This window comes from Mycobacterium sp., assembly GCF_032159565.1.
Taxonomy (GTDB): domain Bacteria; phylum Actinomycetota; class Actinomycetes; order Mycobacteriales; family Mycobacteriaceae; genus Mycobacterium.
In genome coordinates, this window is sequence record NZ_JAVHWR010000147.1 from 1 (window position 1) to 44,213 (window position 44,213).

At 63.9% G+C, this 44,213-nt stretch carries 39 protein-coding genes and 3 pseudogenes; 11 read left to right on the plus strand and 31 right to left on the minus strand.

Features of this window, described 5'->3' with window-relative positions; genetic code table 11:
* Positions 1-75: 75 nt before the first annotated feature.
* Positions 76-861, minus strand: coding sequence for an iron-containing redox enzyme family protein (locus tag QOC76_RS20030; RefSeq protein ID WP_526359597.1), 786 nt, complete (start codon positions 859-861; stop codon positions 76-78).
* Positions 862-1,042: 181 nt separating this feature from the next.
* On the opposite strand from QOC76_RS20030, the gene QOC76_RS20035 reads away from it, so the two are divergent.
* Positions 1,043-1,846 (plus strand): Rieske 2Fe-2S domain-containing protein, encoded by an 804-nt coding sequence (locus QOC76_RS20035; protein WP_526359674.1) that lies wholly within the window; start codon positions 1,043-1,045, stop codon positions 1,844-1,846.
* A gap of 5 nt (positions 1,847-1,851) precedes the next feature.
* Here QOC76_RS20035 and QOC76_RS20040 read toward each other — a convergent pair.
* The 28 genes and pseudogenes from QOC76_RS20040 to QOC76_RS20175 all read right to left on the minus strand — a co-directional run.
* A pseudogene (locus QOC76_RS20040) lies at positions 1,852-1,961 on the minus strand (IS481 family transposase); the annotation flags it as partial.
* Between the two features lie 621 nt (positions 1,962-2,582).
* Positions 2,583-4,031 (minus strand): MCE family protein, encoded by a 1,449-nt coding sequence (locus QOC76_RS20045; RefSeq protein WP_526359599.1) that lies wholly within the window; start codon positions 4,029-4,031, stop codon positions 2,583-2,585.
* A gap of 1 nt (position 4,032) precedes the next feature.
* Positions 4,033-5,172: an MCE family protein gene (locus tag QOC76_RS20050; protein ID WP_526359601.1), complete on the minus strand. Its 1,140-nt coding sequence runs from the start codon at positions 5,170-5,172 to the stop codon at positions 4,033-4,035.
* Complete coding sequence (locus tag QOC76_RS20055) at positions 5,169-6,518, minus strand: MCE family protein (protein ID WP_526359603.1); 1,350 nt, start codon at positions 6,516-6,518, stop codon at positions 5,169-5,171. Before QOC76_RS20055 ends, QOC76_RS20050 begins: the two co-directional genes overlap by 4 nt.
* The gene (locus QOC76_RS20060) at positions 6,515-7,852 is read right to left on the minus strand and encodes an MCE family protein (protein ID WP_526359605.1); all 1,338 of its coding nucleotides are present in this window, start codon (positions 7,850-7,852) and stop codon (positions 6,515-6,517) included. The genes QOC76_RS20055 and QOC76_RS20060 overlap by 4 nt, the downstream gene beginning before the upstream one ends.
* A complete protein-coding gene (locus QOC76_RS20065) occupies positions 7,849-8,877 on the minus strand; it encodes an MCE family protein (RefSeq protein WP_526359607.1) in 1,029 nt (342 codons plus the stop codon). The genes QOC76_RS20060 and QOC76_RS20065 overlap by 4 nt, the downstream gene beginning before the upstream one ends.
* Positions 8,878-8,906: 29 nt before the next feature.
* The gene (locus tag QOC76_RS20070) at positions 8,907-10,277 is read right to left on the minus strand and encodes an MCE family protein (RefSeq protein WP_526359609.1); all 1,371 of its coding nucleotides are present in this window, start codon (positions 10,275-10,277) and stop codon (positions 8,907-8,909) included.
* Between the two features lie 152 nt (positions 10,278-10,429).
* Positions 10,430-11,284, minus strand: a complete 855-nt coding sequence (locus tag QOC76_RS20075; RefSeq protein ID WP_526359611.1) for an MlaE family ABC transporter permease — start codon at positions 11,282-11,284, stop codon at positions 10,430-10,432.
* The gene (locus QOC76_RS20080; protein WP_526359676.1) at positions 11,284-12,021 is read right to left on the minus strand and encodes an MlaE family ABC transporter permease; all 738 of its coding nucleotides are present in this window, start codon (positions 12,019-12,021) and stop codon (positions 11,284-11,286) included. Before QOC76_RS20080 ends, QOC76_RS20075 begins: the two co-directional genes overlap by 1 nt.
* Positions 12,022-13,006: 985 nt before the next feature.
* Positions 13,007-13,579 (minus strand): MarR family winged helix-turn-helix transcriptional regulator, encoded by a 573-nt coding sequence (locus tag QOC76_RS20085; RefSeq protein ID WP_526359613.1) that lies wholly within the window; start codon positions 13,577-13,579, stop codon positions 13,007-13,009.
* A 58-nt stretch (positions 13,580-13,637) separates the two neighbouring features.
* On the minus strand, positions 13,638-13,886 hold the full coding sequence (locus tag QOC76_RS20090; protein WP_526359615.1) for a hypothetical protein: 249 nt from the start codon (positions 13,884-13,886) through the stop codon (positions 13,638-13,640).
* A 287-nt stretch (positions 13,887-14,173) separates the two neighbouring features.
* A complete protein-coding gene (locus QOC76_RS20095; RefSeq protein WP_526359617.1) occupies positions 14,174-14,833 on the minus strand; it encodes a TetR/AcrR family transcriptional regulator in 660 nt (219 codons plus the stop codon).
* A 719-nt stretch (positions 14,834-15,552) separates the two neighbouring features.
* A complete protein-coding gene (locus QOC76_RS20100) occupies positions 15,553-16,317 on the minus strand; it encodes an enoyl-CoA hydratase/isomerase family protein (protein ID WP_526359619.1) in 765 nt (254 codons plus the stop codon).
* A gap of 1 nt (position 16,318) precedes the next feature.
* Entirely contained in the window at positions 16,319-16,810 is a 492-nt protein-coding gene (locus tag QOC76_RS20105; protein ID WP_526359622.1) for a hypothetical protein, read from the minus strand.
* A 418-nt stretch (positions 16,811-17,228) separates the two neighbouring features.
* The gene (locus QOC76_RS20110; RefSeq protein WP_526359625.1) at positions 17,229-18,671 is read right to left on the minus strand and encodes an aldehyde dehydrogenase family protein; all 1,443 of its coding nucleotides are present in this window, start codon (positions 18,669-18,671) and stop codon (positions 17,229-17,231) included.
* 47 nt (positions 18,672-18,718) lie between these two features.
* On the minus strand, positions 18,719-19,156 hold the full coding sequence (locus QOC76_RS20115; protein WP_526359627.1) for a cupin domain-containing protein: 438 nt from the start codon (positions 19,154-19,156) through the stop codon (positions 18,719-18,721).
* A complete protein-coding gene (locus QOC76_RS20120) occupies positions 19,153-20,115 on the minus strand; it encodes a dihydrodipicolinate synthase family protein (RefSeq protein WP_526359629.1) in 963 nt (320 codons plus the stop codon). The genes QOC76_RS20115 and QOC76_RS20120 overlap by 4 nt, the downstream gene beginning before the upstream one ends.
* 8 nt (positions 20,116-20,123) lie before the next feature.
* A complete protein-coding gene (locus tag QOC76_RS20125; protein ID WP_526359631.1) occupies positions 20,124-21,023 on the minus strand; it encodes a VOC family protein in 900 nt (299 codons plus the stop codon).
* Positions 21,024-21,090: 67 nt separating this feature from the next.
* Positions 21,091-21,816, minus strand: coding sequence for an SDR family NAD(P)-dependent oxidoreductase (locus tag QOC76_RS20130; RefSeq protein ID WP_526359633.1), 726 nt, complete (start codon positions 21,814-21,816; stop codon positions 21,091-21,093).
* Between the two features lie 2 nt (positions 21,817-21,818).
* A complete protein-coding gene (locus tag QOC76_RS20135) occupies positions 21,819-22,997 on the minus strand; it encodes a cytochrome P450 (RefSeq protein ID WP_526359635.1) in 1,179 nt (392 codons plus the stop codon).
* Positions 22,998-23,175: 178 nt separating this feature from the next.
* Complete coding sequence (locus tag QOC76_RS20140) at positions 23,176-23,943, minus strand: maleate cis-trans isomerase family protein (protein WP_526359637.1); 768 nt, start codon at positions 23,941-23,943, stop codon at positions 23,176-23,178.
* On the minus strand, positions 23,936-24,748 hold the full coding sequence (locus tag QOC76_RS20145) for an MBL fold metallo-hydrolase (RefSeq protein WP_526359639.1): 813 nt from the start codon (positions 24,746-24,748) through the stop codon (positions 23,936-23,938). The genes QOC76_RS20140 and QOC76_RS20145 overlap by 8 nt, the downstream gene beginning before the upstream one ends.
* Positions 24,745-25,518 carry an SDR family NAD(P)-dependent oxidoreductase gene (locus tag QOC76_RS20150; protein WP_526359641.1) on the minus strand — a complete coding sequence of 258 codons (774 nt, stop codon included), beginning with the start codon at positions 25,516-25,518 and terminating at the stop codon, positions 24,745-24,747. The genes QOC76_RS20145 and QOC76_RS20150 overlap by 4 nt, the downstream gene beginning before the upstream one ends.
* Complete coding sequence (locus tag QOC76_RS20155; RefSeq protein ID WP_526359643.1) at positions 25,515-26,657, minus strand: cytochrome P450; 1,143 nt, start codon at positions 26,655-26,657, stop codon at positions 25,515-25,517. The genes QOC76_RS20150 and QOC76_RS20155 overlap by 4 nt, the downstream gene beginning before the upstream one ends.
* Positions 26,658-26,788: 131 nt before the next feature.
* Positions 26,789-27,940, minus strand: a complete 1,152-nt coding sequence (locus QOC76_RS20160) for an LLM class flavin-dependent oxidoreductase (RefSeq protein ID WP_526359645.1) — start codon at positions 27,938-27,940, stop codon at positions 26,789-26,791.
* Positions 27,941-27,960: 20 nt separating this feature from the next.
* On the minus strand, positions 27,961-28,716 hold the full coding sequence (locus QOC76_RS20165; protein ID WP_526359647.1) for an alpha/beta fold hydrolase: 756 nt from the start codon (positions 28,714-28,716) through the stop codon (positions 27,961-27,963).
* 357 nt (positions 28,717-29,073) lie between these two features.
* Positions 29,074-29,760: a TetR/AcrR family transcriptional regulator gene (locus QOC76_RS20170; protein ID WP_526359649.1), complete on the minus strand. Its 687-nt coding sequence runs from the start codon at positions 29,758-29,760 to the stop codon at positions 29,074-29,076.
* Between the two features lie 223 nt (positions 29,761-29,983).
* Complete coding sequence (locus tag QOC76_RS20175) at positions 29,984-31,627, minus strand: GMC family oxidoreductase (RefSeq protein WP_526359651.1); 1,644 nt, start codon at positions 31,625-31,627, stop codon at positions 29,984-29,986.
* A 66-nt stretch (positions 31,628-31,693) separates the two neighbouring features.
* Here QOC76_RS20175 and QOC76_RS20180 point away from each other — a divergent pair, with 66 nt between their 5' ends.
* From QOC76_RS20180 to QOC76_RS20195, 4 genes are read left to right on the plus strand one after another with little or no spacing between them, the layout of a single operon-like run.
* Positions 31,694-33,355, plus strand: coding sequence for an AMP-binding protein (locus tag QOC76_RS20180; RefSeq protein ID WP_526359653.1), 1,662 nt, complete (start codon positions 31,694-31,696; stop codon positions 33,353-33,355).
* 28 nt (positions 33,356-33,383) lie between these two features.
* The gene (locus tag QOC76_RS20185; protein WP_526359655.1) at positions 33,384-33,974 is read left to right on the plus strand and encodes a VOC family protein; all 591 of its coding nucleotides are present in this window, start codon (positions 33,384-33,386) and stop codon (positions 33,972-33,974) included.
* Between the two features lie 2 nt (positions 33,975-33,976).
* Positions 33,977-34,240, plus strand: coding sequence for a hypothetical protein (locus tag QOC76_RS20190; protein ID WP_526359657.1), 264 nt, complete (start codon positions 33,977-33,979; stop codon positions 34,238-34,240).
* On the plus strand, positions 34,237-35,475 hold the full coding sequence (locus QOC76_RS20195; protein WP_526359659.1) for an alpha/beta fold hydrolase: 1,239 nt from the start codon (positions 34,237-34,239) through the stop codon (positions 35,473-35,475). The genes QOC76_RS20190 and QOC76_RS20195 overlap by 4 nt, the downstream gene beginning before the upstream one ends.
* A 38-nt stretch (positions 35,476-35,513) precedes the next feature.
* Here the strand turns inward: QOC76_RS20195 and QOC76_RS20200 are convergent, their stop codons facing one another.
* A complete protein-coding gene (locus QOC76_RS20200) occupies positions 35,514-36,035 on the minus strand; it encodes a hypothetical protein (RefSeq protein WP_526359662.1) in 522 nt (173 codons plus the stop codon).
* A gap of 278 nt (positions 36,036-36,313) precedes the next feature.
* On the opposite strand from QOC76_RS20200, the gene QOC76_RS20205 reads away from it, so the two are divergent.
* The 4 genes from QOC76_RS20205 (at position 36,314) to QOC76_RS20220 (ending at position 40,712) form a co-directional block, all read left to right on the plus strand.
* Entirely contained in the window at positions 36,314-36,892 is a 579-nt protein-coding gene (locus tag QOC76_RS20205; RefSeq protein ID WP_526359664.1) for an NADPH-dependent FMN reductase, read from the plus strand.
* A gap of 80 nt (positions 36,893-36,972) precedes the next feature.
* Positions 36,973-38,082, plus strand: a complete 1,110-nt coding sequence (locus QOC76_RS20210; RefSeq protein ID WP_526359666.1) for a 3,4-dihydroxy-2-butanone-4-phosphate synthase — start codon at positions 36,973-36,975, stop codon at positions 38,080-38,082.
* A gap of 405 nt (positions 38,083-38,487) precedes the next feature.
* On the plus strand, positions 38,488-39,660 hold the full coding sequence (locus QOC76_RS20215) for an acyl-CoA dehydrogenase family protein (protein ID WP_526359668.1): 1,173 nt from the start codon (positions 38,488-38,490) through the stop codon (positions 39,658-39,660).
* Positions 39,657-40,712: an acyl-CoA dehydrogenase family protein gene (locus QOC76_RS20220; protein ID WP_526359670.1), complete on the plus strand. Its 1,056-nt coding sequence runs from the start codon at positions 39,657-39,659 to the stop codon at positions 40,710-40,712. The genes QOC76_RS20215 and QOC76_RS20220 overlap by 4 nt, the downstream gene beginning before the upstream one ends.
* A 706-nt stretch (positions 40,713-41,418) precedes the next feature.
* On the opposite strand, the pseudogene QOC76_RS20225 reads toward QOC76_RS20220, so the two are convergent.
* A pseudogene (locus QOC76_RS20225) lies at positions 41,419-41,878 on the minus strand (CAP domain-containing protein); the annotation flags it as partial.
* Positions 41,879-42,089: 211 nt separating this feature from the next.
* Here QOC76_RS20225 and QOC76_RS20230 point away from each other — a divergent pair.
* Both QOC76_RS20230 and QOC76_RS20235 read left to right on the plus strand, forming a co-directional pair.
* Positions 42,090-42,482 (plus strand): annotated as a pseudogene (locus QOC76_RS20230) (hypothetical protein); the annotation flags it as partial.
* Positions 42,398-43,543, plus strand: a complete 1,146-nt coding sequence (locus QOC76_RS20235; protein WP_526359672.1) for an LLM class flavin-dependent oxidoreductase — start codon at positions 42,398-42,400, stop codon at positions 43,541-43,543. The pseudogene QOC76_RS20230 and the gene QOC76_RS20235, both read left to right, overlap by 85 nt.
* Positions 43,544-44,213: the final 670 nt, after the last annotated feature.

Genomic DNA, 44,213 nt, shown 5'->3' on the forward strand with positions numbered 1-44,213 from the left:
GGCGTGCGTGGTGGCGCCGCGACACGACCCAAGCAAGCTGGAATACATCACCTTGTGCGCTTTAAGGGTTTGTGCTCAAACCTGGGTCATGAACCTCGGATCGATTTCCAGGCCTGCTGCTTCGTGAGCGAGCTTCACCATCTCGGTATGCATCACACCGAGCACTTTGGCGCTGGCTTTCGCTGCCCAGATCGCTTCGTTCTGAAGCTCTTTGGTGTAGGCATATTTTGCGACGAGCGCCAGTTCGCCACCTCCGTGGGCCATGTCCTTATACCCATGGTGAGCGAGGAAGACCAGCGACTCGGCCGGCAGACCCAACCGCTCATGGAAGGCGCGGCCGCCGAACGATTCCTGGTAGGCCTCGGTCTCCTTGCTGGTGGTCATCCGCTCGCGGGCCTTGATACCACGTTGGGACTGGGCTATCTCGAGGGCTGCGACGGCGGCGAACGAGCCGACCCACGTCAGGGTGCGGCTCAGGTTGTCGAAGGCCTGCAGTGCCGTCAGTATCGGCCCGGTCGGCTCGGCAGCGAACACCTCTTCGCGCGGCATGCCGAGGGCTTCCACCTCGCGGTAGAGCAGCTCGATATGTGAAAGGTCGTCAGCTTCGCTGTCGCCGACTTCTTCGTCGACGCAGTCACCGATGACCGCGACTCGCACATCCTGATAGGGACACCGCGTTGCGGCGTTCATGAGCCAGCTGGGGAAGCTCCAGGCGAAGAAGGAGAAGTATTTCATCCATGTCGCGTGGTAGATCCGGGCCTGCTCAGGAGTGGCGTGCGGCGGAGGACCAACCCGCGGCATCTGCAGCCAGTCCCCCATGAGTTGGTCACAGAACTGCTCTTCAAACTCCTCGGGCAGCATCGTTCCCGGCTCATAGGCCGGGGCTGTCGCACCCCGCCCGTCGATAGGTGATGACAAGGCGTTTACCTCCTGTTGGACGGCTTAGCTTACTAAGATTAAGCTACGGGAGAGCCCCCCCGTCGTCAAGTGTGTCCGCCACGTACGTACTAGAGGAGATATTTACCCAATGAACAGCACGTTAATGGTATTCAGTGCAGCTGGCGCTCTAGGTCGCCAATGGTTACCGGTGGCGTCCTCGGCGGATGTTCAGGACACGCCGGCCGCAGTGCGACTGTTGGGCCGCGACCTCGTGTTGTGGCGCGGCCCGAGAGGGGCGGTCGTGGCCGCTCCCGACCGGTGCACGCACCGCAAGACGGTCCTCAGCAACGGAGTGGTCAGCGAGGGCCGCCTGGTGTGTCCGAATCATGGTTGGACCTTCGGCGATGGGGGCCGTTGCGTGTTCAGACCCTCCGGTCTCGCGATACCCGAACACGCTCATCTGAAGGCCCATCCATGCGCCGAGCGATACGGGGTCATTTGGGTGTCTCTGAACGAACCGGGGGAACCGGTCATCGACCTCGCATGTGACGGCGACGAACGCTACCGCAGGATTCACGCCGACGTGGCGCTATGGCAAGCCAGCGGGATACATGTCATCGAAGCGCTTCTGACAGAAGGCAATTCGCCGTTCACAGATGTTACCGCCGATGTACCGTTTGTCGTCCACGGGTCGCTCAAGTCTGACGACGGCGCCGAGCAGCGCCGCTTCGTGTCCTGCGCACCTGTCGATGCCCGCGCGTCCCTGGTCACCACAGTGGTGTGGACCAGCAGCCAAGTATGCGATCAAGACGCAAGGATCGTGGACGAGGCAACCGCCGACCTGACAGAGGCGAGATCCGTCGCAGAACGGGAGACGGAATCATCGACTGCCACCGAGATCACCTGCGATGAATCAGAGACCAGCTCCGGCGATTGGAAACGGCGCCTCGTGGCGTTCGCTTCCTAACCTAGCTAGGTGAACTGACCTGAGAGGTTAGGTACACGGATGGCGGGTGGCCGCCGAGGGCGGTGTGGCCGCGGTGATGATTGTAGGTGTGCAGCCATCGGGGAAACTCGGTGCAGAAGGGTGTCGCCTGCGGAACCGCAAAATGTGAGCCGGCCGACACCATCGGAGATGACTTGTGGTCGCCGGTGGGCGCTGGTGTGCTCAATTGTGTTCCTTCGGTGTCCCGCGGCAACGACAGGCACCGCACGGATGTGGGGGTTCCAAGCCGTTCAGGGCACACCTGACCGGCTCCGGCCTCGCTCGGCGCACGGAGTTGCGGGCGTCACGCAAACCATCCGGCAGGCCCGATTCAGTTGCTGGACAACGGCTCTCCCCCGCAACATTGTCCCTGGGTGGCGGACGTCGCCGGTCTCGACGCGTCTCAGATACTTGAGCGGCGGCTGGTGCTCGGTTTGGGCGGACCCACCGCGAGGTGCCAGGGCGACCCACCGCATAGCTTAACGGCGGTCAACGGCTGCGCCCGCAGACAGCGGCACATTCCAAGATCCGCCGGACCACTGATCCGGCCATTGCCAATCGCCTTGGTCAACCCAATCGTCCCGCCATCCGATATCGTCGGCCGGGGCGTGCGCGATGGCCAGTGGGCATGTTTTGGGCGTCTGCGGGGAGGTTTCAGGGATCCATGAGCCGCGCCCGGGGTAACGGTGAGCTTACTGGGTGAAGCGTCGGTGTTGCTTTAACCCGGTGGTATAAGCATCTTCTGCCAGGTGGGCGGTCCGGACGGAGTTTCAGCGAGGTCAGACCGTGTGTACACCTTTCCGTCGGGGCCGAGATAGGTTCCGGTCGCCGGGTCGTACTGGGCCACCGCTATTGGTGGTGGCTCCGTGCCCGTCGGATGCGAAGGGACTGCGCCTGGCGGCAGCTGGGGAATACCTTGGCCTGACAGGGTGGCGTTGGGATCGCCCTTCCAGTTCAACCCGTCGTTGAGCGGTACATACTGCTCGTCGCTCTCGCACATCTTCACCGTAGGCGCGCGCTTGCCCGGCACGGTCTCACACGGAATGTTGCGCGCACCGCGCACATTAAACGCCGAGTCCTGCGGTATCCGGCAGTACAGGTCGCCCTCGGGGCGATCTGGGGAGTCTTCGAAGTTGTCGGTTCGCTGCTGCTGAGGCGGCAGGAAACCGGTCGTGCAGGGAGGGGGCAGATTCAGGTTGAGTTGGAAATCAATCAGTTGACCGACGTCGGGCGACTTGTTGTTTCGCCGCGTAACCTCGCCGGCCTGCATCACCGAAACACCGTGCGGTACCAGGACCAGCAACTGCTCAATGCCGTTCTGGTAGGTGATGGCCACCTGACCGACGCTGACTAAGTTGGCGAGCACGATCGGCAGCGTCGGCTGCAGCCGTTCCAGCAATTGGCGTGCTTCATCAGCGGCCGGGCCTCCATGCTCGAGAACGCTAGCTACAGCGCTGTCGTGGGTCTGTAGCTGGCCGGTGATGGTGGCCGCGTGGGCGGCCCAAGTCTGGATGGCGCCCGCGGTGTCGGCCTGCGATTGCAGCACTGGTTGGGATTGATCGATCAGCCTGGTGAGTGGCTCAATGTTGTTGCGGCCGTCTATCGCCAATTGCGTGGACCCCTTGACGATCCGCGAGATCTCCGGGCCCAAACCGGCGATGGCTGTGTACGACTCGTCGATCACGGTCGTCAGATCGCCGTGGGGGATCGCTTCGATGCCTCGGTCAGCAGCATCGACGAGGGAATTGATATCCGGTGGGACCGATGTTCGGTTCTCCGCTATCACATCACCGTCTTTCAGGCGGACGCCATTGGCGCTGCGGGGAAGCAGGGCGACGTACTGTTCGCCGAGGGCCGAGACGCTGTGTATCTCAGCGTCCACGTCGGCCGGGATCGGAATGTTCGATTTGAGTGACAGCACGGCTTGCACACCCTCGTCGTTGAGGTGCACGTCGTCGACTCGACCAACCTCGACGCCGCGATAGGTGACGTTGCCGTTGGCGTAGAGCCCCGCCGCTCGAGGCAGTTCCACGCTGACCCTGTAGTGCCCGGCCCCGAACAGCAGATCTGGCAATTCCACGTAGTTCAGGGCCATGGTGGAGCCGCCGACAGTGGCCACGACCGTGACGATGGCCAACTGGATCTTCGTTTGCCGTGTGAGATACACGTTATGGCCCCTGATCGGCCCGGTAGGGGGCAATCAACGGATTTGCGGCGGTGTACGGGCTGGGAATCTGGCCGATCGTGCGGCCCCACTGCATCTCCAATTCCGTCAGGTTGCCCTCCCAGCGGGTGCCGGTGAATAGGGCGGAGTCGAGTCGGCTCAGCGTCAGATCCAGAACGACGTTCAAATTTGCGTAATCGCCGCGGAACCAGTTCTGGACGTTTTCCGTTGGCCACGGAAATGTCACCAGGCCACTCAGTGAGCGGGTCAGCGCCGGGCCGGCGTTGGCCAATGACTGCAGCACCGGTGCAAGGTCTTTCAGCTCATGTGTCAAGGATTCCTTGGTGCGATTCACCGAGTCAGCGGTCAACGCACTGAACTTGCCTAGCTCGTCGAGCGCTGTGGCGAGTTGGTCGCGGTGGTCATTGAGTACCGCTAACGCATCCGGAAGGGTCTGCAACGCCACGTCCAGAGCAGGCTTCTGATCGGCGAATTTGCCCACCAGGTGGTTCAGGCTGGTGCTCGCGACGATGATGTCGTCGGACTGCTGATTGAGATGGGCAGTGAACTGGCCCAGCTGTTCGATCAGGCTCTTCAGCACGTCCTCGCGGCCGGCGAACGCGGTGCTGAATGCTTTGGTGATGTCTTGGATTTGTCCGATTCCGCCACCGTTGAGCAGCAGCGACACAGCTGCCAAGGTCTGCTCGGTGGTTGGATAAGCGCCCGCTTTGGCCAGAGCGATCAGCGAGCCGTTGTGCAGCTTGCCTTGCGGCGGTACGTCAGTCGGGGCTGCGAGCTCGATGTGCGCCGAACCCAGGAGGCTTGTTTGGCCCACCTTGACTGTGGCGTTCGCGGGCAGATCGACGTCAGCATCGATGGTCATCGTGATCAGCGCGTGCCAACCTTCGAGTGCAACCTTCGTCACGTTGCCCACTGTCACGTCGCCGACCCGCACCCGCGAATTCTGTTGGATGGTGGTGACATCGGGCAGCTGCGCTTTCACCTCGTAGGCTCCCGGTCCGCCACCTTTGGTACCCGGCAGCGCTAGGGAGTTCACTCCACGCCACCCACACCCTGCGGAGGCGGCCACGGCCAGCACGACGATCACGCCGACTACCCTGCTCCTGCAGCGGATTCGTGTCATGACCCACTTCCAGGCGGCAGCATGAGTCCTTGCAGACCGGCCGATGGAATTGTTGCGGTCGACTCTGCGGCCAGCGGGGGCGGCCCGGCATCCGACGCCGCAACATCCCCGGCAGCTGGTGGCGGGTTCGTCGCGGCTGCTGGGGATGCCGTCGATCCCGGTGCTGGCTGAGTCGGCACGTAATCGGGTCGCAATGAGTCTTCGCTGTAGGTGATCTCGTTGGGTCGAGCGTTCGTGCCCACCAACGGGTTTAAGCCAATCGGCGGGAAGTTGTATTGCCGGTTCTTTATGATCGGTGCCAGGTATTGCACGCAGAGCTTCGCGGCCTGTTCGGCGCCTAACCGCGATGCTGCTTGCACGGCCCCGCACAGGAAGCTGATGGGGTTGGCGAAGTTGTTGACCGCCAGTATTCCGGTGAGTGAGGAGTGGGCCGGTTCGTAGATGTTCATGAAGTTCTGCAGCGAGTTCGGCGCGATGTGCAGGGTTTGCTTGATGTCATCGAGGCTGTCAACGAGCGCTTTCGAAACTGACGCCAGCTTGTCCGAGGTCGTGCCGAGCGCCTCACGGTTGTCGGAGATGAATCCCTGCACGTCGGCGGCTGCGGTGTCGAGGTCGCTGACCGCGTTCCCGACTTCGTTGGGGTCGTCGGCCAACAATGCCGACACCGCCGCCAGGTTGCCGTTGAGCTGGCCCATCGCGTCGGCGCTCGACTGCAATCCCGAGACGAGGGTCGCCAGGTTTCTGACCGTGGCGAAGATGTCGGTGCTGTGATCACCCAGAACCGAGATCGCCTGGGCTAGTTTGATGACCGCGTCACGGATATTGCCGCCCTGCCCGCGCAGATTGTCGGCGGCGGTGGTGACGAAGGCGCCTAGGGCGCTGACCCCGCCCGGCTCTGTCGGCTGCAGTTCCTTAGTGAGCTTTTCGACCTGCTTACGGAAGTCATCCCACTCCATGGGCACGGCAGTGCGACTCTGCGGGATGACGGCGTTGTCCTGCAGGGCGGGACCGCCGCTGTAAGTGGGCGTGAGCTGGATGGCGCGTGAGGTGACCAGCGACGGCGCCACGATCACGGCCTTCACGTCAGCGGGCACCGCGTAGTGGTCGTCGAACCAGAATGTGACCTTTACGCGTTGCGGCTCGGGGACGATCGAGTGGATGTTCCCCACCCGGACCCCCAGGATGCGCACCTCGTCACCTTGGAATATGCCGTTGCTGTTGTCGAAGTAGGCGACTACGGTCGTCCTGCCCCCTGCGTGGTCCGGGCGAAGCGCCACTACGGCGCCAGCAATGAGCACGAGCACCAGGATCAACGCTGCGCCGATTCTGACCTTGCGAGTCGTCATGACGGTCCCCCCTGAGTAGGAGCTAACCCCGGTGTGGGGCCGGGCTGCTGTGGTTCGTTGGGTGCAGGCTGGTAGACCGGCGACGGGGTCGGTTCGGGGACGGACTGCAACCCGGGCGGTGCCGTTGCAGGTGGCCCCGGCGGTGGTCCCCCCGGTGGCGGCGCGGGCGGTGGCTCGCGGTGCGGGTAGCGCGGGTCGCCGGGTTTTCCTGTGATGGCGTCGGGCAGCGTGAGGTTTGGTGCGCCGCCCTGGCCTGTGCGCGGGTACGGGACCGGCAGTGCGGGAGTCGCGGGTTGGCCGGTTGGCGGATCCACGCGCTCGGAGGGCAGCAGCACGTTCGGGTCCAGCCCGAGGTCGGAGAACGCGGCGTCAACAAATGGTTGCACGAACTGGCCTGGGAGCAGGTTGGCGATATACGCCTTGAAAAAAGGCCCAGATGCCACCGATTCCCCGAGTGACATCACGTAAGTGTTGAGAAGCTTGATCGCCTTCTGAACGCGCTCCTTGCGGTTGTCGACCACCGTCAGTAACCCGTTGAGTTTGTCTAACGCTCCCTTCATTTGGGCGCGGTTGTCAGCGACGAAGGCACTCAATTGCTGTGACAGGTAGGAGATGTGGCCGGCGATGTGATCCAGTGCTGCGCTTTCGGTTTGCAGCTGGACGAACAATTCGTTGGTGTTCGCGATCAGGCTGGCGATTTGATCGGTTCGCTGCGCCAACACCGTAGTGGCTTTGTTGGCGCTGGCCAGCAGGGCGCGTAGTTGGGCGTCGCGGTTGTCGAGGGTTTGGGAAAACCGTGCCACACCCTGGACGGCGGCCTTCAGATCGCCGGGGGTGTTTTGAAATGTCTGAGCCAACACCCGCAGCGAGTCCGACAGCTGAGTGGTGTTCAGTCCGCTAACGGTGGAGGTCAAATCGCCAAGGGCGTCGGGTAACTGGTAGGCAGGCGTGGTGCGCTCCAGCGGGATGGTGTCAGTTAGCTGACCGTCGCCGCGCGGCGTGACCTCGAGAATCTTGGCACCGAGCAGGCTCTTAGCCTTGACCGCCGCCTCCGTACGGTCTCCCAGGTGTACATCGCGGTTGATTTTGAATTTGACGAGGACGCGCTGGCCGTCCAATGAGACACTCGATACCTGCCCGATTGGAGAGCCTGAAACCTGTACAGCAGCACCGTTTGTCAGGCCACCAGCCTCGGCGAAGTAGGCCTCGTAGTTCCGGCCTGAGTTGAACAACGGCAAGTGTTGATATTGCACGGCGCCGATCGCGGCCCCGACCGTGAGCGCTAGGCCAATGCCACCGATGACATAGCGGTTGCGTTCGGTGAATGACTTCATTTTGGGGCGCACCGTCCCGTGGCCTGGCTGACCACCTTCACGTAAACGGGTTGTCCGCCCTTGCCATTCAGTCTCAGAGAGACATTGCAGAGGTAGAAGCTAAAGAAATCGCCATAGAGGCCTTGGCGGGCGAGTGTCTGATAGACGTCGGGCAGCGTGTTCAGCAGGTGGTCGACGTAGTCGTGATCAGCTACCACAATCCCCGCCGCGCGATCGGTCTGCGCGACGGTCTCTTTGAACGCTGGACGTGCATGTTCGAGGAGGTCGCCGACCGTCCGGGCGGCCTCGTTGACGTCCGCCATACCGGTGCTGATATCGGTCTTGCGCGCGGCGAGACCCCTGACCAATTCCGACAATGAAGTGACTGCTTTGGCAACCTGATCGCTGCGATTGTCGAGGGTTCCCAGCACGGTGTTGAGGTTGCCGATCAACTCCCCGATGACGTCGTCGCGGTCGGCCAACGTGCTTGTGAGCGTTGCCGTCTGCGCCAGGAACGAGTTCACTGCATCGCCTTGTCCTTGAAACGCTTGAATAAGCTGACCCGATAGCGCGTTGACCTGGTCGGGATCGAGGGCGCGGAACAGTGGTCGGAAGCCGCCGATCAACGCGTCCAGATCCAATGCGGGCTCGGTTCTGTCTATCGGTATGGTTTGGCCCGGAGTCAGAGGCTGCACCCCACCGGGGCCCTGCTCCAGGGCCATGTATCGACCACCGATGAGATCGTCATAGCGGACCGCCGCCTTCGTGCCGTCAGTCAGCACGACCGCATCGTCGGCGGTGAACTCGACGAGCACCGTCGAGTCCGGTTCTACCGTGACCTTCTTGACCTTGCCGACCTCCACGCCGGCGATCCGCACGAAGTTGCCCTCCTGTAGACCCGACACGTTGGTGAAGTCGGCTCGATAGGCCTTCTCGGGTTCGAAGCGCAGTTGAGCGAAGACCATGAACAGTCCCCCCATCCCGAGGGCACAGACCATGGTGAACAGTGCAGCGCGCCAAAGCGCACCCCGCATGTCAGTACTCATCGCTTACCTCCTCCTGGGATGGTTACGGGTTACGGTCCCGCCGGCACGAGATCTGCCGGTGGTGTGGCCGGCGGTGGTGGTAGCGCCGGTACTCCCGGCCATAGCGGGCTCCCGTCCGGCCCGTATAGCGGTGCGCCATACGGCGGCGCGCCCGGAGGGGGTACTGGCCCGATGGCCGGTGGGCCCTCCCCGTGGAATCTGGGGGGTTCGGGTACGGCGCGGGTGACGGGGAGGTAGTTCACCCACCAGGGATGGCCGATGCCCGGGTTCGGCCTGATATCGAGCCCTGTTCCAAAGCCGGTGTCGGTGACCAACTGCCGTACCGGATAGTTCTTGGCTACATCCGGCAACGACCCGCAGCCCGGCTTGCCGCTAGGTCCCCCCTTGGCCGCGACGATCGGCAGATTGTCGGGGTATTTGTAGCTGTCGGAGCCGAATAAGGCAGTGCCATCGAGCACGGCGGCGCTGCCGTTGCCGCCGATGATGTCGTAGCCGCCGTTGTCCAGCCAAAACTTCGAGCCCAGCAGCAGACAGGTGTACTCGGGGTTGTACTTCATCAACAGGCTGGTCGTCGGCTCAAGCGTGGTGACTGCTCCGACCAGGTCAGCCTTATGGGGTCCGATCAGATTGATACCCGACCGTGCGAACCCAATCAAGTTGAGGAGCAGCCTATCTAGGTCCTTCGCATGAGTCGTGATGGTCGCGCTGGTGGTCGTCACGGCGCGCAGGGTGGTCAAGATATTTGGAGCGGCGGCATCGTAGGCGTCGCTGAATCCCGCGAGCGAGTGCCAATCTTGTTGGAGGTTGTCCATCCGCGGGTTGAGGGCCAATAGGACCTCGTTGGCGTCAGCGGTCGCCTCGCCGATCCGCTCGCCCTGCCCCCGAACCCCTTCTGCGAACGCGGTGAGCACAGCATTCAGCTTCGCTGGGTCGATGTGGTGCAGCAGGTCCACCAGGTCCTGGAAGACCGTGTTGACTTCGGTGCTGACGTTGCGCGAATGCAGTACCGTCCCCGCGGTGACGTGCTGCGGGCTCGGGTGGTCCGGATAGATTAATTCCACATACTTCGCCCCGAAGGCTGTCGTGGCCTTGATTTCGGCTTCGGTGTTGGACGGAATGTATCGGACCTGGTCGGGAAATATCTGCAGGCTGAGGCTGACCGGGTTCTTGCCTCCGGCGATCGCGGCGACCCGGCCCACTTGGACTCCCCGCATCTTTACCTTGCCGCCCGACTCCATCACCAGGCCGGCACGATCCGAGGTCAGAGTCACCGACACAAAGGACCGAAACGTGCCTGCGAAGAACGCGGTGGACAGCCAGATCAACGCTCCGATAACGACGATGAGGGTCAGCGCCGACCGGATGTGGTGGGTTTTTTTCGTTGAGCGTCCGCGATTCATGGTTACGCCGACCGCTCAGCCGCCAGGGGCGTTGGGAGTTGCGTGTCAGCGCAGGGTGGACAGCACGAGCGCCCGGTATTGTGCTGGCACAGAATGTTTGGGAAGGAGTCCGACCCGCGGCGGCGGGGCTTGCCCAATGTGGTTGCCATGTCTCACCCGGCGAGATTGAAGCTGCCGGACTGGCCGTACACCGCCAGTGAGACGAATAACGTGACGGCGACCAAGACAATTAGGGATGTACGAACTGCGCGACCGACCGCCTCGCCGACCCCTGCCGGTCCCCCGGAGGCGGAGTAGCCGTAGTAGGTGTGGATCAACATCACCACCACCGCCGCGACGAGCACCTGAAAGAACGACCAGATGAGGTCGACCCGGTTCAGAAATGTATGGAAATAGTGATCGTAGACACCGGTCGACTGGCCATAGGCCAACGTCGTTCCGACCCGAGCGGCGAGAAACGAGGTGAGTACAGCGATACAGTACAAAGGGATAACCACGATCACGCCGGCGATCACCCGCGTCGAGGCGAGGTAGGCAATCGATCTGACGCCCATCACCTCCAGTGCGTCGATCTCCTCGTTGATTCGCATCGCACCGAGTTGTGCGGTGGTACCAGCGCCGATCGTGGCTGCCAAGCCGATGCCGGCGATCACTGGGGTGACGATTCGGACGTTGACGTAGGCAGATGCAAAGCCGGTCAGGGCCTCGACTCCGATACCGGCCAGGGAGTTGAAGACCTGCACCGCCACGGTGGCGCCCCCGGCCAGCGTCAGGAATCCGACGATCGCCACGGTGCCGCCGATAACGGCCAGGGCCCCGCTGCCGAGACTCATCTGGGCGATCAGACGCAGCAATTCCGATTGGTAGTTGACAAGTGCGTCACCGGTGGCCCGCACTGTTTTGCCGTAGAACTCCGCCTGGACTCCAATTCGGGTCAGGCTGTCGACCGGACGCTTGATGGCGCGCCGGAGTCGGGGAAAGAGCGTGCTGGGCGCGGCGGTGGTCATTACGTGGTCCCCTGCACGCCGACTGCGGTTGCGATCACATTGATCACGAACAGCGCGATGAACGAAAAGACGACCGTTTCGTTGACGGCGTTGCCTACCCCTGCGGGTCCACCGCCGACGGAAATCCCTTTGTAGCAGGCGATCAGGCTGGCGGCCAGACCGAACAGCGTTGCCTTCACCAAACAGACGAGCACCTCCTTGACCCCCACCAACAGGGTCATGCCGGCGGCGAACGCCCCCGGGGTCACGTGCTGTACGTAGACGGAGAAGATGAAACCGCCGGCCAGACCGACGATCGTCACCATGCTGGCCAGCATGAGCGCGACGAATGTGGCTGCCAGGACCCGCGGAACCACCAAGGCCTGCACGGGATTGATGCCCAGGACCCGCAGCGCGTCCAGTTCTTCGCGGATCGTTCGGGCGCCAAGGTCGGCACACATCGCGGTTGCACCGGCACCAGCCACCACCAGAACGGTCACCAGAGGGCCGATTTGGGTGACCGCGCCCAATGCTGCGCCTGTGCCGGAGAAGTCCGCTGCGCCGAACTCGACGAGAAGGATGTTGAGACTGAACACCGTCAGCACAGTGAACGGGATGGCCAGCATCACCGTTGGCACGACCGACACACGCGCCAGGAACCAGGTCTGAACCACGAATTCCTGCCAGGCGAACGGTCGTTTGAACATGAGGACCATCGCGTCCATCGCCATCGCGAAGAAATCGCCCAGAGCGCCCATTGGCTTCGTGACGGCGTCAACAACGATCACACCGCGTCGCCACTTAGGTTGTGCATTCCACTGGGAAAGGTCGTAGCCCACGTCGTCACTGCCGGCTATAGGTTCCGGCCGTTGCAGACTGAGGGCTGGCTGATTCGACATCAGTGATGAACTTACAACGATGATGTCAACTATGACAAGCCTGCTTTGCTGCGCCGGCGGATTGGGAACTCCGCTATGAACCAGTGCCGGTGGCCCCGTGCCCGCGCGCCCGCCCCGCCGGCGGGTAGCGGGCGTCGCTGCCACAACATTGCCGCACAGTGGCGTCAGGTTGCCGGGGCGATAGCGGGCAAGTGCGATTTCCGACGGTACGGCCGGTGTGCCATTCCGGCGGAAGAGACGTGCCTCAGGCATCCCGCGGATGGTCCGCGATAGCCAGCCAACGTCGGCGCTCGTTCACCGCGGCTGGTACCGCTTGGACGATTGCCAGCGCTGGCGGAGCCGTGTGCTTTCGAGGTCCTCCAGCCAATGCCCACGTCCAAGCGGTGAGACGGCCGATCGCAAACCGCACTCCGAATGCCCCTTCTTGGGGGTCTCGGCGCCGACCGCTATAGCCTCTCCTCTAGCGCGCACCGTCGGCCAAGTTGATCCGCGCAAATTCTCCGCCCGGGGCTGACATGGTCCGTGCCGGAACCGCAGCTACAGATCGAGACACCGCCGCGCGAAGGGCGGACGTGGCTACCGGTCAGCAGTCTCCCCGCCTCGAAGAGGCGCCTCGCCGCCGTGTTCGGAGCCAACTCACTCGGCGTCCCTCAACGACGCCGACTCTGCCCGGCAGGTTTGTCAGCCGCGACGAGCAGCTCGGTAAACCAGCAGCTTAATATGGTTAATCCAGCTTCGGAGGCCGCGCTCAACGACTGCCGGCTTACGCCGATAAGCGATCATTGCTTTGCCGGATGCCAGGGCCCGGGGGACGTGTAGTCCGCCGGTCATCGACGATTGCGGTTCACTGGGCGATCGGCACCGTCGGGGGAACCGGCTTGCGCCGCTTCCCCGTGTCTGCGCCGCGCGGGAGCGGCGCATCACTGATCCGGCCGCTCCGGTTGGGTTGGCCTGCGCAGGATTCGCCACTGTGGACGAGTGATGCCAGTCGCGCGTAGCTGATGGCATCGAGAGCGGCGATGACGTTCCACAACGCACTGTCGAGGTCGAAGGAACCACCGTCTCCGAGGGCCTCTACCACTATGGCCTCGATACGATCGACGACTTCTGTTGCACCGTGGTATAGCTCGTCGCCGACCGGGGTAAGTGTGATCCGCAGCGTCCGTGACCCCTCGGTGGAGCTGCGGTCGATCAGCCCGCGCTGCTCAAGCTTGCCGATCAGCCGGGTGAGCGCCTGGGGTGTCACTGTAACGACGCGGGCGACGTCGGCTGCAGAGATGGCTCCGCGACGCGCTACCGAGTCCAGGAGGCCGTATTCGGCGACGCTCAGCCCGAATTGGCGTAACTCGCGGTTGAGGCGGAAATGCAGAGCCCGCTCGGCTCGCTTGATCAACTCGACGACTCGTACCATATCCATCCCTGTTCGTTCGACCAGTGCTTCTCGTCGGAAAAGGCGTTCGCCCTTCCGACGCCGTTCACCCACAATGCATTCGACTCATCTCCAAGGCGCGGGCCGCGATCTTCTGGAACGCTGCATCAACCTCGTCGTCGTGAATATGGAACAAGTCCAGCGCCTCAGGGATGGATAGGTCTGGGGAGATTAGGCTGGCAATCGCGATCGCCTGAGCGTAGGCCGAGACCTCGCTCTGCGCGGGGTCTCGGGCCTGCACGGCCGCGATCTGGCGGGCGGAAGCCTCGATGATGTCTTCAAGCGCGTGGGTCACCGACACATCCCCCGTGCGTGATCGCAGGGCCACTACCACCCCGTGTCCGACTTGCCGCCGACTCTGAACAAGATCCACTTGCCTGCCCAACCTCACACGCGTGCAGCGGTCCGACCAGACCGTATCAACATGTATAGCAATATGTTGATACCCCCGTCAAGGTGCGGTTATCTGCGAGCAGGGGCAACAGTTGATGTTCCATTGGGTGTCTCGGGGTCGGGGCACCCAGTGTTTATGCGTTGCCGGAGGGTTCCGATATCGGCATCGGCGTCGGTCGCGGCCCGGCGCTAATCACCTTCGGCGGCGGCACCGTTACCAGCCACCGCAGCGAGCAGCAATGTTACCGATCGCGCTAACTCGCGCCGGTCGACGCCCAGTGCGGTGTCGTGCGGTCCGTACATCGCGACACTGTCGAGCAGTGTCACCAGAATGGCGGCGACGGCGGTGGGGGCCACGGATCCAGCGAGGTGACCGGCGGCCTGCGCGGCCGCTACTTTGCGCGCGAGAGCATTTTTGACGGGCAACAGATCTTGCTTTCTGATCGCCGCCCAGCGCTCGTTGCCGTCTTGGGCGGCAATGTTGCGAGCACGGAGCACCGCGCGGTGGCGGTCCCAGTGCTCCAGGTAGGCCCCGACGAACTGCTCAATAGTGTGCAGTGCCTGATCGCCCGTCCAATCCGTGGCGAGGGCTTCGTTCAACCCTTCGGAGATTGGACCGATTTCCTCGTTAAGCGCCAGCACGGCGCCGTCGATGTCATCGAAATACTGGTAAAAAGCTGGCGTTGAAAAACCGACCTCTTGGGCGATGTCAGCGAGGCGCAGGCCGCGGAGGCCGTTCTCCTCGACCAAGCGCTCGATGGACCGCAGAATGCGATCGCGTGTTTCGGTGCCGCGTCGCCCTAACGGGCGTCCGTCGGTCGCCAGGTGTGCGGTGCCGACCTCGATCATTCTTCATCGACCATCTCTGCCGGTGGTGGAGCTCAGCAGGACTTGTCGACCACTCTCGTTCGCGGTGACCGTGGCACGGCGGCCAGGTTGCCCCAGGCAGCCGTCGCCCCGGTCCCGCTCACGGTGTCCCTTGATGTGGCCCACCTAGGCATACTAACCGGTCGCCGCCGGCTCAGCAGTCGGGTTGAAGGCTGTTAACCCGTGTTGTTCCAGGTTAGAGGCTGCTTCTGGGTCGCGATCGGGTTCGTCGTGGCACGCGGCCGGCTTGGTGCCGCCCCACCGTCGCATTTCCCTCACCGGTGGGGTGGTCGCGAATCCGTCCGGTATGGGGTTCGGGCCGGATGCCCATCCATGCTCGAGGTGCAGCGCCACCAGAGCATCACCGGGTGTAGAGAACGGCAAATGACCGCTGTCGATGGTGCGGAACCTCGCTACGCATCGGTCGGCGAGCAGGTGCTGAAACGATGGGGGCAAACGTTATCCGAGTTGCCCACATGAGTGTTGTCGATGGAGTCGAAGCGGTGCCCTAAACTGACCGGCGTATTGAGAGGATCGGGTCACGATCGCCTCCCCATGCACCTCGCACCGTGCATGCCACCGTGTACGAAGAATTAGGGATCACCGAGCTGCCCCTGACGGGCGCACCGACCGCACCACGCGCGGTGATCATCGGTTGGGCTAGGGCGAGCGTCGCGTCCCCCCGACAACAGCATGGCTGTCTACTCGCCGCTGAAGACGGGCTGCGTGCGGGCCAGACTGGCGGCGATACCGTTGCGGCTGTCCTGGGTCGCCCACAGTTTCTGCTGCTCGATGAGCTCTCGCTCCAGCGCAGCACGCACCTGCCGCACCATCCGGGCGCGCAGCGTCTCCCTGATCGACTGCACCGCCAGCGGTGCGGCTGCCGCGATCTCAGCGGCCCATCGCATCGCCTCGGGGCGAAGTTGATCCTCAGCCACGACGCGGTCGACAAGCCCGATCTGCGCGGCTCGCACGCCATCGATGCGTCGGCTGGTGTAAAGCAGATCTTGCGCGTGCTGGGCGCCGACGAGAGCGGGCAGTGTGACGCTCAGCCCGAAGCCATGATGAAGCCCCAGCATGGAGAAGTTGGCGTGGAATCGGGTGGCAGGTGTTGCGATCCGGAAGTCCGCCGCGCAGGCCAGCCCGACACCACCGCCAACCGCATTCCCGTGCACCGCGGCGATAATGGGAATGGTGACGTCGAAGAGGCGAATCGCCTCGCGGTACAACAATTCGGAGGACCGGATCCGGCCGCTTCCCAACTCGCTGTCAGCGAAGTTGGCGCCCGCGCAGAAATGCTTGCCCTGCGAGCACAAGACAATGGCGCGTGATCCCGCTGCACTGAATTGTGCAGCCGCATCGACGATCTCGCCGATAAGTTGGCGGTCGAAGTAGTTGGCCGGAGGCCTGGTGATCTCAATGACCGCCACGTGCTCGACGGCGCCGACTGTGAGGTTGTGCGTCATCTCATGCCTTATCCGTGAAGACACCGACGGTGATCGTCGACGAGGAGGCCGCCGTGGCGAAGCGGGGAAGAGCCGACGGGTGCGACGCGGGGAAACGTCGGCCTGCCGCGCTCAACGGCCGATACTGCGGGTCTGGTGAGCCCGATCCGAAAGACCCGGCCTGAGCAGTTTGTGGCGGAGCGGCGCCAATTTGGGGGTATCGACGAGTTTCATCCCGGAAGCCAACGCGCACAACCGAATTCCTACTGACCGACTTGATGGGTGGATTCAGCCAGCCGACCCAGTCTGTGAATATCACGTGGTGGGTTGCGGGATGGGTGGGCGGCGCCGCGACACACTCCCGATCGGCCAAAATGCGGTGGATGTCCGTCGCCAACTTTCTACCGCCGATGCCGAACGACGCGTATTGTCTGGAATTTACAAATTGCTGCAAATCCGTCAGTCCCACCAGCTCTGCTTCGGGGCGGCGCATCACCATATCGGTAGCGACCAACTCGGCTATCGTGTCACCCCGTCGCCGAAAAGCATGAAGAACTCCGGGTTTGAGGGCCATCAGCCCGTCCAGAGCTTTCAGAGATCACCCGAATCTTGGCCCACCTTTGACGGGGTCGAACACGAAGTGCCCTACAGGCTCAGGATCTGGATGGTGCACGACGCCAACATGGCCAGACGACCGGTTACCCCGGTTGCGCAGTGCACGACGCGGTACTTCCCGCTGCCAGCGGTTGTCACGCATGGGACGGCTTCCCTCGGCCTCGGGCGGTTGTAAGCTACGCCAGTTCCGGGAGCGCCCGACGAGCTGATCGTGCAATACCTTTGATTTGCCAAAACCCCCTTCGGCCTCGACCAGCGATGGTGCCGCCTCACCCACACTGACGATGGACGAGGTCGGGGGTGCAGTTGGCCTGTGCTTAGAGATGGCTATCGGTGATCGACTTCAGTTGAATGTATTGAGCGAGTCCGACAGGGCCCCCGAACTCGCGGCCGACGCCGCTTTCCTTGAACCCGCCGAACGGTCCGTCAGGGTCGATGGTGAAAAGGCTGTGCCCGTTGACGAACGTCGTCCCGGCCTCCAACCGTTCTCCGATGGCAAACGCTCGGTCGATGTCGGTGGACCACACCGACGAGGCAAGCCCGTACTCGCTGTCGTTGGCGCGCGTGATCGCCTCCTCTTCGTCCTCGAATTTCATGATCGGCAGGATCGGACCCATCTGCTCGCAGGAGACGATTGCCGAGGACTCAGGCGGATTGAACACCAGGTACGGCAGCATGAAGTAGCCGTCGTCGATGGCGGTTCCCTCGGCGTAGGAACCGAGTTGGGCGACATCGTAATCGCGCTGAGTCTCGGCGAGGAGTTCTCCGACCTTGACGAATTGTCGCTCGTTGTTGAACGGTCCCATGGTGACTTCGGGTCGTGCACCGTCGCCGACGACGATTTCATCGACCGCGGCACGTAGGCGTTCGGTGAGTTCGCCGTACCGCGACTCGTGCACATACAACCTCTTGATGGCGAAGCAAATCTGGCCGGTTGCTGAAAACGCGCCGGTGACAATGCGCTTGACCATTTCCTCAGTGATGTCGACATCGTGCAGGACCAAGGCGGCGTCGTTTCCCCCGAGTTCAAGGGTCACTCTGGCCAGATGACTTGCGGCGTCGGCCATTACCAGCTTGCCGGTGGCAGTGCTGCCGGTGAAGGCGACCTTCCCGACACGTTTGTCCCTCACCAAGGAGGTGCCCACCTCTGGGCCGAATCCCGATACGATGTTCAACACGCCAGGCGGCAGCGCCGCCGCAATCGCTCCCAGGCACTGCAGGGTGGCTAGTGGCCCGAACTCGGGCACCTTGATCACCATCGTGTTGCCCGCCAGCAACCCGGGTCCGATTTTCACCGAGGCCAGGGTCGGGGGAAAGTTCCAGGGAATGATCGCAACACACACACCGATCGGCTGCTTCTGGACGACCAGGCGTCGGCGGTCGTCCTGCAGAACCTCATCGGCCAGCCATTCGGGATGGCCGGCGTAGTAACCGATTCCCATCATCGTGATCTGAAAATCGATCATCGATTCCGCGAGGGTCTTACCGTTCTCGGCGGTCAGGAGCGCAGCCCAGTCGTTGACGTGTGCGCTCATGGTGCCGAGCGCCTGCAGCAGCGCCGCTGCACGATCTTCGGCCGAGAGTTTGCGCCACGCGGGCAGGGCGGCAGCGGCAGCGCTGACAGCGGCGTCGGCTTGCTGGGCGGTTCCATTCGGGTACCGCCCCACCAGCTCACTGAGACGTGCGGGATTGCGCACGTCGATCCATTCGCTACTCACGACGGGCTTGCCGTCGATGGTCATCGTTGCTTCCACGGTCATGGTGGTCTCCAGTTCTAGTTCGACGTCGTTGGAGTGGTCCTGGGTGGTTACTGTGGTCGTTGCATCCGCACCTTCTCGTATGGGCCGGGGCTGACGATGGCGACGTAGGACGCCCGCTGGGTGGTGGTGTTCCGGATGCCGTGAGCGACCCGGGCGGGAACCATCACGGCTTCGCCCCGCCGTACCGTCTGCGGTGCCTGATCACCAAGGGTGTATTCACACTGGCCCTCGATCACGATGTGCAGATGCTCAGAGGCGGGATGGAGGTGGTAGTCGTTTTCCTGTCCTGGCTCCAGATTCCAGACCACCACGCCGATCTGCCCGGCGACGTAGGTGAGCACCGCGGTAGGGAGTGTGCTGTCGAATTGCTGGTATCGCGACAGCGGGAACACCAGCGTGGACAGGTCAGCCGGATCGATTTCGTGGGCCAGGTCCTGGATGAGGATCTCGTTGATTGTCTCGGGAAGGTCTGGCATGTTGGTCATTTCACACTTCCTCGGTACTTGTCTCGAAGGGCGGCCCAGGCTTTGCCGTTGCTTTCAGCGGCCTGAACCCAGTCATCAGGCAGATCGGTGTAGGGCGCGCGGCACGGCCCGGCGTTCATGTAGCCCGCGGCGTTGATGCGAGCCTTCTCCATCTGCGCGTTGTATTGGGCGAACGCGGCGAAATCGGGGACGGGCAAAGGTATCGACTCGATGTCCTCGATGACGCACCGTGCAGCGTCCACGTCTCCGCGCGCGTGCGCGTCGAGGAACGCCACCCAGGGTTCGGGCCCCATGGCCGCCGAGGTTGCCCATGCACCGGTGACCGCCTGGGGCGCAAGCCGATACATCGCGCCCAACGCGCCCCCTTCCCCGGCAAGTAGAGCGACCCGCCCGTCGACCGCCTCCAGATGCTCAGCGGTGACGAACCCCATCTTCGCGGCGATCACGGTCGGCGCCTGCGCGCACACTTGTGTCCAGAACTGCGGTCCGAAGTCGAATTTAAAGAACAAGCTGTTGGCGTACACCAGCACCGGCAGATCGGGCACCGCCTCGCTGAGGTCGGCGTAGAAGCGCACGGCGTTGGCCGGGGTCGGTGTCTGCCACATCGGCAGGCCCACCAGTGCACCCGATCCTCCGAGGTCGCGGACCGCTTTCATCTGCCGGACCACCTCGCGTGTGCCCAAGGCCGTTGTCCCGCACCACACCGGCACGGTGCCGTCTACGGCGTCGACAACCGTGCCGAAGTACGCCGCCTTCTCCGGCCACAACAGCGCGCCGCACTCCCCGGTCGTCCCGCACAGCCCGATGCCGCCGACGCCGTCAGCGACCAGCGCGCGCGCCATCCGGGTCGCCTCGACCAGGTCCACCGAGTTCACCTCGGGGTCCCACCAATCGGTGAACTCCAGGCACGGGGTCGGCGGCAACGCCAACAAGCCCCGCACGTCACGGGCAGAAAGCATTGATCCTCCTAGGTGTAGAGGTTGACGAGGCCCTCGTGGCCCCACTCGCCAGCGTTCGGTTGTAACACGTTGTACTGCTCGACCTTCCAAGTTCGTGGATCGATGGTTCGTGGGTTCCAGCCGTACTCGAAGTGCCAGCCCGACGGGTTCTTGAAGTAGAACGAGAACATTCGGTCGTTGACATGCCGGCCCAGTCCCACCGAGACGATGTCTTCTGTCTTGCAGATGTCATGGGTCACGCCCACGTCGTCGATGGACAATGTCTCGAGCATGATGTGCTGCGCGTGACGCGACGCCGCCGGATTGAAAAACAATGCCAGCGAATGATGGCGGGAGTTACAGTGCAGAAACGCCGCGAGGCGGTGACCACCGGGGGCCACTGCCCAGTCGGTGACACCGAAACCCAGTGTTTCGACGTAGAACTGGACCGACGCCTCAAGGTCGTCTACGAATAGCACAATGTGGCCCAATCCGACGTCGCTGGTGACGAATCCGTGGTTGGGCCGAGCAGGCGCGACAGGCGGGCAGAACATCATCTCCGGCCCGACGACCAGTTCAGTGCGCACGCCGGTATGAATGTCGGTGAACCACACCATTTCGACGACGCGGTGGTCTGAGGCGGTCTCGCCGGACACCGCGTTGACCTCCATGCCGGCCTTCTCGATACCTTCGGCGAGCTCCTGCAGTGATCGCGAATCCTGGACCTGCCACATCACCGAGCTGACGTCTTCGGTGTCTGACGAGTACACGGCTAAGCGGTGATGGTGGTCGTCGATCCGCAGCAGTAGACGGTCATCTGTGCTGTCGGGGGACGCGTCGTGCCCTAAGACGTCCCTGGCATAGGCCCGCCAATCCTCCATCGTGCGGGTCCCGATTCCCACGCGGCACAGCTCCGCGATTTTCGCCATCCTCATCTACCTCTCTGACTGATCCTGTGGCATCCGGGGTTGTCAACGTTATGTATGGGCGGCGCAGTCATAGAAACGCGATCGCCCCCCCGTTGACCGCGAGCACCTGGCCGGTCACAAAACGTGCCGCGTCGGATGCCAGGTAGGCGCACGCCTCAGCCACGTCCTGTGGCGAACCGGCCCGGCCGAGGGGGATCTGCTGAACGACCTGCTCGGGGATCGTCACGTCGTCGTCGTTTTGGACCGCGCCCGGTGCCACACAATTGACGCGGACGTTGCGTGGGCCCAGCTCGACGGCCAGGGCCTTGGTCAGATGGGTCACCGCCGCTTTGCTCGCGTGGTAGTGCGCGCCCTGACCCCGAGTCACCGTGGTGCCGGCCTGCGATCCGATGTTGAGGATGACACCTCCGCTCGGCCTCATGAAGGGCAACACCGCACGCACACATAGGAAGGGTCCACGCAGGTTTACCGCGACCACGCAGTCCCACTCGCGGGGACTGATCTCCTCGAAGGGGTGGCGGTACCACACTCCCGCGTTGTTCACCAGGACGTCCACGCCGCCACCACGATGCACCGCGGTCGCGATCAGCCCATCGACGCTGTCAACATCGGTAACGTCGGTCTCGCAGAAGTGCATTCCCCGCATCGGCTCGCTCGGCCGGGCGATGTCGCCGACCACGACGGTGTAGCCGGCAACCTGGAACCGCTGCGCGATCGCGCGGCCGATACCACGGCCGCCCCCCGTGACGACCGCGCATCGCCGTCGGTCTTCGCGCATCTGGCCAGCGGTCATGCTCAGCGCATCTTCAACGTCACAGGAAGGTTGCGGAATCCGTGGAAGTTCGCTTGCCGGGCACGCGTGCCGTTTTCGGCGTCGACCTCGAAATCGGCCACCCGGTCGAGGAACTCCTCGAAGGCCACCCTGATCTCCAGGCGGGCCAGGGCGGCGCCCACGCACTGGTGCACGCCGTGCCCGAATCCCATATGCGAGTTGGGGGTCCGGCGGATGTCGTAGGTGTCGGGATGCGGGAATCGCCGCTCGTCACGGTTTGCCGCGGCCAACAGCAGCGCCACCTTGCGGCTCGGATCGAGATCGTGCCCGTGGACCGTGATCGCTTTGGGCAAGGTGCGTGCCAGGACGTGGATCGAGCTGTCATAACGCAGCGTCTCCTCAATGGCTGAGGACACCAAGCTCGAATCGGCGAGCAACATTTCTCGCTGATCGGGGTGTTCGGTCAGACAAAACGCCATATTCCCCATGAGCAGATTTGTCGTGTCGTTACCGGCGATAAGCAGGATCACCAGGAAGCCCAGCAACTCCTCGTGGGTCAGCTGATCACCGTCACCCTGAGCCTCCGTCAGGGCACTGACCAGGTCGCCGGTCGGGTTCTTGCGACGGTCCTCCACCATCTCCGTGAAGTACTGGGCCAGTTCCACGGCGGCCTGGAAAACACGTGCCTGCTGTGCCGGTGTGCCGTCCACGCCGATCTCGAGCTGATCGGTCAGGACATCGGTCCACTCCCACATCTGCTTGACGTCGCTGGCCGGGACACCGAGCAGCTGACAGATCACGGTGACCGGCAACTTGACTGTGAAATCCTCGACGAAATCGGCTCCCTGGGAAGGGACTCCGTCGAGGAAGGTGCGGGTGAACGCGCGGATCGCGTCCTCCAACTGGGCGACCCTGCGTCCGGTGAACACTGCGCGCACCAGGGACCGCTGGCGCAGGTGAGCGGGCGGATCCATCGTGATGATCGACGGAGGGAGGGGATTGTTGTCGAGGGTGAGTCCGTTGACAGAGGAGAAGTCCGTCCAGTCCCGCAATGCGGTACGCACGTCCTCATATCGCGACAATACGTAGAAGCCGTGCTTCTCATTCAGATAGACAGGAGCCTCGTCGCGCAGTCGTTGATAGTAGGGAAACGGGTCATCATCGATCTCGAAATCGTAAGGGTCGTAGTAAAACTCGCTCATGATCGGAACATCTCCTTAATCTTGACCCGCGCCGACCCTGCCCGTCGGCGGGTGGTGGTTACCGCGGCCGCGTGTTCGCGCGGCCGCGAGTTCGGCTGCTAACGAGACATTTCACTGCAAATTGTCCTTCCCTGGCATCGACGTCTAAGCGGTGCGAGGCGCCACCCCGGGCCGCGGGTTATGTCCTAAGCAGAGCGCCGGCACCTGGCAGGGCTGGGGCGAGACCGAGCTCTTGCAGTAGCGTGAACGCGCCGGCGGTGGAGGCAGTCACCACCGGAACTCCGAAGCGTTGTTCTGCTGTCTGCACCAGGTCCAGAGAGGGCATCTGCACGCAAGCCGACAACACCAGGGCATCCGTTTCCCGAAGGTCCAATTCGGCGGCCGCCGCCATGATCCGATCGCCGTCAATGCGGCCCACGTCACGGTTGTCGGGGACCTCCAGCGCGCGCCACCCGGTCACCTCGATCCCGGCGCTCTCCACATATCCCACAACCTCCTCGGCAAGCGGACACATGTAGGGCATCACCATCGCGACCCTGCTCGCCTCGAGCGCACGCAGACCATTGAGTAACGCCCCGGCGCTGGAGGCCACGGCGGCGTGAATTTCATTGGCGGCCAACCCTTCCCGCAGTGCCGACTCGATAGACACATGCGCGTCACGGCCCTGCAGCATGACCGCCACAAGGCATGCATAGAGCACTGCGTCGATGCCGGCATCGGAGATCTCGTCGACACATCGGTCGGCTTGGGCGTTCATGCTGGTGAGCTCTTCTCGCGACACCGTCCGCATCCGCAGCCGACTGCTGTGAAAAGAGAAACGCGCTTTCTCGTGGCGGCCCAGCAGCAGCGGCAACTCGGTCTCGACGGTCGTGTTGCTGCTCGGCACGATCAATCCGATGCGGTGAAGGTTGCGTGTGTCACTGCCGCGCTGCCCGGTTTCAGTCATCGAACACCCAAGTCCTTTGCCCTTCGGCGAGCAGAAGCCGCCCAAAATGTAGGTTCGGAAAATGCGCCGCCCCGACCGGGATGTCGGTGCCCTCGAGTTCGCTGGCCAGTCGGCTGGCCGTTTGGCGGGCCAGCTTGGGATCGACGTCGCCGATCGTCTCCCACTCCTCGGCGACCAGCTCCACGGGGCAGTGCACGACGTCGCCGAGCAGAATGCCGCGGGCGACGCCCGAGGAGAGCACGACGATGGAGCTGCCGGGCGTGTGCCCCGGCGCGTCGACCACCTCGATCCCGGGAGCGATGGTGGTGGTGGCATCCCAGCACACCAGCCGATCTGTCAGCGGTGCCAGCTTTTCCGGTGCGCTCAGCAGTGATCCGGCGCCGGTGAAGTAGTCCCAGTCCGCGCGGTGGCATCGATAGGTCGCGTTCGGAAAGACGGGCCGACCATTGAGTGCTGCCCATCCGATGTGGTCGACGTGCAGATGTGTGAACACGACGTCGGTCACGTCCTGCACGCCAACACCGAGCGCCTTGAGGTTGTCGAGCAGGTGACCGCCGGGCATCGCGAAGCCGCGACTGACGATGGGACGGCTGTCGGGGCCGATGCCGGCATCAACCAGGACCAGGCGGTCGCGGCTCCGGATGAGATAGGCGCCCAGGGTCAGGCACAGCATGCCGTCGGAGTCGAGCAGTGAGGTGTGCGGGGCCCAGTCCTCGTTGGACGTGGTCGCGTACGCGGCTGTTGGGGCCCGCCGCACGACACAGTCGATCACGGGGGTGACAGTGATGTCGCCGATGGCCATCATGACGGCATCAAATAGCCACCGTTGACGACGACCGTCTGGCCGGTCACGTAGCCGGCGTCGGGGCTGAGTAGGAACCGAATGACTTTGCCGACATCCTCGGCGGTGCCGACACGGCGCAGCGGGGCCCTCGCGGCGTACTCGGCAAGGTATTCCTGGGGGTACTCCGCGGTGATGGCGGTGCTGATCAGGCCCGGGGCGACGGAGTTGACGCGCACACCGCTGGGTCCCCACTCCATCGCCAAGGATTTGGTGAGCGCGACGACACCGGCTTTGGAGGCGCTGTACTGCGCGGCGTTGAGCCGCCCGCTGAACGCCAGCGCCGAGGACACCGTCACGATGGAGCCCTCACGGTCGCGGCCGCACAGGTGCCGCGCGACCGCGGTGGCGCACAGGAACGTGCCAGTGAGGTTGACCCGCAGCACCTGATCGAACTGCCCGACCGTCATATCCATTGCCGGCGCGGCGTATTCGATGCCGGCGGAGGTGACGAGCCCGTCGATGCGACCAAAGGCACTGTGGGTGGCGTCGACCATCTGCTGCACGTCGTCCTCGTCGGCGACGTCACCGGCGAATGCCTCGGCCCGCACCCCGGCGGCCGCGAGGGCCTCAGCCGTGGTGTCAAGCAGGTCGGGTTTGAGATCGGCCAGCATCACCGAAGCTCCGGCGGCGCCGACGAGTTCTGCGGTGGCGCGCCCGATCCCCGATGCTGCTCCGGTGATGAGCACCACCGCGTCCTGCAATGTTTCGGCCGCCGCGGCGTGCTGACTCATGTGTCCCATTCCAGATCTAGGCGAAGTGGCACGCGGATACTGACGTTTCGCGCGAAGGCCATGTCGTGCGCGCCGCCAAGGCGCAGCGACGGAAGCCGGGCCGCCAGGCGCTCGAAGGCGATACGCCCTTGCAGTCGCGCCAGATTCGCTCCGATGCAGAAATGGATTCCCCGCCCGAACGCTAGGTGCTGCTTAGGTGGCCCGGAACGGATCTCAAAAGCCTCGGCGTGATCGAAGACGGCGTCGTCGCGGTTGCCGGATCCCAGCACGATCGCGACACGGGCCCCCGCCGGAATGGCGATACCCGCGACCTCGGTCGGACGCACCGCACGTCGCCACAGGATCTTGGCCGGCCCGTCGAAACGCAGGCCCTCCTCGATGACAGTGCCTGCCAGCGCCGGATCGGCACACAACGCCTCCCACTGTGTGCGTTCGTCCAACAGGTGAAAAAGGCTCATCGTCAAGGCGGTCGTCACGGTTTCGTGACCAGCGTTCACCAGGCCCATCACCTGTCCGACGATGACCACGTCGTCGAGAGGCTCATCGTCGTCGAACCGCAGCCGGGTTAGCTCCGAAATCAGGTCGTCGCCGGGCCGGTCCCGGCGCTCGGCGACAACGTCCTGCACGTAGCGCTGGAATGCGACGAAGCCCCGCGCCGCCTCAAGGTGATCCTCGAGCTCCATATCGCCCCACTGCAGGGCCAGTTTTTGGCCCGCCCAGCGATGTAACCTCTCGCCGTCTTCGAGGCGTAATCCCAAAAGCCGCAGGATGATCCGCAGCGGTAGAGGGTAGGCGAATGACGCCATGAATTCCGTGGGCGGCCCATTGCGCGTCATCGCATCGATGAGTTCATCAGCTGCGGTGCGGATCTCGTCCTCGAGTTGCCGCATCCGTCGCGCGGTGAACGCGGCGGCGGTGTGGCGACGGATCCGGCTGTGTTCGGGTCCGTCGAGCATGACCATCGCGCCGATTTTCGATGCCTCGAGGCCGGTCGCGAGAATGGCGGCGACCTCAGGAGGGTTGGGCAGAAACCGTTTCAAGATCTCGCTGCTGGAGAAATCCTCGTCGTCGGCCAGCACCGCACACAGGTCGTCGTAGCGCGTAATGACGTAGGCGTCCAGGGTCGGTGAGAAGAACACCGGTGTCTCGTGTCGAATTTTTCTCCAACTGGGGAAGGGATCCGCGATCTCCTTTGGTGCAGCGGGATTGAACGAGCTGTCGTACGGACACGCACTTGACGCAACGTTGCTCACAGCAGTCCTTCGGCGTTTTAGGCGTAGGCCTTTTCGGACTCGTCTCGGTCGACCTTGGCCGTGCGGTTGCGGAACTTGGGGAATAGCTCTTTGGCGATCCGCGCGATGTTGGCCTTGGTCCTGTCGTCGCTGAGGCCGCCGAGGTGGACGTGCATCACCAGATGCTCGAAGCCCAGCAGATCGTGCGCCTCCTCGAGCATCCCGATGACGGTTTCGGGGCTTCCGACCAGCGCCGTGCGATCATCGACGATCGACCGGAAGTCACGCGACTTGCCCAGGTCCCCCCGGGTGGACAGCACCCGCTCCAGGGTGGATTCCGTCATGTAGTTCGGCGGGAACAGGCGGTGCATCGGGTTCGGGAATAGCTCGTTGAAATAGAGGTCCATGTGGGGCCAGAACTCGTCTTCGGCCTGAGCGTCACTGTCGGCGATGTAGATAGTCGGCGAGTACCCGAGCCGCTTCGACGGGTTCGGCCGCCCGAATTCACTCGACGCTGCCCGGTAGTCGTCGAAGATCTTGATCACGCTGGGCAACGGGGAGAACACTTGAACATAGGTGTAGCCGCGCTCGGCGGCCCAGACCACCGTTTCGCCGCTACCGGTCGACGGCGACCAGATCTCGGGGTGCGGCGACTGGAAGGGCCGGGGCCAGGGGTTGGCGTGGCGGTAGTTGAAGTACTCGCCCTCAAAGGCGAACGGGCCCTCCTTGGTCCACGCCTGCACGATGACGTCGTGGGCCTCGCGGAAACGTTCCCGCGACTCCGCCGGATTGAGGCCGAGGCTGTGGTATTCCGCGCCAATGCCGCGCACGAATCCGCTGATGATCCGTCCGCCGCTGATGACGTCGAGCATGGCTAGCTCCTCGGCGATCCGCAGCGGATTCATCCGCAGCGGCAAGGCGTTGCCCAGGATGGCGATCTTCGTGTTCTGGGTGCGTTGGACGAGCATCGCCGCGATCAGGTTGGGTGACGGCATCATGCCGTAGGTCGTCTGATGATGTTCGTTGACGCACACGCCGTCGAAGCCCTGATCGGCGGCATACACCAGTTGATCGATGTAGCTGGTGTAGAGCTGCTGGCCCCAGACCGGGTCGAAGTTGCGGTTGGGATAGGTCACCCAGCCCGACTGGTACTTCTCCTGAAAGCCCTCTTCGAGATTGGGGTAGGGCATGAGGTGAAACGCATAAAACTTCAACGTCCGCTCTCTTTCTGTGCCAGGAATTCGCCGGCCAGGGCGGCGAAGAGTTCGGGTTGGTCACTTAGCGGGTCATGCCCGGCGCCGGCGATCAGCTCAAGGCGCGCATCGGGGATCATCTCAGCGAACAAGTTGCCGTGGGTTGATGGCACCACCCGATCGGCGTCACCCCACAGCACCAGCGTCGGGCAACTCATAGCCTGCACCCGCGTCTCCAGACTCAAATCGCACAGATATGGGTTCCACGCGAAACGGGCGAGCGATCCCACGTTGCGACGATCCGCCGGCGTGCTCCAGTCCGTAGGCGCATTCGCCATATCCGCGTACACCAGGTTCAGCACGTCTTCGCGCGGCCGGTCGAACAGGTCATTGCGGCTCTCGCCCTTGATCCGCAGACCCAGCGGAGCGACGAGCACCAGCCGCGCGGGCTGCGCGATGAGCGCAAGCTCGGCGGCCAGCCATCCACCGAACGACTGGCCGATCAGCGGCAGCCCCAGCAGGCCGGCGTCGCGCATCGCGACCTTGAGGACCGATGCCAGTTCATCGACCCGGCGGATGCCGCCTTCGACGTCGGCGCCCTCGAACCCAGGCAACCGCAACAGGTGAACCCGGAAGTTCGCCGACAACGCGTCCAAACCGGCTGTCCAGTAGGGGCCCACGAAACCCGGCAGCACGACCACATCGGGGCCTGTCCCGCTGACCCGAACCTTCAGGTCCTTCGCCGTTAGCCGAGACTTCTCAGCGATTACCATGCGCAGCCTCCCTCCACACCGCGTTAATCAACATCAGTGATGAACATACAACGTCGATGTCGACTAGGGCAAGTTCACATGGACACCAGATATGAAGCCGGTCGCGCTGCGCAGACACACCGGCGCGGTCCGCGCGCGGCCAGGCAACCGTCGTCGCCGCGCCTCGGCCGGATGCCCGGGCACGCTGATGCTTTCGCCCGTTTCGCAAGGGCCGCGTTGTGCTTCCCACGTGACCGGGCTGGCTTCCCAGCGGTCAGGATTCTGGGATCAGGAACGGTGCAGTGGCGTCGGATCCGCGCAACGCCTTCGGGGCAGTCGGCGGGACGCGATCGTCCCCGACGTATCGAATGAACGCGCTTAGTCAGGCAGGCCCCGTTTGTGGCGGTCAATGAGGGCGGCGCCCTCGCGGATCAGATCGAGCCCGCGTTCGAGTGGACTTCCGCCGCGGCGATCGACACAGAGGATTCCATGCAGCAGCAAATCCGCCGTTGACTTCGTGAAGTCCCGCGGTGACTCTTTGAGGTTTGCCACGTACTGCCAATTCAACGATGACAACGCCGACACGATCGACAGCGCGGCCGTCTCCTCGTCTACCGGCCGGACGTGGCCCTGCTCGATCCCGTCGTGGATTACCTCAACGAGGAGGCGGAAAAAATTCATCCGCGACGCTGTGTCGCGTTCGGATGCTTCTGCGGGAAGGGCGGGGCCATCGCGCAGGACAACGCGAATCCAGGCGGGATTGTCCACCACAAACCGCCCGAAGGTAGTGACGATGGTGGTGAGGCGCTCGGTGGGGTCACCCGGCACGCCGCGTAGCTCCTCGATCAGGTGATTTCGTTGCTCGGTGAGGCGGTCGACGCCGGCGGCCAGGATCTGCTCTCGGCCGTTGAAGTAGTGGTAGAGCGAGGGGCGTGCGACCCCGAGTGATTCAGCGATGTCGGCGAGGCTTGTCTGGTTGAAACCCTTGATATCAAACAGCTCACCGGCAGCATTGATGATCGCCTCCTCCATGCGGCCGTATCGCGGCCCGCGTGCTTCGGCCATCGCCACCCCTTTCCGCCGGGACGACTTACGCGAAGCCCTCGGTCTTTGCCGACTGTCAGCCGCCCGCATCAGCGTCGAGCGCTGGCTGACAGCAGCATAGTGGCCGGGCCGGGGTTCTCCAGGGACCGGCGTCACCGGACCCCATCCTCGCCTCGGCGGCAGACGCCGCGTCTCCTGTCACGTGCGGTCGCAGGGCGGATACCCGCCAGTCATGGCTTCACCATCACAGGCCTGGGGTGCTTGCCGGATCGAGCGGGTTGTTCAGCATCAGGTCAACGCCGCGTTCAGCCAGCATGATTGTGGGGGCATTGGTGTTCCCGCTGGTAATGGTCGGAAAGACCGACGCATCGACCACGCGAAGCCCTTCGGCGCCGCGGACGCGGAGTTGGGGATCGACAACTGATCGATCGTCAGAGCCCATCCGGCACGTTCCGACCGGGTGATAGGGCCTAAACGCGTTGGCTTTGAGGAATTCCGCCCATTCTCGGTCGGTTTGTACCTGCTCTCCTGGTATCTCCTCGGCCGTGACTTTGGCTTTCATGGCCGGCGTCGCCATGATGTCGCGGGCTTGGCGACACACGCGTACGAGGTTGTCTAAATCCTCTGTACAACCGAACATTTCGTGCTCGATCATTGGCCCGGCCGCGGGGTCAGCCGAGGCGAGCCGGAGCCGACCCCTGCTTGTGGGATGGACGTGGCTTGGGTAGAGAGTCAGGCCGTGGGGAACGATGGCGAGGTCGTGAATATCGTGGACGGCATCGGGATTGGCGAAGGACAGGCCCACAGGGATGAAGATGATCTCGGTCTCGGTGGCATAGTCGCCGTCGATCTGATCGAACACGATTGCGGCGGCACCCCCCTGAGTGAGGGCGCCACGACCGTGCAGCACGAAGTCGACGAAGTGCCTGACTGCCCTGAGCGGTGTGGTCTCTTCGGCGAGGGTTCCCGCTCGCGTCCGATACATCAGCATTCCGTAGGCGTGGTCTTGCAGATTCTGCCCTACGTGGGGCGCATCGACGACGACATCTATTCCGTGTGAACGTAATTGGCCGGCAGAGCCGATACCGGAAAGCATCAGCAACTTCGGTGTCGCCAACGCTCCGGCGCTGAGTACGACTTCGGCGCGGACCCGGGCCTGCCCGCTGCCGCGCCGATCCTGGTACTGCACGCCCACAGCACGGTTGCCCTCGAACAGGACCCGTGTCACCACCGTTCGCGTCTTGATAGTGAGGTTGGGCCGCCGGCGTACCGGCGCCAGGTAGCCGCGAGCAGTGCTGCTGCGGAACCCGCGACGCTGAGATGCCTGTGCCAGCGACACACCCCGCTGGGCCTGCCCGTTATAGTCGGGGTTGACCGGATGACCGGAGCTGTGCGCCGCCTCCAGAAAATCATCGAGGACCTCGAGTTTGATGCTCGACCGAGACACCCCGATCGGTCCATCACTTCCGCGGTAGGAGTCACCGCCGTCGGCGAAGGTCTCGGCGCGCTTGAAATACGGCAGCACGTCATCGAAACCCCAACCCGGACAACCCTGGTCACGCCACCCGTCGTAGTCGGAACGCTCCCCCCTGACCCACAACATCATGTTGACCGAGCTGCCTCCGCCGAGCACCTTGCCGCCGGCCCACTGTTCGATCATCCCGTTGCGCGACGCATCAGGCGTCGCGGGGTAGCCCCAGTCGAACCGCGCTGGCAGCTTGGCGATCCCGGCGGGAATCCGGATCAGGGGATGGCGGTCCCAGCCGCCTGCCTCCAGCAAAAGCACCCGAACATCTGGATTGGCCGAGAGGCGATTGGCCAAGACGCACCCCGCGGAGCCGCCGCCGACGATGACGTAGTCCCACTCATTCACGGGTCGGACCACCATCAGTCACCCTCGGGCTCAAGCATAAACCTTGACCTCTTGAACATCGATGTAGCATAATCGACACTGATGACGATCGCAAGCATGTCACCTGGGTCCACGTTGCCCAATGGTCACTCCCTCGCTGACGTCCCGGCCTTCCGCGCCGCGGGCGGCTGGGCCACCGAGACCCTCGCCACCGAGCTGCGCCGCCACGCCGGCACCTACGGCGACAAGCTCGCCGTGGCCTCGATGGACGCATCAATTACCTACGCCGAGCTCGACGAGTCCGCTGACCGATTGGCGGCGAGTCTGGTCGGGTTGGGGCTTCGCCCGGGCGACCCGGCGGTGTTCCAGCTCGGCAATGAAGTGGAAACCGTCGTCGCGCTGTTCGGCGTGCTCAAGGCGGGGCTCACACCGGTGTGCGCCATCCCCAATCACGGTGCCTACGAAATCGGTCACATCGTGGCGGCCACACAGGCCAAGCTGCACCTGTTCCAAACGGATTACCGAAGCTACGACCTGCAGTCGTTGAGTCGTGAAATTTCGGCCGGTTCCACCCTGACAGCGCGGGTCGCCGTCAGAGGTCGCGGCAAAGACGGTGCGCTTTCGATGCACGAGCTGATCCGCCAGTCTGACCCCGATGTGAGCCGGGCAACCGTCGATGCGCTGCAGGCCACCCTGGACCCGGACAGCACAGCGGTGTATCAGCTTTCCGGCGGCACCACTGGTGTGCCGAAAGTGATCGCGCACCCGCAACCGGCCTACAGTGCGCTGGCTCGCCACTGGGCTGCCAACCTGGACTGGGACAGCGACATCGTTAGCGCCACCTTTCTGCCGGTGATGCATAACGCCGGCCTGGCGACGGCACTGCTGCCCGCGCTGCTCTCGGGAGGATCGGCGGTGATCTGCCGGTCCGCGGACCCTGCCGGTCTTGCCGATGTCATCGCCCGGCACCGCGTCAACTGGCTGCACTTCAGCATGGCCGCCTACCGTCCGCTGTTGGACTACGCCGCCCACCACGACTGCGACTTCAGCTCGGTGACCCACTTCACGTGGACCCTGATCCGGCCAGAGATGAGCGCCCGCGCAGAAGAGCTTCTCGGCGCGGTGGCCGTCGGCAGCTGCGGGATGGGCGAAGGCATCCTGCTCAGTGCTCGCCGCGACGACAGCCCACGTGTGCGCCGCGAAACCGTGGGCGCACCGATCGGACCGCTAGACCGCGTCCGTGTCTTCCGGCCGGACACCGAAGAGGAGGCCGCCGACGGCGAACTCGGCGAGCTGATCTTCAGCGGCCCCACCGTCGTGCGCAGCTACCTGTGTCCGGCCGAGGCAAACTCCACCGGGTTCACCAGTGACGGCGCGCTGCGCTCCGGTGATCTCGGCCGGGCAGTCGTCATCGACGGCCGTCGCTGCTTCACCATGGAGGGTCGCCTGAAGGACCAAATTGTTCGCGGCGGCGAGAAATTCATGGCCGAGGAACTCGAGGTTCTCCTCACCGCCCACCCCTCGATCCGTGAGGTGGCCGTCGTGGGGGTTCCCGATGCCCGACTGGGTGAGCGCGTCGGCGTGTTCGTCGTGTGCAACCCCGGGAAGCACGACCCGGGCCGCGAGGAGTTGGTGGCATTCCTGCGGGACCGGGGTGTGGCGAAATTCAAATGGCCCGAGCAGGTCGTGCACGTCGATGCGCTGCCCAAGTCGGGCATCGGGAAAGTCCAGAAGACGGTGCTGCGCAGGCAGTTGACCGCCTAAACCACTGTCGTTCTAAGGAGGATCGAGTATGAACACACCGCTTCCGTCCACGGTCGCCGGAGTCGACCACGTCGCGTACGCCACCTTCAAACCCGCCGAGACCGTCCACTTCTATCGCGATGTGTTGGGATTCCCGTTGGTGGCCACGATCACTGCGAAGGCGTGGGGACATCCCGATCAGCCCGACTTCGTGCATTTCTTCTTCGACGTCGGGGCCGGGGCGCACATCGCGTTCTTCTACTACTTCGGCGTCGAACCGCATGAGGACTTGGTCGCACCGAAGCTTCTGGCGCGGGCACGGCATTTGGCGCTGTCGGTCGAGACGGTCGAGGACCTCGATATGTACCAGCAGCGTCTCGAACAGGCCGGTATCCCGCTGCTCTACCGCACCCTGCACGAGACGATCGAATCGATCTACGTGATCGATCCGAACGGCTACTACTTCGAGATCACCCGGCGGCTGCGCCCCGTGCTCCAGATCGACATCGAAGACGCGGCACTGACGATGGATGCCCTCACCCAAGCCATCGCCGACGGGGAACCTACCCTGGCCGCCGTCTGGGCCCGCAAAGCGGCCCTCATCGAACAGGAAAGTCTCGTCCCGGCCGAAGCGGAGTGACCATGCCAACTTTGTACATCCTCGACGTCAACGAGTTCGCCTCGATCGCCAACGTCGCCCGCCAAGGCGCCGGCGTGACCGAACGCAAACTGGGGTCCTACCTAGAGTTGTCCGCCGCCGGCGAACTGACGATCGACCGGCGAGCGACCGGCGCCCGGCACGCCGTCTGGTACAGCTGCGTTGGCGGCGTGCGCGGCGGCCGGATCGTCCAGTTCGACAAGGACCAGTTGCGGGTCGTCCCCGACGACGATCTCGAACAACCGTGACCAACACCAGTACCACGCAGCCTCGGCTGCGTGATCGACCACGGATGGCCACCGGTCCCCTACCCGACCAAACGGACATCTCCCTGCACGCGCTGAAGACCGCCGACGGCCAAACGGTCCAGGGCATTCTGTTCGCCGTTCCGGGTGCCACCCGGGTAGCCACGTTGATGCATCCGCGCAGCGACGTCACCCGCCACTACCTCGTCCCCCTGCTCTTGGAGGCGGGGATCGCGGTCTGGACACAAAGCACCCGCTCGCCGGGATCGGACCTGATGCTCCTCCACGAGGAGGCCGTCACCGACTTCGCCGCCGGAATGGCGTTTCTGGCCGACCACGGCTTCGAGGAGATCGTCACGTTAGGCGTCTCCGGAGGCGGGCCGCTGCTGGCACTGTACTTGCAACAGGCCGCCCGCAGCGCCTCGGCGCGGTTATCGCACACGCCCGGCGGCAAGCCAACCGTATTGCCCGACCTCACGATGCCCCTCCCGAACCGTACAGTCTTCTTGGCGGCCCACCCTGGTCCCGGGCTCATCCTGCAGCGCTGCATCGATCCCGCGGTGGCCAGCGAGACCGATCCGTCCGTCACGGTGACGTCGCTGGACCTTTACGATCCGGCGAACGGTTTCGAGCCGTCGACGCCGGTCCGCTACCCCGAGGAATTCTTGATCGGCTACCGCCAAGCGCAATGGCAGCGCGTGGCCCGCATTGACGCCTATGCGCGCGCGCTGGTCGAGCGTCGGCAATCCGCGAAATCACGGGGTGCGACCAGCCACAATCTCGCCGATGTCCGAGCCGGACTGGTGACCGGGGTCCTAACCATCCATCGCACCGACGCCGATCCGCGGTGCGTTGATCTGTCGTTGGACCCCTCCGACCGTCCCTACGGCTCGGTGTGGGGTCGGCGCCCCGACATCACGAACTTCGGGCTGACCGGCTTCGGGCGCCTGGCAACCGCCGAGGCATGGCTCTCGACGTGGTCGGCGAACTCTTCGCGTGCCCGATTCGTCGACTGCGCAGCCGAGATCACCACGCCGACACTGTTCATCGAGTTCACCGGCGATCAGATCGCGATGCCGGCCGACTCTGCTGCGATGTTTGCCTCGATCGCATCGGATCGCAAGGACCACCAACGCATCCGCGGCACCCACTTCGGCGGAGCGGTCGCCGGACAGGAATCGATGGGCGGAGCACTGGCCGCTGAGGTGATCGTCGACTGGATGCTCAGCGTCGATTAGCACCGGTGAGTGGGCCTCCGTGCCACGCCGTCCAGGCTTTAGCAGGTAGCGACGTTCTCCGTCGTGGGCTCACAGCGAAGCACTGTGTGGCATCCCGCTGCGCACAGTGACAGGGCCGCTCTGGTGCTCAGCGGCAATCTTCTGGGTCCGTAGGCTGTGGAACACAGAACGCTGCAGTCGATGCGCGATGCATGCAGCTGCATCAGGACGGCCACGGGCGACATTCCGGACCCCGCCAGCTGCTCAGCGGCGTCGGAGGCGGGCAGCGCGGAGAAGTCGATCAACATCTCCACACCGTTGAAGTGGCGCAACAGCACGATCGTGGTTTGTGACGTCGTGATGACTCCCTCGACCCGGGCCGTACCGACCGGTAGTCGCCGGAGAAACGCAGAATCCTTGACCAGGAGTCGCTGGTGGCGCAGCCGCGACGGGAGCCACCACCATGTCCGCCAGCGGGCGAGGGGCCAACGCCGGTCCCGCGAGCCGAACGCGCGGACCAGCGTCTGCGCCCAAGACTTCTCGGTCGTCGAAATGAGCATCGCCATATTGGATGCGCGCATCAGAGATCCGACATCAAGCGTCTTGGGCTCCTGAGTCCCGCTGGCACCCGACACACACCGGAACTTGTGCTCATCATGAGTGTTGATTATGCTACATGTATGTTCATTGGAGCAAGCCTCTTGGTCGTTGCTCCCCCAATGACGCGGTGGATGCCGCTGGCCTCGGCCGTACCGTCTCCGGACTTTGAGAGACATGCGCAGGGAACTCCGCAGGCGCACCGGTGCTCCCGCGGCGAGCATCGATGAACCGTCGGGACCCGCCAAAGAAGGAGGATCCAATGTTGGTAGTGGGAATCGGTGGTACCGGTCGCCTCGGATCGACCACCGAGGTCGCCCTGCGGGTCACACTGGCCGGGCTGAAGCAATCCGGAGCAGAAGTCAAGATGTTCAGCGCTGAGGCACTGCGCTTTCCGCTCTATGACCCGCTGGACCGGTACGCCGTCCAAGCCGCAGGACCCTTTCTCGAGGCGATACAGGCGGCCGAAGGCGTCGTGCTCGCCAGCCCCGGGTACCACGGCACCGTATCGGGGCTGGTCAAGAACGCCTGCGACTACCTGGAGGAACTGTCCGCCGGACCTCGCCCCTACCTCTCGGACCGGCCCGTGGGTTGCATCGCCGTCGCCCACGGCTGGCAAGGAGCCGTCAACACCTTGCGGACCTTGCGAGATATCGTGCATTCATTGCGGGGCTGGCCCACCCCGTACGGCGCGGCCATCAACGCCACTGATCCGGTTTTCGCAGACGGCAAATGCGTCAACGCGGACGTGCGCAGAGGTCTGCTGATGATCGGTGAACAGGTCCATACCGCCGCACTCCAGCGCGCCGCGCTGCCACCACTCCAACAGCAGTGCCAATGATGCCGACAACCTGGCGTACTGGCGAATCGTGGTGGCGAGGTATTCCCACGCAGCGCTGGGGAAGACATGCGGAACCATTCATGGATAGCGTTACTCGGGCGGTCGCCGACATCGCCGCAGGACGACCCGTCGTCCTTCAGGATGAGAGTTGTGGAGGCGAGGGCCTCCTGGTTGTCGCCGCCGCATCAGCTACCACCAGCCTGATGGCGTACCTGATCCGGCACACCTCGGGCTACCTCACCGCATCGCTGACAGACGCCACCTGCGACCGGCTCAACCTGCCCCCCATGCAGGCGGCGGACACAGCACAACGGTGCCTGCGCTACACCGTGAGCGTCGATGCGCGGGAACGTGTGACGACGGGTATCTCCGCGATCGACCGCGCGATCACGGTCCGACTGCTGGCCGACAGCTCCGCAACGGCGTCGGACTTCGTTCGACCCGGCCACGTCGTGGCGATGCGCGCCCGCGAGGACGGCGTCCTTGCCCAGCCCGGACGCGCCGAAGCGTGCACCGATCTCGCCCGGCTCGGCGGGTTGCCCCCTGCCGCCGTCTCGGGGGAGATCGTCTCGGTGACCGCGCCAGCGAACATGGCCTGCGGATCTGAACTGCAGGATTTCGCCACGGCCCATGGGCTTGGCGTGGTCAGAACCTCGCAGCTCGTCGCCTACCGCAGGTACACCGAACACCTCGTGCGCCGGACCGTCGAGACCCGACTTCCCACCGCGCACGGCACCTTTAGATCCATCGGCTACACGTCCCACCCGGACCGACATGAGCACATCGCGTTGGTCGCCGGCCAGATCGGCGACGGGGTCGACGTACCCGTCGGCGTCTATCACGAGTGCCTCCGTGGTCACGTCTTCGGTGCGTACACCTGCAACTGCCACCAGTATTTGCAAGCAGGTCTCGATGAGATCGGCGGCGGACGGCGCGGAGTGGTCTTGTATTTCCGTGACGATCCGACGCAGCTGCCGCAGATCACGACGACCGATGGGCACGGATTCTGTGTTCCGTCCTCTGACACCTTGGGCAGGCTCGACCACCTTGCCGCGCAAACACTGCGAGATCTCGGCGTCCGCTCCATTAGGAATCTAGCCGCCAACCGAGACACGCTCACGGCATACGAATCCTACGGAATCCACATCCATGAACCTGTGCTCAAACACCGCAGTGTCACCGCAAGCTAACCCGAACAACACGGCAACGACGGCGCCAAGAGCACCAATGACAGGCCAGAAGAAGACGACCGACACCACAGATGCTGTGCATCGCGACCGCGGCCACCAGATCACTGGCACCGGTCTCGCCGCGTCCCATGTTTGGCAGCTGAACCAATCGAGCAAACGGAAGCACATGACAACAGCTGGCGCACGGATCGGTCGGGTTATCGTCGTCTCCGACAGAGACCGCGGTCCGCTTGCCGCTGTTGGCAGGTACATCGACGAAGACCCATTCAGTGCGATGTCGACCTCGACGGCGCTGCATCTGGCGAAGTCGACGACAGAAGCCGGCCCATCATTGGCCGCAGCGGCCGTGAGCTACGGTACGGCCACGACATCCACGCTCCCGACGAACGTTGGATCGGTCCGCTGATGCCTGGTAAACGCTCAACGCAGATCCGCACACGTCCCAAGATCAGTGTCGCTGCGACTGACCTCAGTGCTGAGGAGTTGTCGCTGCGACATGAAGTGCGCGCCTTCCTCGCTGATCGCCTTCCGCCCGGCGGCTATAGCGTCGGGCTCGGGATCGCCGCGGACAGCGACCCAGGTTTCTCCAAGGACCTGGGTTCCCGCGGCTGGCTCGGCATGACGTTGCCCACCGAGTACGGCGGAGGGGGCCGGTCGGCCGTTGAACGTCTGATTGTGGTCGAAGAGCTGCTCGCCGTCGGCGCCCCAGTGGGATGGCATTGGGTCGCCGACCGCCAATCGGGGCCCAATATTGCCGCCAACGGCACCACCGAACAAAAGGAATATTTCCTGCCGCGCATCGCCAGCGGAGAGCTGTCGTTTGCGATCGGCATGAGTGAACCCGACGCCGGGTCCGATCTGGCCGCGTTGAGAACCAAGGGCGTCGCCGTCGATGGTGGGTGGCTGCTCAACGGAAGCAAGATTTGGACTTCCGGCGCGCTGGAAGCCACCCACCTCTTGGCACTCGTCCGCACCTCCGAGGATCGCCACGGCGGGCTGACGCAGTTCATCATCGACCGCGAGACCCCAGGATTGACCGCATCACCGATCCCGTTCATCGACGGCACCCGGCACTTTTGCGAAGTGTCCTTGACCGATGTGTACATCCCCGACTCGCGCCGCCTCGGCAAAGTCGGTGCCGGGTGGGGGCAGAACACCTCCGAACTCGCCCTTGAGCGCGGCGGCGTCGACCGATGGATGTCGCTCATGCCGGTCCTCGAGCAGTGGGCGTCACACACCGGTCGGGGCGGCCCAGCGCCGCATTACGCCGATTTGGGGTCAATCGCGGCGATGTGCTGGGCGTTTCACGGTCTGTCGATGTCGATCGCGCGTGCGGTCGACCGCGGCGAGTCACCGATGACCGAGGCCGCGCTTGCCAAGGACATGGCCACTCGGTTCGAGCAGCAATGCATCGAAATAGTGCTCAGGTACTACGGCCGAGCCCCGGAATTAACCTCGCCCGATCCCTACGAGTCGCTGCTGGCCCGCGCAGTCCTGACCGGACCGTCGTGGACCATCCGCGGCGGCACCACCGAGATCCTGCGCAACATCATCGCGAAGGCACTGATCCGCTCATGACCCAAACCCCACCGCATGACAACAACTTCGCGGATCTGATCGCCGACTACGCCAGCCAGGCGTTCACCCCCGACGTGATCGCATCGATCGAAGAGCACGGCCCATCCACGGAGCTGTGGGGCACCGCCGAATCACTCGATCTGCCGCTGATCGGCATCGACGAAAACCGTGGCGGCTCCGGGGGATCAGTGCTCGACCTCATCAGTGTCATGCTTTGCGCCGGCCGCTACAGCGCACCCCTCCCCCTGGCTGAGACCAGTCTGGCCGCGTGGCTTCTCACCCAGGCCGGCATGGACGCACCACCCGGTCCGCTTACGCTGATCCCTGACCCCAGCGAACTAGCCCTGCACGCCGGCCGCCTCACCGGTCACGCCGACCGTGTGCCATGGGCGCGAGGCGCCACGGCGATTGTCGCGCTACTACCCGACGGCGCCGGCAAGCACTGCATAGTCCAGATCGACGCGACCCGTGTGAACATCACACCTGGATCCGACCTCGCCGGCATGCCCCGCGACACGCTGGACATCAACGACATTGGGGTCGAAGTCAACCCCGCTGCGATCGCGCCCGACGACGTACTACTGCGGGGAGCGTTGCTGCGTTCAGCGCAGATCGCGGGCGCCGTCGCCAGCACATTCGAGTTGACCAGCACCTACGTCGAGCAACGGACCCAGTTCGGCCGTCCCATCGGCACCTTCCAAGCCATACAGGCTCTCGTCGTCGAACTCGCCGGTGCCCGGGCGCTGACCGAACTCTGCGTCGAACGCGCCGCACTGGCGACTCACGTAGGGAAGGCATCCTTCGAGATCCTCGCCACCAAAGCGATTGCGAACCGCTACGCCGGCCTCGCAACGCGAGCTGCCCACCAGGCACACGGCGCGATCGGCATGACTCAGGAATACCCCCTCCAACTACTGACCCGGCGCCTCCACACTTGGCGAGGAGACTTCGGCGACGAAGCGAACCTCAACGCGCGCCTCGGCGCGGCCGTGCACGCAGCAGAGAGCCTTCACTCATCCATCACCGCCGCGGCATCAGAAGTGGCTGCGTAACGGTTCCGACAACCATCGGCGCCTGAGCCTACGGCCATGTCGGTGTCCGAAAGCCAGTGAGGATATGGCGTCCGTAACATCACCGATCGCGGGGGCACGCGCTGGGACATCTGAGAATCATCGGTGTTGACTTACCGGCGATTCGGGACGCTCTCTTGACGTTGCCGCCCGAACCCAGCGGGATTGCCTACCCTGAGTCGATCAATGATCGACTCAGGGCGTTCGGCGCGCAGCGGATCAATGTCCCAACGAGCTGTCGACGCTCTCGTGTGCGGTGACTTTTTTCGCAGACCCGGTGCCCGTAGCGAGCGCCGCGTCGGCGTTAGGAAAACTGTTAGCCCGGCCGAACGGTCATGTTGACCAGCTATGCCACCGCATCCGCTCTCGCTGCGGGCGGTGTGGCGGTAGTGGGCGCGGCCAGAGCGGTTGCCAACACCGCACCCGGCGAGCGTCGCAACGACCGTCTGGGGTTCATGGGTTGTCCTGTGTGCGCACACTATTACCCAGGTGCACCTTCGGCAATTCCGGTGCAACGCCAGCATCTCAAGGTCGTCGCGGCGTGGTCGAACGTGCGGGTCGTCATCACCGCGCGTCGCGCCACCAGCATGCCTGCAGCGGCCTGTCCTCCAAACCGTCGGCATGTACTGCAAAGCGCGTCGAGAGAACCAATGGCTGAGTCGCGGAACCTCAGGCGGCAGCTCTCAGCCGGGGACGCATGGATCGCGACTTCGACGGTGCGGTCGCGGCTGTTCTCCGACCACAAACCGATTTGGGTGTTGGCGCAGTTCGACATGATCGCGATGTAGTCCAGCTGGTAGCACCAGTAGTTTTTTGATCTCGAGGCCGCTGATCGCCAGTGCCGGGTTGATGGCGACGGTCTCAGATGCGACGCCTTTGTAGCCGGCGGCATTGGCGCGGTCCTGAACCGTCGATCCATCCGACCACGATGTCGTCGTCCAGAGCCGGTTGTTCAGCACATCGTCGGCGTGCCACAGCGCGACCAGCCGCAGCGGCGGGTTGATCTTCAGGTCGGTAGCGCAGTCCGCCTGGTGCTGGACCGTGTCAACGTTGGCGACGACGACGTCGTTGAGCCGCTTGGCGTCAGCGTTAGCGGCTGGCGACACGGTCAGCGCAGCCGCGGTTCCCAGCACGGCCAGAGTCGGCAGCGTAAGTGCCGCGCAGTGCGCAATATCTCTAGCTTTCAGGGGCCCTGCCACCTCACTGATCTTTGAAAACCCTTTGACCTCAGCGGTACCGGGCCATATAGTTCAAATGCATAACTTTCTACTCACAGGAATGCAACGCGCAACGTCGATCCAGACGATGGTGAGGCACGGAGAGACACAACGATGCTGAACTTAAACCTATGCGGTACACCGTGATCCAGCCGTGTGGGACGACTCATTGAAGTTTGAGACAGGCCGGTTCGGCCCCGAGAACTCCATCGGCCGTGACCGTTGGCAAAACGTTCCCTTCGCTGGCGGACCGCAATGCCGCGTCGGGATGACGTCGCCATCCTCGAAGCGATCCTCGCGTTTGCCGCGATTATCCGACGCTTCGAAATCCGCTCCGGAAGACGAATTCTGCGCTTGGCAGTTCCTTCACCATGGTGGCCGGTCGGCCCATCCGCGCCCGCGTGCACGCGCGGGAACCTGCCAATGTAAACAGAAAAGGCGCCAACGTCGATGTCTAGATTCCGGATCGGGCTCGCAACCGAGATCTTCAACGCTCGCCACTCACCCACCGCCCTGGCCCGAGCTGGTTATCTGAGCGCCCTCGCCGGCCGCATCGACTCCTTCTGGGTACCCGACCATCTAAACGCCCTGCTGCCTCGGGCGATCGCCACCCCGCAGTACCTCGGGGCGGCCAAACTCGTACCCAAGATCGACGCCTACCTCGAACCGTGGACGATGCTCGGCCATATTGCCTCGTGGAATCGCCTGGGCCGACGACGACTCGGCATTGGCGTGACCGATGCCGGCCGCCGCAACCCTGCGGTTACGGCGCAGGCGGCTGCCACCTTGCACCTTCTCACCCGCGGACGGGCGATCCTGGGCATCGGAACCGGAGAACGCGAAGGCAACCAACCCTACGGGGTGGACTGGTCCAAACCGGTGGCCCGGTTCGAAGAGGCCATTGCCACGATCCGTGCGCTGTGGGACTCGGGCGGTGAGCTCGTATCTCGCGACTCGGCGTATTTCCCGTTACACAACGCGGTGTTCGATCTTCCTCCCTTCCGTGGGAAATGGCCCGAAATCTGGATCGCTGCCCACGGTCCGCGCATGCTGCGGGCCACCGGACGCTACGCCGACGCCTGGTTCCCGGCGTTTCCCCAGCGACCATTTGAGTACCAACAACGTCTGGAGCTCGTGCGCGCGGCGGCCTCCGACGTCGGGCGAGATCCCATGTCCATCATCCCGGCTATCTGGCATTTCGTGGTCACCGGCCGCAGCCCCGGCGAGGTAGATGAAGCACTGAACTCTGACATCGCCAAATCCTTCGCGCTTAACGCCTCGGCGGATACCTGGGCTCGCCACGGCTCTCAACATCCGCTCGGCGCCGACTTCACCGGCGCGCAGGATCTGATACCGCAAACCTTGGATAAGGAGACGGTGCTGTCCTATACCGAGAAGGTTCCGGTGTCACTGTTGAAGGAAGCCTTCTTGACCGGGACAGCCGACGACGTCATCGCGCAAGCAGCGCACTGGCGCGATAACGGGGTGCGCTACATCGTCGTCGCCAACCTCAGCACACTTCAGCCGAGTCTGTACAGGGGCCTGGCCGCAAGCCTGCCGTTCGCCAAGATCCTTGGCGGACTTCGGAAGCTGTAGGGCAGCAGGAATCAAGGCGGATCCAACGCGCGACAAGCGACCCCACTTCTATTTGTGCTCAATAGGTCTGCCCCGATCCGGAGCTTTGATCTGCTGCGGCCGAGCCTTGCATTGGGCGCAGGTTGCGTCGACTCGGGCTTGCTCGCTGGGCTGATGGGCAGGATCAGCCAGGCCGCGCCTTCCTCGAGCACCCCGTGAACCGCAACAGAATGCGGTCCGGGCCGATGATTTGATGCAGGAGCTGAAGAGGCGCCGCGGTGAACATGCCGCTGGCGATGACCCAAAAATTCGAGCGGAGAGGCCTCAGTCACTCTGCGCTGCAGTCCGTCTCGGTAGGCGGGGCGGGGTGAGCCATTCGTCGGCGCGATCAAGCAAAAAGGGATCATCTCGCCTATGTGGCCGATCTGCAGTTGGGGCAGGCGTCGAAAGCGCGGGCCGAGATCATGCGCAGGACGTGTAGGCCTGTTTCGGCGTGTCAGCCCCGGGCGCGGCGCCCAGCACGTAGCTGGCCGAGGCGCCGAAACCGTCATAGTGCTCGCGGCGTAGGTTTTCGGTTGCAAGGGCCGGGGTGTAGGTAGACCGGTACGTCCAGGGCGGTGGCTCGTTCGGGGATGGACAACAACGAGGCATGGTCGAGGAATCCGGTCGCCGGCACGGACGTTCATCCGGG

Coding starts and splice junctions, on each gene's coding strand:
- QOC76_RS20030 (WP_526359597.1), bottom strand. CDS start 861: ATGCTGCCCGAGGAGTTTGAAGAGCAGTTCTGTGACCAACTCATGGGG.
- QOC76_RS20035 (WP_526359674.1), top strand. CDS start 1,043: ATGGTATTCAGTGCAGCTGGCGCTCTAGGTCGCCAATGGTTACCGGTG.
- QOC76_RS20050 (WP_526359601.1), bottom strand. CDS start 5,172: ATGACACGAATCCGCTGCAGGAGCAGGGTAGTCGGCGTGATCGTCGTG.
- QOC76_RS20055 (WP_526359603.1), bottom strand. CDS start 6,518: ATGACGACTCGCAAGGTCAGAATCGGCGCAGCGTTGATCCTGGTGCTC.
- QOC76_RS20060 (WP_526359605.1), bottom strand. CDS start 7,852: ATGAAGTCATTCACCGAACGCAACCGCTATGTCATCGGTGGCATTGGC.
- QOC76_RS20065 (WP_526359607.1), bottom strand. CDS start 8,877: ATGAGTACTGACATGCGGGGTGCGCTTTGGCGCGCTGCACTGTTCACC.
- QOC76_RS20070 (WP_526359609.1), bottom strand. CDS start 10,277: ATGAATCGCGGACGCTCAACGAAAAAAACCCACCACATCCGGTCGGCG.
- QOC76_RS20075 (WP_526359611.1), bottom strand. CDS start 11,284: ATGACCACCGCCGCGCCCAGCACGCTCTTTCCCCGACTCCGGCGCGCC.
- QOC76_RS20080 (WP_526359676.1), bottom strand. CDS start 12,021: ATGGGCGCTCTGGGCGATTTCTTCGCGATGGCGATGGACGCGATGGTC.
- QOC76_RS20085 (WP_526359613.1), bottom strand. CDS start 13,579: ATGGATATGGTACGAGTCGTCGAGTTGATCAAGCGAGCCGAGCGGGCT.
- QOC76_RS20095 (WP_526359617.1), bottom strand. CDS start 14,833: ATGATCGAGGTCGGCACCGCACACCTGGCGACCGACGGACGCCCGTTA.
- QOC76_RS20100 (WP_526359619.1), bottom strand. CDS start 16,317: ATGACGCACAACCTCACAGTCGGCGCCGTCGAGCACGTGGCGGTCATT.
- QOC76_RS20110 (WP_526359625.1), bottom strand. CDS start 18,671: ATGACCGTGGAAGCAACGATGACCATCGACGGCAAGCCCGTCGTGAGT.
- QOC76_RS20115 (WP_526359627.1), bottom strand. CDS start 19,156: ATGACCAACATGCCAGACCTTCCCGAGACAATCAACGAGATCCTCATC.
- QOC76_RS20120 (WP_526359629.1), bottom strand. CDS start 20,115: ATGCTTTCTGCCCGTGACGTGCGGGGCTTGTTGGCGTTGCCGCCGACC.
- QOC76_RS20125 (WP_526359631.1), bottom strand. CDS start 21,023: ATGGCGAAAATCGCGGAGCTGTGCCGCGTGGGAATCGGGACCCGCACG.
- QOC76_RS20130 (WP_526359633.1), bottom strand. CDS start 21,816: ATGACCGCTGGCCAGATGCGCGAAGACCGACGGCGATGCGCGGTCGTC.
- QOC76_RS20135 (WP_526359635.1), bottom strand. CDS start 22,997: ATGAGCGAGTTTTACTACGACCCTTACGATTTCGAGATCGATGATGAC.
- QOC76_RS20140 (WP_526359637.1), bottom strand. CDS start 23,943: ATGACTGAAACCGGGCAGCGCGGCAGTGACACACGCAACCTTCACCGC.
- QOC76_RS20145 (WP_526359639.1), bottom strand. CDS start 24,748: ATGATGGCCATCGGCGACATCACTGTCACCCCCGTGATCGACTGTGTC.
- QOC76_RS20150 (WP_526359641.1), bottom strand. CDS start 25,518: ATGAGTCAGCACGCCGCGGCGGCCGAAACATTGCAGGACGCGGTGGTG.
- QOC76_RS20160 (WP_526359645.1), bottom strand. CDS start 27,940: ATGCCCTACCCCAATCTCGAAGAGGGCTTTCAGGAGAAGTACCAGTCG.
- QOC76_RS20165 (WP_526359647.1), bottom strand. CDS start 28,716: ATGGTAATCGCTGAGAAGTCTCGGCTAACGGCGAAGGACCTGAAGGTT.
- QOC76_RS20170 (WP_526359649.1), bottom strand. CDS start 29,760: ATGGCCGAAGCACGCGGGCCGCGATACGGCCGCATGGAGGAGGCGATC.
- QOC76_RS20175 (WP_526359651.1), bottom strand. CDS start 31,627: ATGGTGGTCCGACCCGTGAATGAGTGGGACTACGTCATCGTCGGCGGC.
- QOC76_RS20180 (WP_526359653.1), top strand. CDS start 31,694: ATGACGATCGCAAGCATGTCACCTGGGTCCACGTTGCCCAATGGTCAC.
- QOC76_RS20185 (WP_526359655.1), top strand. CDS start 33,384: ATGAACACACCGCTTCCGTCCACGGTCGCCGGAGTCGACCACGTCGCG.
- QOC76_RS20190 (WP_526359657.1), top strand. CDS start 33,977: ATGCCAACTTTGTACATCCTCGACGTCAACGAGTTCGCCTCGATCGCC.
- QOC76_RS20200 (WP_526359662.1), bottom strand. CDS start 36,035: ATGCGCGCATCCAATATGGCGATGCTCATTTCGACGACCGAGAAGTCT.
- QOC76_RS20205 (WP_526359664.1), top strand. CDS start 36,314: ATGTTGGTAGTGGGAATCGGTGGTACCGGTCGCCTCGGATCGACCACC.
- QOC76_RS20210 (WP_526359666.1), top strand. CDS start 36,973: ATGGATAGCGTTACTCGGGCGGTCGCCGACATCGCCGCAGGACGACCC.
- QOC76_RS20215 (WP_526359668.1), top strand. CDS start 38,488: ATGCCTGGTAAACGCTCAACGCAGATCCGCACACGTCCCAAGATCAGT.
- QOC76_RS20220 (WP_526359670.1), top strand. CDS start 39,657: ATGACCCAAACCCCACCGCATGACAACAACTTCGCGGATCTGATCGCC.
- QOC76_RS20235 (WP_526359672.1), top strand. CDS start 42,398: ATGTCTAGATTCCGGATCGGGCTCGCAACCGAGATCTTCAACGCTCGC.